The organism is Frigoribacterium salinisoli, from assembly GCF_054781095.1.
Genome location: NZ_BAAGVB010000003.1, coordinates 271,701 through 327,395, shown reverse-complemented (window position 1 = coordinate 327,395; position 55,695 = coordinate 271,701). Strand labels below are relative to the sequence as shown.

Sequence of the window (55,695 nt, the reverse complement as noted above, 5' to 3'; positions counted from 1 at the left end):
GCACCGGCCACATCGCCATCTGGCTCGGCGACGGCAAGCTCCTGCACGCACCGCGACCGGGCAAGGACGTCCAGATCGTCGACAACTACCTGAAGGACTCCGACGTGACGACCATCCGCCGCCTCCTGCCGCCCGAGCGGAGCGTCGCCGCCGCGGCCGCCCCCGCCGGGACCGATCTCGCCACCGCGGCGCTGCAGCGCCTGCTCGCCGGAGGGGGTGCCCTGTGATGGTCTCGACGATGCCGCGCACGACGGGCTCCGGGCCCGGCGGGGCCTCCGCCGTGGGCGGGGGCGCACAGGGTGCCGCCGCGAGCCCGACCGGCGCCGCGTCGGCGGACCCGTTCGGGGCCGCCCTCGCGGCCGCGGGACGGTCAGCCGGCCCTCTCGCCCCGCTCCCCGGAGGGGGCGCGACGCCCACCGACGAGGGCACGTCGCCGCTCGGCGACGCCCGGGCGGACGGTGCGGACCAGGGCACGGCGCCCCTCGCCCCGCAGCTCCCGCTGGTCGCGGCCCTGACCGCGGTCGCTGCCCCGACGCCCGCACCGAGGGGCGCGGACGCCCCGGGGGCAGGAGGCACGCCCCCGGAGCCCGTGCTGTCGGCGGATGCCGTGGGTGCGGTGCGCGTCGCTGACGCCACGGGCACGACGGGCGTGGTCCCGGCGGGTGCCGTGGGCGCCGCGCGCGTCGCCGACGCCACGGGCGCGACGGACGTGGTGGGCACGACGGACACCGTCCTGGCCGTCGGTGCCGCGGCCGGCGACCGCGGGTCCGAGGCGCGACCGTCCCCGCGCGGGGACCTCGCGGCTGACCCCTCGGCGAGCACGAGCCCGTCGGTCCTCGCGGCCCCGACCGCGACCCCTGCCCCGCTCTCCGAGGGCACGAGCATCGACTCGTCGTCCGCGCCTGCGGCCACCGACGCCGTGCGTACCGCCACCGCCACCGTCACCGCCACCGCCACCGCCACCGCGGGCGCCCCAGGGGCCCTCGTCCCCGCGGGAGCGTCCCGACCGACGTCGCCCGGGGCGCTGGCCGTCCCCGGGGCGGCGGCACCGATCCGCGACGAGCCCGCCGGGTCCGTGTCCGGGCCCGCGCACGCGGCCCGTGCCGAGCACTCCGCACCGGCGTCCGGCAGCACCCCGTCGTCCAGTAGCACCCCGTCGTCCGGCAGCACCCCGACCTCCGCGAGCACCCCGGCACCGGCAGCCGTCGGCCCCACCGGCAGCGGCGGCACCGGCACCGCCGCGGCCCCCGCCGCCACCGCCACGGCGGCCCCGGCCGCCCCCGTCACCGTCGTCGCTCCGGCCAGCACCGGAGCCCCGGCCGCCCAGGCCGGTGCCGGAGCCGTGGCCGCCCCGGCCGCCCCGGCCGCCCCGGCCGCCCCGGCCGTCCCGCCGTCCGAGCCGGTCGAGGCCTCCGCGTCGTCCGCCGCCGTCCCGGTCCCGGGCGGGCCGTCGGCCCGCCCGGCGGCTCCCGTCGCCACGACGGTCGGCACCCCGCCGCTCCCGGGCGCCGCGACCAGCGGCGAGACGGTGCCCACCCCCGGTGCCGCGGGCGCGGGAGCGACGGTCGAGGCCCGCAGCGCGCCGGTCGTGGCCGAGACGCCGTCCCGGCCCTCCGGGTCGCCCGGGCCGGACGTCGCGCTCGTCCCGACCTCGGCGCCCCCGGTGAGCGCTGCCCCGACCGCTGCCCCGGCCGTGGCGGCACCGTCGTCGCCCGCCCCGCCGCCCGCGGCGCCGATGGCGCAGCAGCTCGCGAAGCCGCTCTTCACGCTCGCGCACGCCGGTCCCGGTGAGCACGTCGTCACCGTGACGGTCGCCCCCGAGCAGCTCGGGCCGGTGACGGTGCGCGCCTCCGTGGGCGCCCACGGCGTGCACGTCGAGCTCTTCGCCCCCAGCGAGGCGGGGCGCGAGGCGGTGCGCGCGGTCCTGCCCGACCTGCGTCGCGACCTCGGTGCCGCCTCCGGCGCGGGCGTGGCGACGAGCCTCGACCTCTCGGCGCACGACCAGCCGCGCGAGGCGCCGCAGGGCGCGCCCCGAGAGACGGCAGGAGGCCCGCCCCGCCCGGGGGCGCGCCTCACGCCCGTCCCCGTGCCCGACCCCCTCGCCGGCGTGAGCCGGACCGCCCCGACGACGTCGCTCGACGTCCTGGCCTGAAAGGAACCCCCGATGCCCCTCGACGGGATCACCGGCAGCGTCGACGCCGCCACCCCGGCGGCCACGCTCGCCACCTCGAGCGCCCGTGCGCCGAAGCAGACCATGGACAGCGAGGTCTTCATGCAGCTGCTGGTCACGCAGCTGCGCAACCAGGACCCCTCCACGCCCATGGACACGAACGCGATGATCTCGCAGACGACCCAGCTGGCGATGATGGAGCAGGTCACGGCCCAGACGACCACCGGGACGGAGAACTTCTCCCTGCAGATGCGCATCGCCGCGTCCGCGCTCGTCGGGCAGCAGGTCAGCTACGCCGGCCCCGACGGCGCCCCCGTCACCGGCACGGCCACCGCGGTCTCGTTCGCCCGGTCCGTGCCGACCGTGACGATCGCCGGGAAGGAGGTCGCCCTGGATCTCGTCTCCGGCATCAGCGCCGGCACCGGCACCGCCGCCCCGTGACCCCGCGGCACCCCCTCAGCACCCGGCGCGGCTCCCGCCCCGCCGCTCAGCACTCCTCCACCGCCTGACCGAAAGGCAGCACCATGCTCCGCTCCCTCTACTCCGGCATCTCCGGCCTGCGCTCGCACCAGACGATGCTCGACGTCACCGGCAACAACATCGCCAACGTGAACACCGCCGGCTTCAAGTCGTCGACCACGCAGTTCCAGGACACCCTCTCGCAGATGACCCAGGGCGCCGGGGGCCCCCAGACGGGCATCGGCGGCACCAACCCCGCGCAGATCGGCCTCGGCGTGCAGGTCGCCGGCATCTCGACGAACTTCGCCCAGGGGTCCGCGCAGGCCACCGGCAAGGCCACCGACCTCAGCATCGCCGGCGACGGGTTCTTCGTCACCCGCTCGGGCGGCGACACCCTCTACACGCGTGCGGGCTCGTTCGACTTCGACGCCGACGGCCGCCTGGTCACCCCGGACGGCAAGATCGTCCAGGGCTACACGGCGACCGGCGGCGTCGTGAACGTCGGCGGCGGCCTCGGCGACGTGACCCTGCCCGTGGGGACGGCCGCCCCGGCCGCCGCGACGACGGCGGCGACCGTCACCGGCAACCTGCCGTCCGACAGCCCGGTGGGCACGAGGCTCAACCGCGACGTCGAGGTCTACGACGCGGCCGGCACCAAGACGACCCTCTCGCTGGCCTTCGCGCGCACCGGCACGGGCTGGAGCGTCACCGGCCCGGGTGGGGCGACGACGAACCTCACCTTCACCGCGGGGGGTGCCGTCAACGGCGACCCGGCCCTCACGGTCGGCGGCATCCGGGTCGACCTCTCGGGCGTCTCGGGCTTCGCGAAGCTCGACACGGTCGCGATCACCGACCAGGACGGCCGTGGGGCCGGCACGCTGCAGGGCTTCTCGATCGCGAAGGACGGCACCGTCGTGGGCCAGTTCTCGAACGGGGAGTCGCTGGCCGTCGGCCGGATCGCCCTCGCGACCTTCGCGAACTCGGCCGGCCTCGAGAAGGCCGGCGCGTCGGGCTTCCGTGCGACCGCCAACTCGGGCGACGCCGCGGTCGGCGCGCCCGGTGCGCCCGGCGTCGGCTCCATCGCGGCGGGCACCCTCGAGATGAGCAACGTCGACCTCTCGAAGGAGTTCACGAACCTCATCGTCGCGCAGCGCGGCTTCCAGGCGAACGCCCGCATCATCACGACCTCCGACGAGGTGCTCCAGGAGCTCACGAACCTCAAGCGCTAGTCGCGGTCCCCACCCCGGGAACGGCAGGAGGCGCGGTGCCGGTGCACCGCGCCTCCTGTCGTTCCGTCGTGCGGATCAGGTCGTGCCGATCAGGACGAGTAGGTCGAGGGGTCGATGCTCGCGGCGGCCACGACGAAGAGGATCGTGAAGAGGACCGTGAGGGCGATCGCGACGAAGCCGATGATGACCGCGGCCAGGGCCAGGCCGCGGCCCTTCTCGCCGGTGCGCTTGATCTGCGACAGGGCCACGAAGCCGAGGACGATGCCGACGATCGAGACGAAGAACGAGGCGATGAAGCCGACGATCGCGAGGACGTTGTAGTTGTCGCGCTGCGCGGGGGCGCCGGACGAGGAGGAATAGGGCTGGGGCGTGGTCATGGTCTGCTCTTTCGATCGAGGGAGGGGTGCCCGCACCCGGTCGGTGTCCCCCCAGGAGCAGAGCGTCGCCAACATATCAGCAGCCCCGCTCAGGTGCGACCGAGGTAGCGCCCCTCCTTGTGGTTCATGGCGAGGACGAGGTTGAGCACGACGGCTCCCAGGGCGCTGAGCAGCACGACGGGCCACGCGACGACCGTGAGCGACAGCGCGACGATGAGCACGTCGAAGGCCATCTGCACGTAGCCGGCGCGGAGCCCGAGGCGCTCCTGGAGCACGAGCGCGAGGATGTTGATCCCGCCGAGGCTGGCGCCGTGCCGGAAGAGGATGAGCAGCCCGACGCCGACGAGCAGGTTGCCGCCGAGCGTGCCGTAGACCGGGTCGAGGTCGTCGATGCGGAACACGACCGGGTGCAGGTACGAGAAGGCCGACAGCATCGACACCGTCAGCACGGTGCGGAGCGTGAACGCCCAGCCCTTCTTCCAGACCGCGAGGGCGAAGAACGGCAGGTTCACGGCCAGGAACAGCACGCCGAACGTCCACGACGTCGCGTAGCTGAGCAGCAGGGCCAGGCCGGCCGTGCCTCCGGAGACGGCGCCGCTCTCCTTGAGCAGGAACAGCCCGAACGAGGCGAGGAACACGCCGGTGAGCACGCCGAGGACGTTCTCCGCGAACGTGTGCCGCGTCGTCGGGTCGGGCCCGGGGGCGAGCGCCGGGTCGTCGACGCCGGGCGTCGCGGGCGCCGAGGCCCCCGCGGTGTCGGCGTCGGGGAGCCCGACGGGGGAGAGGGGGGTCGCGGTGCTGGTGGCGAGGTCGGCGGGTCCGGCGGGGGTGGTGCCGTCGCGCTGACCGTCGAGGGGTCCGTGGGTCACCTCGACAGTGTGCCGCAGCCGTGTGTCCGGCACGTGTCGTGCGGCTCCCGTGGGTGGCTAACGGGCGGGCGGGCCCGGCCGATAGTGGTCCTCGAGCAGCTCAGGACGAGCACTCACGCCCGCCCCACGGACGGCGGCGGGCCGAACCAGACCTAGGACGGGCCGATGATCGTCGTCACGCGACTCAACGACAGCACCTTCGCTGTCAACCCGGACCTCGTGGAGCGCATCCACGAGTCGCCCGACACCACGTTGGTCATGGTCGACGGGGCGAAGTACATCGTCACCGAGACGATGGCCGAGGTGATCGACATGATCGCCCGCTACCGCGCCCGCATCGTCTCCCTCGCCTACGACGACGGTCCCGCCCTCGTGCCCGCCGGCGCTCGCGGCCACCAGCACGGCGTCCACCAGCACACCGGCCCGGTCGCGCTCGACCCGGTGCCGCTGCGCCCCGTCGGGAGGGGCTGACCGTGGATCCGGCGACGATCCTCGGCATCCTCCTCGCGTTCGGTGCCCTCTTCGGCATGATCAAGCTCGAGGGCGTGCACCTCACCGGGCTGCTCCTGCCCGCACCGATCCTGCTCGTCTTCGGCGCCACCATCGCCGTCGGCATCGCGGGCACGACCATCAAGGACGCCCTCACCTCCTTCAAGCTCATCGGCCGCGCCTTCACGGGCAAGGTCGTGCCCCCGCAGAGCGTCATCGACGACATCGTCGGGCTCGCCGAGAAGGCCCGCAGCGAGGGCCTGCTCTCGCTCGAGGCGGAGGCGGAGCGCCTCGGCGACCCGTTCCTGGCCGGCGCCCTGCAGAACATCGCCGACGGCACCGACGGCGAGGAGCTGCGGATCCTCCTCGAGGACGAGATGGAGTCCCGCCTCGCGGCCGACCGCATGGCGAGCAAGTTCTTCATGGGCCTGGGCGGCTACGCGCCCACGGTCGGCATCATCGGCACGGTCGTCAGCCTCACGCACGTGCTCGAGAACCTCGCGCAGCCCGACGAGCTCGGCCACATGATCGCCGCGGCGTTCGTCGCGACCCTGTGGGGCCTCCTGACCGCGAACTTCCTCTGGCTGCCGATCGGGGCACGGCTGCGCAAGCTCGCCGACCTCGACGAGGCGCGCATGACGCTGCTGCTCGAGGGCGTGCTGGCGGTCCAGGCGGGCAGCCAGCCGCGCCTGCTCGGCGAGCGCCTCAAGGCGATGGTGCCGACGCACACGCTGAAGGCCGGGGCGGGGGCCGTCGCGAAGCCGGCCGAGCAGGGGGTCCGGGCGTGAGCGCCACGGCGTCGCGGCGCCGCCGCACGAAGGGCCACGACGACGACGAGCACCCCGACGAGCGCTGGATGGCGTCCTACATGGACATGATCACGGTGCTCATGTGCATGTTCATCGTGCTCTACGCCATGTCGACCGTCGACCAGGACAAGTACGCCGCCCTCCGCGACTCGCTCGCGTCGGGCTTCGGCCAGACCGACATCGGCGCCGTCGACACTGCCTCCGGCACGATCGTGCCGGCCGACCAGGTCACCGACCAGGGCGAGGGCTTCGCGGTGGGCGACGAGGACGCCACGAGCGCCTCGGCCACCACGGGCTCGGAGGGCACCGCCGAGGACCTCGCGCGGGCGGAGCTCGACGACCTCACGGCCATCAAGGACGCCATCTCCGAGAACCTGGCGCGGGCGGGCCTGTCGAAGGACGTCGAGTTCGCCGTCGACGCCCGCGGGCTCACGGTCCGGCTGGTGGGCTCCGAGACGTTCTTCGGCTCGAACAGCGCGGACCTCAGCGCCGAGGCGCGGCGGGTCATGGACGCGGTCTCCCCGGTGCTCCGCGCGGCCGGCCACGACGTCTCGGTGGAGGGCCACGCCGACCAGCGCACCTCCGTGGCGCCGTTCGCGACGAACTGGGAGCTCTCGAGCGCGCGGTCCACGCAGGTGCTGCGCGACCTCGTCGAGCGCGGTCGGCTCGACGCGGCGCACGTGCAGGCCGTCGGGTTCGGCTCGTCGCGTCCGATCGTCGAGGGCGGCACGGACGCCGAGCTCGCCGGCAACCGTCGCGTCGACATCGTCGTGCTCTCGAACCAGTCCGACACGGTGAGCGCGCTGCTGCCCGAGCTCGAGCGCGCGGTGACGGGCGCAGGAGGCACGGTGCCGGCGACCGACGCGGGCGCCGTGGCCGAGACGGCCGGCAGCACGGCCGGGCACGCACCCGGGGCGGGCTCGGCGCCCGCCGGCGAGGAGGAGCACGCGGCCGACGAGGAGCACGCCGCCGACGAGGATCACGACGCGGAGGGGGCCCAGTCCGGGGGCCACTGACCCCTTCCCGCTAACCAGGGGGCGCGACGGGCCGACAGTGGCCGTCGTGACCCTCCTCGACCCTGCCCGCCCCGGCACGCCGACCCGATCCTCGTCGGGTCCGTCGGCGACCCCGGAGCGCGTGGTCGAGCCGTACGACTTCCGGCGACCGACGACCCTCGCGCGCGAGCACGCCCGCGTGCTCGAGGTCGCGTTCGACACGTTCGCGCGCCAGTGGGGCACGCAGCTGACGGCGAAGATGCGGGTGCGCTCCGAGGTCACGTCGCACCAGGTGCAGATGCTGACCTACGACGACTACGCCTCGTCGCTGCCCGCGACGACGGCCATGGTCCTCTGCCCGCTCGCGAGCATGGAGGCCAAGGCCGTCGTGCAGTTCCCGACCTGGGCGGCGTTCGTCTGGGTGAGCCACCTCCTGGGCGCCCCGAAGCCCGGCTCGCTGCCGGACCGCACCTTCACCCCGGTGGAGGAGGCCCTGGTGCGCAACATCGTGGAGGACGCCCTCGACGACCTCAGCTACTCCTTCGGCGCGCTCCTCGTCGACGACGTCCGCGTGGGCGGGTTCCAGTACGACTCCCAGTTCGCCCAGGTGGCCGCGAAGAGCGACTCGATGATCGTCGCCTCGTTGAAGATCTCGGTCGGCAACCGGGTGGCCACGGGCACGATGGCGATCCCCGCCCGCGCCCTGCTCCCGCAGCTGATCGACGACGACGGCACGCAGACCACGCTCACGTCCCGGGAGCTCGTCGAGCAGCAGCTCGCCGCCGTGCCCGTCGACGTGGCCCTCCGCATCGCGCCCGTCACCGTGCGCCCGGCCGAGGTCCTCGGCCTGGCCGTGGGCGACCTCCTGCCCTTGCCGCACCCGCAGCACCGCCCCCTCGAGATGACGGTCGACGGCGTGCCCGTGGGCCGCGCCGCCGTCGGCGCGAACGGTTCCCGCCTCGCGGGCGTCGTCGTCTCCGTCACGACCGACCTCCGCGAAGGAACAGCATGACCACGACGACCCCCACCCAGCACACGGCCGCCGCCGAGGCCTTCGTCGCGACCGTGCCGAGCGCGTCGCTGCTGCGGGCCGTGCCGCTCGACGCGGCAGCCGTGGCCGCCCTGGTCGGGCCCGACGGCGCGATCGTCACCTCGTTCGTGGGGGAGGTCTCGGCCGACACGGCGCTGATGTTCGACGACCTCTCCCAGCTCACCGCCGCGGGCGGCACCGTGTCGCCGTCGGTCTCCGTGCTCGACGTGCTGCGCCCGGCGCTCGAGGCGGCGACCGCCGTCCTCGGCACGGGCGTGCTCGGCGACAGCCGCATCGAGGCCGTCGACGCGCTCCTGCTCGACCCGGCCACGTCCGTCTTCGAGCTGGTCGGCCCCGCGCGCACGGAGGGCTGGTTCGCCGTGCGCCTCCGCGAGGACGGCACGGTCGCCGGTCTCGGCACGGGCCAGGACGCGGCCGGCACGGCCCCCGCGATCGGCTCGACGGTCGGCAACCTCGGGCGCATCAACGCCGTCGAGATGGCCCTCACGGTCGAGATCGGCCGCACCCGCATGTCGGTCCGCGACGTGCTCGGCCTCGAGCCCGGTGCCGTCGTCGAGCTGGACCGGTCCGCCGGCGCGCCCGCCGACGTACTGCTCAACGGTCGCGTCATCGCGCACGGCGAGGTCGTGGTCGTCGACCAGGACTACGCGGTGCGCATCACGAAGATCCTCGACGTCGCCGACGGGATCTGACCGATGGAGACCGTCGCCCTCGCGCTGCGCGTCGCCCTCTCCCTGGGCGTCGTGCTGGCCCTGCTCTGGGTGCTGCAGAAGCGCGTCGCCCGCGGCCGGGGCGGCCTGCTCGGCACCCGCCGTGCGAGCACGGTCACGGTCGTGGCGCGCCAGGGCGTCGGCGCGAAGGCCAGCGTGGTCGTGGTCGACGTCGAGGGCGAGCGCCTCGTGCTGGGCGTCACCGACGGCGGCATCTCCGTCCTCTCGTCCGCCGAGGCCCCGCAGGCGGCGCCCGAGCCGGCACCGTTGACCCCGGTCGCCCGGCTGGTCCCGGCCGAGCCGCGCGGCGAGGCCTTCGCCCAGGTCCTCGCCGAGCAGGCGCAGCCCGCGCCCGCCGGTGCCGTCGAGGCCCTGCCGCTGCGCCCTCGCGGCGCCGCTCGGCGGACGACCGGCGGCGTCGCCGGCACGCCCTCCGACGGCGCCGTCCCTGCCCGCCGCGCCCCGGGCCGCACCGCCCAGGCGCTCGACGGCTCGATCCTCTCGCCCGAGACGTGGCGGCAGGCCGCGACCGTGCTCCGCTCCCGGCGCCTCGGATGACCCGCGCCGCCCTCACCGGCACGCTGCGCGCCGACGTGCGCGTGCTGCCGGCGCTCCCCGGTGCGCTGCGGCGCGGTCGTGCGCTGCGCGTCGCGGCGACCCTGCTGCTGCTGGCGGTGAGCGTCGCGGCCCTGCTGCTGCTCGGCGGCACGGGCGCGGACGCCGCGCCGGTCGACCCGTCGGCACCGGCGGCGCCCACGGCCCCCGTCGACCCGTCAGGAGGCACGGGCACCGGCTCGACGTCGGGCTCGGTCCCCGGCACGGGCGAGGGCACGGGCGGCGACCGGTCCGACCTCACGGGCGACGGCACGACCACCGGCGGCGTGGACATCGACCTCGTCGGCCCCGACGGCGCCCCCTCGGCGGCGATCACGACGCTGCTCGGCATCACGCTGCTCAGCGTGGCCCCCGCGCTGCTGCTCATGATGACGTCGTTCACGAAGATCTTCGTCGTGCTGGCGATGACGCGGAACGCGCTCGCGCTGCCGTCGATCCCGCCGAACCAGGTCCTCGCGGGCCTGGCGCTGTTCCTCAGCCTGTTCGTGATGGCACCGATCCTGGCGAACGTCAACACCGACGCCGTGCAGCCCTACCTGGCCGGTCAGCTGGACTTCCAGCAGGCCGTCGACGCGGGCGCCGCCCCGCTGCGCGAGTTCATGCTCGCCCACACGCGCGAGGAGGACATCGCGCTGATGACCCGCGCCGCCGACCGGCCGAACCCCGCGGACGCGGGCGACGTCCCGATGACGACCCTCATCCCGTCGTTCATGATCAGCGAGCTGCGCGCGGCGTTCATCATCGGCTTCGTCGTCTTCATCCCGTTCCTCGTCATCGACCTCGTGGTCAGCGCCGCGCTCATGTCGATGGGCATGATGATGCTGCCGCCGGTGATGATCTCGCTGCCGTTCAAGATCCTGCTGTTCGTCCTCGTCGACGGGTGGGGCCTCATCATCACGTCGCTCATCGAGAGCTACCGGGTGGGTGCCTGATGGACTCCAACGCCGTCCTCGACCTGTCGATGCAGGCGCTCGTCGTCACCGGCAAGGTGGCCGCGCCCGTGCTGATCACGTCGCTCGTGGTCGGCTTCGCCATCTCCCTGCTGCAGTCGATCACGCAGATCCAGGAGGTCACGCTCTCGTTCGTGCCGAAGGCGGTCGCGGTCGCGATCGCCCTGGTCGTCTGCGGGCACTGGATGATCGCCGAGATGGTGTCGTTCACGCACGTCGCCTTCGACCGCATCCCGCAGATGCTCAGCGGTGGCTGAGGCGCGCGTGTCGTTCTCCGTGGACCAGTCCTGGCTCGAGGCCGTCATGCTCGCCGGCGTGCGCATGGTCGCGTTCCTCGTCGTCGCGCCGCCGTTCTCGTACCGGGCCTTCCCGGCGCGGGTGAAGGCGATGCTCGGCGTCGGCCTGGCCCTGGCGGTGGCGCCGCGCGTCGCCGAGGGCTACGAGTCCCTCCCGACGGGGCCGTTCGTCGTCTCGCTCGTGCTCGAGGTCGTGGTCGGCGCCCTGCTGGGGTTCCTCGTGCTCGTCGTGTTCGCCGCGGTGCAGTCCGCGGGCAGCCTCATCGACCTCTTCGGCGGCTTCACGCTCGCGCAGGCCTTCGACCCGCAGTCCATGGTCAACGGCGCCCAGTTCACGCGCCTCTTCCAGATGACGGCCCTCGCGCTCCTCTTCGCGACGGGCGGGTACCAGCTCATCATCGGCGGCCTGACGCGCTCGTTCGAGGCGTTCCCGCTGGGGCTCGGCCTCGACCTCACGCACCCCGTCGAGGTGCTGACGGGCCTGGTCAGCCAGATGTTCCTCGCGACCGTGCAGATCGCCGGGCCGCTCTGCGTCGTGCTGTTCCTCGCCGACGTGGGCCTGGGCCTCCTGACCCGCGTCGCCCCGGCGCTGAACGCCTACGCCATGGGCTTCCCGCTGAAGATCCTCATGACGGTCATGCTGGCCGGCGGCACGCTGCTCGCCCTGCCGGGGGTGGTCGCCGCGCTCACGGGCGACGCCGCCGACGCCCTGATGGGGGTGAGGTGACCCGTGTCCGACAGCGGTGAGCGCACCGAGGCGGCGACCGACAAGCGCATGAAGGAGGTCCGCTCCAAGGGCCAGCTGTCGCGCTCGCAGGACCTCAGCGCCTGGGTGGGCGTCGGCGCGGCCGCGCTCATGGCGCCCGTCACGATCGAGCGCGCCTCGGCGGCCGGCACCGACCAGCTGTTCTCGATCCGGGCGCTGGTGCGCCACCCCGACGCCGAGGCCGCCGTGCAGGCGCTCGTCGACGCGGCCGGGTCGATGGCCGTGTCGCTCGGCCCGCTCTTCGCGGTGACCGGCGTGGCCGTGCTCGCGACGGCCGTCGCCCAGGGCGGCGTGCACGTCAAGCGCATGACGGGCAACTACGAGCAGTTCGACCTGGTCAAGGGGCTCGGCCGCGTCTTCGGCGGCCAGGCCCTCTGGAACGGCGCGAAGTCGCTGCTCAAGACCGCCGTCGTCGGGCTGGTGCTCGTCGCGGCCGTGCAGGGCCTCGTGCCGTTGCTGCGCAGCGGCGGCGGGCTGAGCGTGTCCGCCCTGCTGGGCGAGGCGACCGGCGGCGTGGTCGTGCTGCTGCAGGCGGCCGTCGCGGCGGGCCTGGTGCTCGCCGTCGCCGACGTGTTCGTCGTGCAGCGCCGCAACCGCAAGCGCACCCGCATGACGAAGAAGGAGGTGCGCGACGAGCACAAGAGCAGCGAGGGCGACCCGATGCTCAAGGGCCAGCGCCGCAGCCGCCAGCTCGCCATGAGCCAGGGTCGCATGATGGGCGCGGTCGGCGACGCCGACGTCGTGCTCGTCAACCCCACCGACTACGCGGTCGCGATCGCCTACGAGCCCGGCCGGTCCGCGCCCCGCGTGGTCGCGAAGGGCGCCGGCGCGGTCGCGGCGCGCATCCGCGAGCGCGCGCAGGAGGCCCGGGTCCCGCTGGTGCAGGACGTCCCGCTGGCCCGCGCCCTGCACGCCTCCTGCGGCCTCGGCGAGGAGATCCCCGTCGAGCTCTACACGCCCGTCGCCCGCGTGCTCACCTTCGTGATGGCGCTGCAGGCGCGGGGCGCCGCCCCGGGCACGCACGTGCCGCCGCGCTCCACCACGCCCGACGAGGTCGCCGGCGTGCTCGCCCCGGGCTCGCTCGCCGCCGACGCGGTGCCCCGCAGGCTGCGTCCGCCGCGGACCGGGCGGTCGTCCTCCGCCGGCGGCCCGCCCACCGGCCCGCCGGCCGCCCCGCCGCCCCCCGCCTCCCGTCCCGCCCCCCGACCCGCCGCCTCCGGAGCCCCGTGATGAAGAACCTGCCCAAGCTCGCCGTCCCGCTCGGGATCGTCGGCATCGTCATGCTGCTCGTCGTGCCGGTGCCCGCCGGGCTGCTCGACGTGCTCATCATCGTCAACCTGCTGCTCGCGCTCGTGATCCTGCTGACGACGCTGTTCGTCCGCAAGCCCCTCGACTTCTCCGTGTTCCCGTCGCTGCTGCTCGTCGCGACGCTCTTCCGGCTCGGGCTCAACGTCGCCTCGACGCGCCTCGTGCTGGGCGAGGGCTTCGCCGGGCACGTCATCGAGGCCTTCGGGCAGGTCGCGGTGAGCGGGTCGATCATCATCGGCGCCGTGGTGTTCCTGATCCTCGTCGTGATCCAGTTCGTCGTGGTCACGAAGGGCGCCGAGCGCGTCGCCGAGGTGGGCGCCCGCTTCACCCTCGACGCCATGCCCGGCAAGCAGATGGCCATCGACGCCGACCTCAACGCGGGGCTCATCACCGACGAGCAGGCCAAGGAGCGCCGCGCGGCGGTCAGCGCCGAGGCGGACTTCTACGGGGCGATGGACGGCGCCTCGAAGTTCGTCAAGGGCGACGCGATCGCGGGCATCATCATCATCATCGTCAACCTCATCGGCGGCATCGCGATGGGCGTGCTGCAGCGCGGCATGGAGGTCGGCGAGGCCCTCAGCACGTACGGCCTGCTCACCATCGGCGACGGCCTCGTCACGCAGATGCCCGCGCTGCTCATGGCGGTCTCGACGGGCATGATCGTCACCCGGTCGGGCTCCGAGAACGACATGGGCACCTCGGCGACCCAGCAGCTGTCGCAGTCGCGCACCGCGATCGTCATCGCGGGCGTCGCGGCCCTGGCGATGGCCGTGATCCCCGGCATGCCGGTGCTGCCGTTCCTCGTCGTGGGGGCGGGCCTCCTGCTGGTCGGCCAGCGCATCGGGGCGCGGGCGAAGCGCGAGGCCGCCGAGGCGGAGGCCCGCGCCGCGACCGAGGCCGTCGCACCGTCGAGCGACAGCACCGACGACCTGCTCGAGCAGATGCGGGTGCACGCCCTCGAGATCCTGCTCGCGCCCGACCTGGTCGACATGGTCACGGGCGCGAGCGACGACCTGCTCGGCCGCGTGCGCGCGCTGCGCCGCAAGGTCGCCGTCGAGCTCGGCGTGGTCGTGCCGCCCGTGCGCACGCGCGACAGCGTCGAGCTGCCGCCGTCGACGTACTCGATCCGCATCGCGGGCGTCGAGGCGGGCCACGGCCAGGCCCCGCCCCGCTCGGTGCTCGCGCTCGGCGACCAGCTCGACGCGCTGCCCGGCACCGCCACCGTCGAGCCCGTCTTCGGCCTGGCCGGCAAGTGGGTGCCCACCGAGCTGCGGCACACCGCCGAGATGACCGGCGCGACCGTGGTCGACCGGGTCTCGGTGCTCGTCACGCACCTGTCGTCGATCATCGGCGACAACGCCGCGCGACTGCTCACGCGGGAGGACGTCAAGGTGCTCACCGAGGGCGTCAAGCAGACGAACCCGGCCGCGGTCGAGGAGCTCGTGCCCGGGCTGCTGTCGCTCGCCGAGCTGCAGCGCGTGCTGCAGGGCCTGCTCGTCGAGCAGGTCGCGATCAACGACCTGGGGCGCATCTGCGAGGGCCTGACCCTGCAGGCGAAGGCGTCGACCGACCCGGAGGGCCTCGTCGAGGCCGCCCGGTCGGCGCTCGGCCCGGCCGTCGCCGCCAAGCACCTCGACGGCGGCGTGCTGCGGGTCATCATGATCGACCCCGGCCTCGAGCAGTCGATGCTCGAGGGGCTGCGGCCGAGCGACCAGGGCACGCAGATCCTGCTCGACGGCCACCGCGTCGAGCAGGTGCTCGGCTCGCTGCGCGACGCGGTCGCCACGGTCGAGGCCCAGGGCCTCGCCGCGGTGCTCGTCTGCGCCCCCGCCCTCCGCCCCGCGATCCGCCGCCTGGTGTCGGCGCAGCAGGGCGGCCTGCCCGTGCTGTCGTACCAGGAGGCGTCCGTCGTGGGCTCCACCATCGAGACCGTGGGAGTGGTCCGTGCCGCCGACTCGCTCACTGCTTAGCGGGCCGTCGCTCGAGGGGCTGCGCACGCGCGCGACCCGCGAGCTCGGTCCGGGTGCCCGCATCGTCAGCGCCCAGAAGGTGACGGTCGGCGGCGTCGCCGGCCTCTTCGCGCGCAGCCACTACGAGGTGGTCGTCGAGGTGCCCGACGAACCCGTCGCGCGCGTCACGATCACGCCGTCGAGCCGGTCGGGCATCGCCGCGCTGCTCGCCGACGCCGAGGAGGCCGAGGAGGAGCTGCAGCGCCGCGACCTGCCCGACGTCGACGACACCCGTCGGGCGATCCGCCGGACCTGGTCGGTGGCCCGGGACGGCGAGGCGGAGCCCTTCGGAGCGCCCGGCAGCCACCCCGAGCCCGGGGCCCCCGACGACGTGCCCCCTCCGGCCGTCGCCCCGGTCGACCCTCCCGCGTCGGCGCCGCCGGGCGGACGCCGTGGCGCCCGCGTCGTGCGCGACGACGCCTTCGCCTCGGTGATGGACGACCTCGCCTTCAACGGCCTGGTCCGCGGGCCCGCCCCGGTCGCGCGCCGGGGTGCGGCCCCCTCGCCCGCGCCCCGGACGGCAGGAGGCGCGCCCGCCCCCGCCGCGCCCGGCCCGACCGACGAGGCGGTCGCGCCCGGCGCCTCCGGCCCCCTCGTCGCGCCGCCCGTGGCGCGTGCCCCCGGCGACCTCGTGGTCGTCGTCGGACGCGCCGCGGACGCCTTCGCCGTGGCCGCCTCGATGACCTCGGCGCACGGCCTCCGCAGCGTGGACGTCGACGACCGCCGCAGCGCGATCCTCGCGCGGGCGACGGGGGTGCACGAGGGGGCGGCGGTGGTCACGGCCCTCGCCTGGTCGTCGTCGACGGTCGACGTGCTCGCCGCCGTCCAGCCCGACCAGGTGTGGGTGGCGGTCGACGTGGGGCGCAAGCACGAGGACACCGCGGCGTGGGTCGACGTGGTCCGCCGCGTGGTGCCGGTCGCCGCGGCCGTCGTCGTCGGCGCCACCGAGACGGCCACGCCCGGCACCGTGCACCTGCTCGGACTGCCCGTGGGACGACCCTTCGGGTGACCGTGGACCACCTCGACGACGCGAGGACCGCCGGGCGGCGCGTCCGGGTCACTAGGCTGGGCGGATGCTGGTCCTGACGCGCAAGGTAGGGGAACGCATCCTCATCGGCGACGACATCGTGGTGACGGTGCTCGACGCCCGTGGCGACGGCGTGCGCATCGGCATCGACGCCCCGCGCGGCATCACGATCCAGCGCGAGGAGGTCGTGCGGGCGGTCACCGAGGCCAACGTCGAGGCGACCCGTGCCCCCGCTGACGCCGAGGAGCGCCTCCGTGCCGCGCTCGGCGGCCTGGGTCGGGGCGCCGCAGCGGCGCCGGCGCCCGCCCCCGACGAGCGCTGACCCGCACCGCGGGCTGGTCCCGGCGCCACGGCGTGCTCCTCAGCGCGCCCCGAACACGCTCCGCGACGGCTCCGGGGACGGCACGGCCGTCGCGTCCGTGACGACCGGCGCGCCCGCGACGAAGTCGCGCAGCTCGCGCCCGTGCACGACCTTGGCGGGCATCGGGTCGGCCGAGTAGCGCCGCGGCATGTCGGCGACGGGGAGCGCCGAGGGCGAGGCGACGAGCACGACGTTGCCGAACCTCCTGCCCTTGAGGGTCGACGGGTCGGCGACGGCGACCACGTGCTCGAACACGCTCAACAGCGTCGAGGCCTGCCCGCGCGCGAAGGCGAGGCCGGCCCCGTCGGCGCTGTTGACGACGAGCACGCCGGTGGGGGAGAGGAACTCGGCGGCCGCCGAGTAGAACTCGAGGCTCGTCACGTGCGCAGGGATCCGCGAGCCGCCGAAGACGTCGACGACGAGCAGGTCGACGGTGCCGCGCAGGCCCTGCGGCAGCCGCTCCATCACCTCGCGGGCGTCGCCGTAGCGCACCCGGATCGACGCGCCCCGCGGCAGCGGCAGGCGCTCGCGGACGAGGGCGACGAGGTCGGCCTCGAGCTCGACGACCTGCTGGCGCGAGCCCGGCCGGGTCGCCTCGACGTAGCGGGGCAGCGTGAGGGCGCCGGCGCCCAGGTGCAGGGCGGTCACCGGCCCGGGCGGCAGCAGGTCGATCGCGTGGCCGATGCGCCGGACGTACTCGAACGCCAGGTGCGCGGGGTCGTCGAGGTCGACGTGGGACTGGGGCGTGCCGTCGACGACGAGCGTGTACGAGCCGGGCCGATGGCGGTCCTCGTCGATGCGGGCGAGGCCCGCGCCGAGCACGATCTCGGAGGGGTCGTCGGGTGCGTGGGCCATGGGCCAAGCCTGGCACGCCGGTCCCAGGAGGCGCGCCTCGCGGTTATACCGGAGGTCGCGGTCGAGGTCAACGACAGGGCTTGCCAGGCGTGTCCGGGGCGACCTAGTATGGACCCTTGCGCTCCCGTGCGTCCGCTCGTCATATCTCGGTCGGCGACGCACCACCGGGACCAGCCTCCGAATATCGCGGCGGAGGCCGGCACCTCACCCTCGTCCCTCGGCACGCCTGGCGTGCGTCCGGGCCGACGGTGCACCGGGAGGGCCGTCCACACCCACCTACTGTCCGACAGTGATGACCCGACGGGGTCCACGGAGGTTACTTCCTTGGCTGCTGCGAACACCGCATCCACCAACTCACCCCAGAACGGCCGTGGCGCCTCGCGCCTCTCGTTCGCCAAGATCACCGACACCCTCACGGTCCCCGACCTCCTGGCGCTGCAGACGGAGAGCTTCGACTGGCTCGTCGGCAACGACGTCTGGAAGGAGCGCCTCGCCGAGGCGACCGCCCAGGGGCGCACCGACCTGGCCCTCGCCTCGGGCCTGGAGGAGATCTTCGAGGAGATCTCGCCGATCGAGGACCTCGGCGAGACGATGCAGCTGTCGTTCACGGCCCCCGAGCTCGAAGAGCCGAAGTACACCATCGACGAGTGCAAGGAGCGCGGCAAGACCTACGCGGCGCCCCTCTACGTCAACGCCGAGTTCATGAACCACCTCACGGGTGAGATCAAGACGCAGACGGTCTTCATGGGCGACTTCCCGCTCATGACCGAGCGCGGCACGTTCATCATCAACGGCACCGAGCGCGTCGTCGTGTCGCAGCTGGTCCGCAGCCCCGGCGTCTACTTCGAGCGTGCCTCCGACAAGACGAGCGACAAGGACATCTACTCCGCCCGCGTGATCCCCTCGCGCGGCGCCTGGCTCGAGTTCGAGATCGACAAGCGCGACCAGGTGGGCGTGCGCATCGACCGCAAGCGCAAGCAGAGCGTCACGGTCTTCCTCAAGGCCCTCGGCCTCACGAGCGAGGACATCCTCGAGCAGTTCAAGGGCTTCGCGTCGATCGAGGCGACCCTCGAGAAGGACGCCATCCTCACCAAGGACGAGGCCCTCAAGGACATCTACCGCAAGCTGCGCCCGGGCGAGCAGGTCGCCGCCGAGGCCGCGCGTGCGCTGCTCGACAACTTCTACTTCAACCCGAAGCGCTACGACCTCGCCAAGGTGGGCCGTTACAAGATCGACCGCAAGCTCGGCATCGACGCGCCGCTCACCGACTCGGTGCTGACGGTCGACGACATCGTCGCGACGATCAAGTACCTGGTGTCGCTGCACGCCGAGGCGAAGACGATGGACGGCGTCCGCGACGGCCAGCCCGTCCAGCTCCGCCTCGACGTCGACGACATCGACCACTTCGGCAACCGTCGCATCCGCGCGGTCGGCGAGCTGATCCAGAACCAGGTCCGCACCGGCCTGTCGCGCATGGAGCGCGTCGTCCGCGAGCGCATGACCACCCAGGACATCGAGGCGATCACGCCGCAGACCCTGATCAACGTGCGACCCGTCGTCGCCGCGATCAAGGAGTTCTTCGGCACCTCGCAGCTCTCGCAGTTCATGGACCAGAACAACCCGCTCTCGGGCCTGACGCACAAGCGTCGCCTCTCGGCGCTCGGCCCCGGCGGCCTGAGCCGTGAGCGCGCCGGCGTCGAGGTCCGTGACGTCCACCCGTCGCACTACGGCCGCATGTGCCCGATCGAGACCCCCGAGGGCCCGAACATCGGCCTGATCGGCTCGCTCGCGTCCTTCGCGCGCATCAACTCGTTCGGCTTCATCGAGACCCCGTACCGTCGCGTCGACGGTGGCAAGGTCTCGACGACCATCGACTACCTCACCGCCTCCGAGGAGGACGACTTCGTCGTCGCCCAGGCGAACGCCCCGCTCGACGACGACTTCGCCTTCGTCGACGCCAAGGTGCTCGTCCGCAAGAAGGGCGGGGAGGTCGAGCTCGTCGACAAGGACGAGGTCGACTACATGGACGTCTCGCCGCGCCAGATGGTGTCGGTCGCGACCTCGCTCATCCCGTTCCTCGAGCACGACGACGCGAACCGCGCCCTCATGGGTGCGAACATGCAGCGCCAGGCGGTCCCGCTGGTCCGCAGCGAGAGCCCGCTCGTCGGCACCGGCATGGAGGGCTACACCGCCATCGACGCCGGCGACGTCATCACCGCCGACGGTGCCGGCGTGGTCTCCGAGGTCTCGGCCGACATGGTCACGGTCCAGCTCGACGAGGGCGGCACGCGCGAGTACTACCTGCGCAAGTTCGACCGCTCGAACCAGGGCGCCAGCTACAACCACCGCGTGATCGTCGACGCCGGTCAGCGCATCGAGGTCGGCGAGGTCATCGCCGACGGCCCGGCGACCGAGAACGGCGAGCTCGCGCTCGGCAAGAACCTCCTCGTCGCGTTCATGCCGTGGGAGGGCTACAACTACGAGGACGCGATGATCCTGTCGCAGAACCTCGTCAAGGACGACACGCTCTCCTCGATCCACATCGAGGAGTACGAGGTCGACGCCCGCGACACGAAGCTCGGCAAGGAGGAGATCACGCGTGACCTCCCCAACGTCAGCCCCGACCTGCTGGCCGACCTCGACGAGCGCGGCATCATCCGCATCGGCGCCGAGGTCCGTCCCGGCGACATCCTCGTCGGCAAGGTCACGCCCAAGGGCGAGACCGAGCTGAGCGCCGAGGAGCGCCTGCTCCGCGCGATCTTCAACGAGAAGAGCCGCGAGGTGCGCGACACGTCCCTCAAGGTGCCCCACGGCGAGCAGGGCACGATCATCGGCGTCAAGGTGTTCGACGCGCAGGACGGCGACGACGAGCTCGGCTCGGGCGTCAACCAGCGCGTGGTCGTGTTCATCGCCCAGAAGCGCAAGATCACCGCGGGCGACAAGCTCGCCGGTCGTCACGGCAACAAGGGCGTCATCTCGACGATCCTCCCCGTCGAGGACATGCCCTTCCTCGCCGACGGCACGCCCGTCGACATCATCCTCAACCCGCTCGGCGTGCCCGGCCGCATGAACTTCGGCCAGGTGCTCGAGATCCACCTCGGGTGGATCGCGTCGCAGGGCTGGAACGTCGAGGGCGTCCAGGAGTGGGCGAAGAACCTGCCGCCCGAGGCCCTGAGCGCGGCTCCCGGCACGAAGGTCGCCACGCCGGTGTTCGACGGTGCGGCCGAGCGCGAGATCGAGGGCCTCCTCGACTCGACGCTGCCGACCCGTGACGGCGAGCGCCTCATCGGCTCGTCCGGCAAGGCGCAGCTGTTCGACGGTCGCTCCGGCGAGCCGTTCCCGCAGCCCGTGTCGGTCGGCTACATGTACATCCTCAAGCTGCACCACCTGGTCGACGACAAGATCCACGCGCGCTCGACCGGCCCGTACTCGATGATCACGCAGCAGCCGCTGGGTGGCAAGGCGCAGTTCGGTGGTCAGCGCTTCGGTGAGATGGAGGTGTGGGCCCTCGAGGCCTACGGCGCCGCGTACGCCCTCCAGGAGCTCCTCACGATCAAGTCCGACGACATCCTCGGCCGCGTCAAGGTGTACGAGGCGATCGTCAAGGGCGAGAACATCCAGGAGCCCGGCATCCCCGAGAGCTTCAAGGTCCTCATCAAGGAGATGCAGTCGCTCTGCCTGAACGTCGAGGTCCTCTCGGCCGATGGGCAGACCGTGAGCCTGCGCGACACGGACGACGAGGTCTTCCGTGCCGCCGAAGAGCTCGGCATCAACATCTCCTCGCGCTTCGAGTCGTCGAACATCGACGAGATCTGAGCTCACCGGCCGGGTCACCGCCCGGCACCCACGACTCTGTCGACACTTTCCACAAAGGATGAACATTGCTCGAAGCAACAACTTTCGATGAGCTGCGGATCGGCCTCGCGACGGCCGACAACATCCGTGCCTGGTCGCACGGTGAGGTCAAGAAGCCGGAGACCATCAACTACCGCACGCTGAAGCCCGAGAAGGACGGCCTCTTCGGAGAGCAGATCTTCGGCCCGTCGCGCGACTGGGAGTGCGCCTGCGGCAAGTACAAGCGCGTCCGCTTCAAGGGCATCGTCTGCGAGCGCTGCGGCGTCGAGGTCACGAAGTCGTCGGTGCGCCGTGAGCGCATGGGCCACATCGAGCTCGCCGCCCCGGTCACGCACATCTGGTACTTCAAGGGCGTCCCCTCGCGCCTCGGCTACCTGCTCGACATGGCGCCGAAGGACCTCGAGAAGGTCATCTACTTCGCCGCCTACATGGTCATCTCGATCGACGAGGAGGGCCGTCACGCCGACATGCCCGGCCTCGAGAACGAGCTGCGCCTCGAGATCAAGACCCTCGAGGGCCAGCGCGACCAGCGCATCGCCGACCGCCTCCAGAAGCTCGAGGACGACCTCGCGGCCCTCGAGGCCGAGGGTGCCAAGAGCGACCAGAAGCGCCGCACCAAGGACGGCGCCGAGAAGGAGATGTCGCAGCTGCGCAAGTCCTTCGACGAGGACATCTCGCGCCTCGAGCGCGTGTGGGAGGACTTCCGCACGCTGAAGGTCGGCGACCTCAAGCCCGAGGACGCCGTCTTCCACGAGCTGCAGGACCGCTTCGGCATCTACTTCGAGGCCCACATGGGCGCCGAGGCGATCAAGAAGCGCCTCGAGGCCTTCGACCTCACGGCCGAGGCCGAGACGCTGCACCTGCAGATCGCCGAGGGCAAGGGTCAGAAGAAGATCCGCGCCATCAAGCGCCTGCGCGTCGTCAGCTCGTTCCTCGCGACCGGCAACTCGCCGGCCGCGATGGTCCTCGACGTCGTCCCGGTCATCCCGCCGGAGCTGCGCCCGATGGTGCAGCTCGACGGTGGCCGTTTCGCGACCAGCGACCTGAACGACCTGTACCGCCGCGTGATCAACCGCAACAACCGCCTCCGCCGCCTGCTCGACCTCGGTGCCCCCGAGATCATCGTGAACAACGAGAAGCGCATGCTCCAGGAGGCCGTGGACGCCCTCTTCGACAACGGTCGTCGTGGTCGTCCGGTCACCGGCACGGGCAACCGCGCCCTGAAGTCCCTGAGCGACATGCTCAAGGGAAAGCAGGGTCGCTTCCGCCAGAACCTGCTCGGCAAGCGCGTCGACTACTCGGGCCGTTCGGTCATCATCGTCGGCCCGACGCTCAAGCTGCACCAGTGCGGCCTGCCGAAGCAGATGGCGCTCGAGCTGTTCAAGCCGTTCGTCATCAAGCGCCTCATCGACCTGTCGCACGCGCAGAACATCAAGAGCGCCAAGCGCATGGTCGAGCGTTCGCGCCCGCAGGTGTGGGACGTCCTGGAAGAGATCATCCGCGAGCGCCCCGTCCTGCTGAACCGTGCGCCCACGCTGCACCGCCTGGGCATCCAGGCCTTCGAGCCCCAGCTCGTCGAGGGCAAGGCCATCCAGCTGCACCCGCTCGTCTGCGCCGCCTTCAACGCGGACTTCGACGGCGACCAGATGGCCGTGCACCTGCCCCTGTCGGTCGAGGCCCAGGCCGAGGCGCGCATCCTGATGCTCGCCTCGAACAACATCCTCAAGCCGTCCGACGGCCGCCCGGTGACCCTGCCCGCACAGGACATGATCATCGGCCTGCACTACCTCACGACGGTCACCCCCGGTGCCGTCGGCGAGGGCCGTGCCTTCTCGTCGGTGGCCGAGGCGATCCTGGCCTACGACCAGCACACGCTCGACCTCAACGCGGTCGCCAAGATCCGCATGAACGGCGTGCACTTCGCCGAGGGCGAGGCGCCCGAGGGCTACGTGCTCGGCGACGACGTGCTCGTCGAGACCACGCTGGGCCGTGCGCTGTTCAACGAGAACCTGCCCGCGGACTACCCGTTCGTGCAGCAGGTCACCGACAAGGGCGTGCTCTCCGCGATCGTCAACGACCTCGCCGAGCGCTACCCCAAGGTGGCGGTCGCCGCGGCGCTCGACAACATCAAGGACGCCGGTTTCTACTGGGCCTCGCGCTCGGGCGTCACCGTCGCCCTCTCGGACGTCCTCACGCCTCCGCGCAAGCCGGAGATCGTGGCGGGCTACGAGAAGCAGGCCGCCGCGGTGCAGGGCGAGTTCGACAAGGGCCTCATCAGCGACGCCGAGCGTCGTGCGGACCTGATCAAGATCTGGACGGAGGCCACGAACGAGGTCGCCGCCGAGATGCGGTCGAACTTCCCGGTCGACAACACGATCAACCGCATGGTCACCTCCGGTGCCCGAGGCAACTGGCTGCAGGTGCGCAACATCGCCGGCATGCGAGGCCTGGTGAACAACCCGAAGGGCGACATCATCCCCCGCCCGATCATCTCGTCGTACCGCGAGGGCCTCTCGGTGGCCGAGTACTTCATCGCGACGCACGGTGCCCGCAAGGGCCTGGCCGACACGGCCCTCCGTACGGCCGACTCGGGGTACCTGACGCGTCGTCTCGTCGACGTCTCGCAGGACGTCATCATCCGTGAGGACGACTGCGGCACCTCGCGCGGCCTGGAGCTGCCCATCGCGGCCCCCGACGCCGACGGCGTCATGGTCCGCGACGCGACCGTCGAGAACACGGTCTACGCCCGCACCCTGGCCTCCGAGGCGACGAACGCCGCGGGCGAGGTCCTGGCCGAGGGCGGCGACGACGTGGGCGACGTGCTCATCGACAAGCTGGTCGCCGGTGGCGTCGAGAGCATCAAGGTGCGCTCGGTCCTCACCTGCGAGGCCGCGGTCGGCGTCTGCGCGAAGTGCTACGGCCGTTCGCTGGCCACGGGCAACCTCGTCGACATCGGAGAGGCCGTCGGCATCATCGCGGCCCAGTCGATCGGCGAGCCCGGCACGCAGCTCACGATGCGCACCTTCCACACCGGTGGCTCGGCCTCGGCCGACGACATCACGCAGGGCCTGCCCCGCGTGACGGAGCTCTTCGAGGCCCGCACCCCCAAGGGTGCGTCGCCGATCGCCGACCTCGCCGGTCGCGTGAACATCGAGGACACCGACAAGGCGCGCCGCGTGATCCTCACGCCCGACAACGGCGACGAGCCGATCATCTACCCGGTGCTCAAGCGCTCGACCCTCCTCATCGAGGACGGTCAGCACGTCGAGCTCGGTGAGCAGATCATCGCCGGTGCGGTCGACCCGAAGGAGGTCCTGCGGGTCAAGGGCGTGCGCGCCGTGCAGCAGCACCTCGTCGGCGGCGTCCAGGACGTCTACCGCTCGCAGGGCGTGCCGATCCACGACAAGCACATCGAGGTCATCGTGCGGCAGATGCTGCGCAAGGTCACCGTCGTCGACCACGCCGACACCGACCTGCTCCCCGGTGAGCTCGTCGACCGGTCGCGCTACAACGAGATCAACCGCGCGGCGCTCACCGAGGGCAAGAAGACGGCCTCGGCCCGCCAGGAGGTCATGGGCATCACCAAGGCCTCCCTGGCGACCGAGTCGTGGCTCTCGGCCGCGTCCTTCCAGGAGACGACCCGCGTGCTCACGCAGGCCGCCATGGAGGGCAAGAGCGACCCGCTGGTCGGCCTCAAGGAGAACGTCATCATCGGAAAGCTGATCCCGGCCGGTACGGGCCTGTCCCGCTACCGCAACGTGTCGGTCGAGGCCACGGAGGAGGCGAAGGCGGAGCGGTACCCCAACCGCGTCTTCACCGACGACGCGTCCTTCACCGAGGCGGACCTCAGCTTCGTCGACTTCGACTCGTTCTCGTCGGACGACTTCACGCCCGGCACCTACAACTGAGGCCCAGGAGGTGCGGGGCGACCCGCACCTCCTGGTCCCCGCCCCGGAGGCCCCGTCCCGCGCAGCAGCGCGGGGCGGGGCCTCCGTCGTTCCCGCACCGCTCGCCGCGACGACGGGAGGCCCGCCCCGCGCTGCGTGCGCGGGACGGGCCTCCGGGTGGTGCGGGAGGGGCTCAGAAGGCGAGCACGCCCTCGACCTCCTTGGTCTTCATGCGCGCGAGGGCGAGGTTCGCCTTGGCGCGGTCGAGCACGAAGTAGATGAAGACGTCGCGGTTGCTCGCCAGGGGGCGGATGATGTGGATCTGCGACGACAGCGTGATGAGGATGTCCTCGATCGCGTCGCCGAGGCCGAGCGACTTGGCGGTCTTGAGCTTGGCGCGCACGACCTCGGTGTTGCCGGCGGCCGCCAGCTCGAGGTCGATGCCGCTGCCGGCGCCGCCGAGCAGCATGCCGCTGGCGCTGTCGACGACGGCCGCGGCCATCGATCCGTCGACGGTCAGGAGGGCGTCGAGCGATTCGTTGATGCTTGCCATGGTGGTGTGTCTCTCTGTGTCGGGTGGGGGCGGTCGGTGCGGCGCGGTGCGCCGTCGACCCACCGCGTCGCCGGCTCGGGTGCCGGGGCGGTCGGGCGGCCGGGCGGGGCCCGGTCGGGTTCAGGAGGCCGTGGCCGGGGAGGGCTCGGGCCGTGCGGTCGCCGCGTCGAGGGACGCGGCCATCTGCTGCGCGCAGCGACGGGCGACGGAGAGCGCCTTGCCGAGCGTCTCGTCGTCGGAGAAGAGCGCGCCGAGCACGATGGGCCGACCGGCGACGCGGAGCTGGACCACGTGCCCGCGCTCCGCGGCGATGACGACGTACTCGCTGCTGCCGAGGCGCACCTCACGGGCGACGGCCTCGCTGAGCGCCTGGATGGAGCTGGCCATGCCCGCGAAGCGGTTCGCGTCGGCGACGCCGTCGGGCTCGTGGACGATCTCGAAGCCGTCGTCGGTGAGGAAGGAGCCGTAGACGAAGGCCTTCGAGACGTCGGCCAGGTCGAGCAGGGCGCGACGGCCGAGCGCGACGACGGCCGGGTCGAGGTGGGGCGCGAGGGTCATCGGGCGACCCCGACCGGTCGGGCCGCCGCGAACGTCGAGCGCATCTCGAGGGTCGCGACGAGGGTCATGAGCACGGTGCGCATCTGGTCGTCCTTCCGGGGGTCGACCGTGAACACGGGGACCATCAGGTCGGGGCGGTGCTCCGCGAGCGCCGCGGCGTAGTCCGCGACCGTCGGCGTGGCCGAGAGGTCGGAACGGGTGGCGGCGACGACGACGCCGCCCCGGTCGCAGAGGTCGCGGAACTCGTCGAGGAACGCGAGCACGTCGCCGATGGGGTCGGCGGCGTCGTTGGGGACGAGCAGGACCAACCCCTCGGCACGTTCCTCGAGGATCTGCCACATGAAGTCGAAGCGTCGTTGGCCGGGGATCCCGTAGAGGCGGATCTTCTCGTCGTCGCCGACCGTGATCTCGCCGTAGTCGAGCGCGACGGTGGTCGTCGCCTTGTCGGCGGCGGCGCGGTCGGTGTTGTGCGCCTCGGTCCGCACGACGGCGGTCTCGCTGAGGGTCTCGATGGCGGTGGTCTTGCCGGCGCCCATGGGGCCGCCGAAGAGGACGACGTGCTCGGCCATCAGAGGCCGAGCCGGTCACGGAGCCGCCGGAACAGGCCGCCCCGGGGCGGCGCGGTCGTGGCGGTGGCGATCGGCGGCTCCTGCGCGGTCGCCGTGTCGGCGACGTCGGGCGTCTCGGAGCGCAGCAGGCGCATCAGGCTGAACGCGTTGACGAGGCGCCGGGCCTCGGCCGGGTCGGTGTCGCTCGCGTTGGCGAGCTCCTCGACCGGGAGGAACGTGTAGCCGAGCATGGCCGTCATGCGCATCTGGTCGGGCGTGTGGGGGAGCGTCGTGAGGTTGGGCCAGCGCACGAGGCGGTAGCGGTCGTGCCGCTGCAGCCACCAGGCCAGCTCGCCGAGGAACGAGTGGTTGCCCACGAGCCAGAGCAGGGCGTCGAGGTCGCTGCCGGGGGCGCGGGAGGCCTCCTGCGCCGGGTCCTTCGCGGTCGTCACGACCTCGACCTCGCGGGGGTCGGTGGGGAAGTCGGCGAGCGGGGTGTCCCACCAGTAGGCGTTCGCCTCGACGTCGATGGTGAGGGGCAGGTGGCCGGGCACCCGGACCGTGACGATCGACGGGGACGGCTGCTGCTGGAGCCGGTGCAGGGCCATGGCGACCCCGGTCCAGCCGAACGAGGGCACCGTGATGCCGCTGGTCGGGGCGTCGGAGGCGTGCCTCGCGGCGGCGGTGGCCGGGTGGTGGGGGCGGTCCAGCCCCGTGGTGGTCTCTGTGCCGTGCATGGCGTGGTGCTCCTCCTGGTCCGCGCGGACGCCGTCCGTGACTCCGGGCGACAGGTACCGCGTCGCCAGGCCGCGCGTCGTCCATCCCACCAGGGCCCCCGGGCGGGGACCATCCCCCGTTCTGGGTGACGGCGACCCCCGTTCGGGGCGGGGCCCGCGCCTCCTGTAGGCCGGCCGTGCGGCTGTGACGCCAAAGGGGGGCACCCTCACGGGGACCTGTCCGGGCGGTGCGTCGCGCCGTAGCGTGGCGTCGCCCGGATACCCGACCGGGCTCCCGCCGGTGCCCGACCATCCCGTGCGGACGCACCGGGAGGTGCCGCCATGGCTTCGATGACCGAGATCCTCATCATGAACGGCGTCCTGCCGATGGAGCACCTCGACCGCATGAGCCGTCGGGCCGGCGACGAGGAGACCTCGCTGCGCGAGCTCGTCGCGGAGGGCCTCGTCACCGAGGGGCAGGTCACCCGCGCCAGGGCCCAGGTGATCGGCGTGCCGTTCGTCGAGCTGCTCGACCACCCCGTCGACCGGCAGGCCGTGACGATGGTGCCCGCGGCCGTGTGCCGACGGCACAGCGTGCTGCCGATCGGGATCCGGGACGGGATCCTCCAGCTGGCGATGGTCGACCCCGGCGACGTGTTCGCCGTCGACGACGTGCGCGCGGGCCTCAAGATCGGCGTCGACCCCGTGCTCGCCGAGAAGGGCGACCTGCTCGCCGCGCTCGACCGGTACCTGCGCGCCGACGACGAGCTCAGCGACCTCACCTCGTCGCTCGAGGAGGAGAAGGCCCCCTCCGACGCGACCGACGTCACGGACGGCCCCGACGACGACGTCCCCATCGTGCGCTTCGTCAACCTGCTGGTGAGCCAGGCGATCACCGACCACGCCTCCGACATCCACATCGAGCCCGGCGAGCACGACGTGCGGATCCGCTACCGCATCGACGGCGTGCTGCACGAGATGCAGCCGGCGCCGAAGGCGATCCAGAACGGCGTGATCAGCCGACTGAAGATCATGAGCGAGATCGACATCGCGGAGCGCAGGAGGCCCCAGGACGGCCGGATGTCGGTGCGGCACGGCGGTCGCCAGATCGACCTCCGCGTGGCGACGCTGCCCACGGTGTGGGGCGAGAAGGTCGTCATGCGGATCCTCGACAACTCGAACACGTCGATGAGCCTGCGCGACCTGAACCTGCTCGAGCGCAACTTCGACGTCTACGCGGCCTCGTACTCGAAGCCGTACGGCATGATCCTCGTCACCGGGCCGACCGGTTCGGGCAAGTCGACGACGCTGTACACGACCCTGCACGCGGTCGCGCGGCCCGAGATCAACGTGATCACGGTCGAGGACCCGGTCGAGTACCGCATGCCCGGCATCAACCAGGTGCAGGTGAACCCCAAGGCGGGCCTGACCTTCGCGGGCGCGCTCCGCAGCATCCTGCGCTCGGACCCCGACGTGGTGCTGCTCGGCGAGATCCGCGACCACGAGACCGCGCAGATCGCCATCGAGGCGTCGCTCACCGGTCACCTGGTGCTGTCCACGCTGCACACGAACGACGCTCCGAGCGCGATCACGCGCCTCACCGAGATGGGCATCGAGCCGTTCCTCGTGGGCTCGGCCATCGACTGCGTCGTCGCCCAGCGCCTCGCCCGCAGGCTCTGCGACCGCTGCAAGGCGCCCACGTCGTACACGCCCCGTCAGCTCGAGCACCTGCGGTTCCCGGTGCGGCTCGACGAGCCGGCGCCGATCGTCTACCAGCCCGTCGGCTGCGCGCACTGCTCGAACACGGGCTACCGGGGCCGCATCGCGCTGCACGAGGTGATGAGCGTCTCGGAGGAGATCGAGCGCCTCGCCGTGGCTCGTGCCTCGAGCGCCGAGATCGCCCGCGTGGCGACCGAGCAGGGCATGGTCAGCCTCCGTCACGACGGGTGGGAGAAGGCCAAGCTCGGCCTCACCAGCGTCGAGGAGATCCTGCGGGTGGTCGTGTGAGCGCCCGCGCCGCGACCCGTCCGGCCGCACCGTCCGTCCGCACCGCCGCGCCAGGAGCGACCGCATGAGCGACACCGTCTTCGAGATCCCCGACGAGGTCGGGTCCGCAGCCGGCTGGACCCCCGGCACGCCGGGCAACGACCTCTCGACCGACACGCCCGCCACGTCGTGGGCGCTGCCCGTGCCGTCGGCCCCCGTGTCGCCGCACCGCGTCGAGGAGCCCCCGACCACCGTCTACAGCGTCGAGGCCGGGCAGGAGGCCGTGCTCGGCTGGACGCCCACCCCCGCGCCGACGAGCCGCCGCGCCGCCCGCCTCGCCAGCGCCCTGCAGGGCGGCGGGCGTCCCGCCCTCACGCCGTGGAACGACCCGCGGGTCACGGGCGAGACCGTGCCCTCGTCGTCGACCCCGGGGACCGCCACGGTCACGGCACCCACCGTCGTCGCCCCCGTCGCCACGACGCCCGCGACGGCGCAGGCCGCCCCGGCACCCGCCGCGTCGGGACCTGCCGCGCCGGGCCCGCTCCGGCCTCCTGCCGGCACCTCGTTCGCGGACACGGCCAGGGCGTTCGCCTCGGGCACGGTGCCCGTGTCGGCACCGACCTCGGGCCATCACCTCGCCGACGAGCCCGCACCGGCCGCGGTCGACGACGCCCGGTCGCGCATCGAGCTGCACGAGCACGCTCGCACCGTCGCCCACCGCGGTCTCGTCGAGGCCCTCTGCGAGGTCGTGCTCCAGGGCGGCTCCGACCTGCACGTGACGACCGACGCCGTGCCGACCCTGCGCGTCGACGGCGGGTTGCGACCCGCCGTGCGCGGGGCCGCGTGGGACGCCGCGACCGTCCGCTCGGCGCTGACGAGCCTGCTCACGCCCGAGCAGGCGGCGCAGTTCGACGAGGAGCTCGAGCTCGACTTCGCCTGGTCGCTGTCGGACGAGTCGCGGTTCCGCGTGAACGTCTACCAGCAGCGCGGCTCGATGGGGGCGGCGTTCCGCCTCATCCCCACCGAGATCCGGCCCCTGCACGAGCTCGGCGTGCCCGAGGTGGTCTCGCGCTTCGCGAAGCTGCCCCGTGGCCTCGTGCTCGTGACGGGCCCGACCGGCTCGGGCAAGTCGACGACGCTCGCCGCCCTCATCGACCTCGTCAACCGCACGCGCGCCGACCACGTCGTCACGGTCGAGGACCCGATCGAGTTCCTCCACCCGCACAAGAAGGCGATCGTCAACCAGCGCGAGGTGGGCCAGGACACCCACAGCTTCGCCGCGGCGCTCAAGCACGTGCTCCGCCAGGACCCGGACGTGATCCTCATCGGCGAGCTCCGCGACCTCGAGACCATCTCCGTGGCGCTCACCGCGGCCGAGACCGGCCACCTGGTGTTCGCGACCCTGCACACGCAGAGCGCCGCCCAGACCATCGACCGCGTCATCGACGTGTTCCCCCCGTACCAGCAGGACCAGGTGCGCACCCAGCTCGCCGCGACGCTGCAGGGCGTCATCTGCCAGACGCTCGTGCCGAGGGCAGGAGGCCGGGGCCGGGTCGTCGCCACCGAGATCATGATGATGACGCCCGCCATCGGCAACCTCGTGCGCGAGGGCAAGACGTACCAGATCCCCTCGGCCATGCAGGCGGGGCGCGATCTCGGCATGCACACCCTCGACCAGAAGCTGGCCGACCTCGTCAACACCGGCGTCGTCACGCACCGGGCCGCGATGGAGAAGGTGCACGACGCGGAGGGCTTCGACCGGCTCGTCACGCGCGTCATCAACTCGTCCGAGACGCAGGGGCTCGACGGCGGCATCGACTTCGGCGACGCGTTCTCGGGAGGGCACGACTGATGGCCACCGCGACCGCCTACACCTACAAGGGCCGCACCGCCGAGGGCAAGGTCGTCAAGGGCCGGGTCGACGCCTCGAGCGAGGGCGCCGTCGTCTCGCGACTGCGCACCATGGGCGTCTCGCCCATCACGATCGCCGAGGCCCGGGAGGGCACCGGCCTGCAGCGGGAGATCTCGTTCGGCGCCCTCGGCGGCGGGGGCGTCTCCCTCAAGGAGATCGCGGTCGTGTCGCGCCAGATGGCGACCATGATCGCCGCGGGCCTGTCGCTGCTGCGGACCCTCTCGATCATCGCCGACCAGGTCGAGAACAAGACGCTGGCGAAGGTCATGGCCGAGGTGCGCGACGACGTCGAGTCGGGCGTCTCGTTCTCGGACGCGGTCGGCCGGCACGACCAGCACTTCCCGCCGCTCATGGTCAACATGATCCGCGCCGGCGAGGTCGGCGGGTTCCTCGACCAGGCGCTCGAGTCGACGGCCGACACCTTCGAGAAGGAGGTCGCGCTCCGCTCCACCATCAAGTCGGCGATGACCTACCCGGTCGTCGTGCTCGTCATGTCGCTCGTCGCCGTCGTCGTCATGCTGACCTTCATCGTCCCGATCTTCCAGGACATGTTCACGAACCTCGGCGGCCAGCTGCCGTTGCCGACGATGCTGCTCGTGCACGCCTCCCGGGCGATGCCGTTCGTGCTGCCCGCGCTCGTCGTGGCCGGCGTCGCGTTCTCGATCTGGTGGCGCACGAACAAGAACTCGGTGAGGGTGCGCGCCGTGCTCGACCCGATCAAGCTCAAGCTGCCGGTGTTCGGCCCGCTGCTGCGCAAGATCGCCGTGGCCCGTTTCGCGCGCAACTTCTCGAACATGATCGGCGCGGGCGTGCCGATCCTCACGGCGCTGCGCATCGTGGGGGAGGTGTCGGGCAACTACGTGCTGCAGGAGGCCCTGGTCGAGGTCGCCGAGTCGGTGCGGCAGGGCGAGTCCATCGCCGGCCCCCTCACGGCCTCGGGCGTGTTCCCGCCCATGGTCACGCAGATGATCGCCGTCGGCGAGGACGCCGGCTCGCTCGAGCAGATGCTGCAGAAGGTCGCCGCGTTCTACGACCAGGAGGTCACCGCGACCACCGAGTCGCTGACCTCGCTCATCGAGCCTCTGCTCATCGCGTTCCTCGGCGTGGTCGTGGGCGGCATGATCGTCGCGCTCTACCTGCCGATCTTCCAGATCACGTCGCTCATCCAGTAGCGCGTCGAGAGCGCCACGACGGGGTCCGACCGGGAGGTCGGGCCCCGTCGTGGCGTGCGCCGCCCGCGCCTCCTGACGACGCGTCCCACGGCGATGCCTTCTACCCCTGATCTGGGGTTCCTTCCCGTTCGGGGGTGACCCGGACTGGGGCCGACCGACGCGTCGAAACCCCCCGTCCGCGGGATTCTGTGCATTTGCACCGACCAGGAGACTCGGAGCAGACGGGCGCGACCTGGCGCCTGAGACACCTCCCCCCGACCCCGAAACGGATCGCCATGTACTTCGCGCTCATGGGCAAGCTCTCCGCTCGCCGCCAGAACCTCACCGCCGACAAGGACAAGGGCTTCACGCTCATCGAGCTCCTCGTCGTCGTCATCATCATCGGCATCCTCGCCGCCATCGCGATCCCGGTGTACCTGGGCGTGCAGAACAACGCGAAGGACTCGGCCGTCCAGAGCGACATCACGAACCTGAAGACTGCAGTGATCAGCCTGCAGACGAACAGCGGCACGCTCCCCACGAAGTTCGGCCCTCTCAACGGTACGGCGGACGCGGCGACCTTCCCCGCGGTGGGCACGGCCACGACGGCTTGGGCTGATGCCGGCGCGACCATCGGCAAGAACACGAAGGCGCTCAGCTACGGCCCTTCGGCGACCGACAGCTTCTGCATCATCGGACAGAGCACCTCGGACAAGCTCTTCTACGCGACCGGCTCGAAGGGCGTCAGCACCACGCCCTGCACCATCTCCTAAGGCACGCGACCGCGCGGCAACAGCAATCCCTATTGCCGCGCGGTCTTCCGAGTTCTTTGACCTACCGGGAGGTGAACCCACCATGATCCGACGCCTCGCCGCCGTGCTCCGCCCCGCGGACCCGGCCGACCGCGACGCGGGCCTCAGCCTCGTCGAGGTGATCGTCGCGATGATGGTGTTCGCCGTCGTCTCGGTCGGGGTCGCCTACAGCATCACGAACTCCCTCGTGCTCACGCGCGAGAGCCGGGCCCGGGCCATCGCGACGAACCTCGCCGCTCAGGAGATCGACCTCCTGCGCAGCGTCGAGGACGTCTTCACGGTGACCTCGAAGTCGTGGAGCACCCAGGTGGGCGGCTTCACGTTCCACGTCGCGCGCACGGCCGCGTGGACCGACGCCGCGACGACGTCGACGGCGTGCGGCACGGGCGTCGCGGCCCGTCCCGGCGCCAGCACCGGCAGCCTGCAGTACAAGTCGGTGCGCGTCGCGGTCACCTACGACGGCATGCGGAAAGTCGCGGCCCCGATCACCTCGGCCACCGTGCTCGCGCCGAACGACCGCATCAACGACCCGGCCAAGGGCACCATCGTCGTCCAGGTGACGGGGGCGTCGGGGGCTGGCCGCGCGGGCGTGCCCGTCACCATCGGCACGGCGACGCCCGCGAACGGGGCCGTGAAGCCCGCCTCCCCGCCCGTGACCGACGCCACGGGCTGCAGCTACGCCCTGCGCGTGGAGCCCGGCAACTACACGGTCTCGATCGCCGCGCCAGGCCTGGTCACGCCGACCCAGGAGTCGTCGGCGTCGTCGAGCCCGGTCACCGTCGAGGCGGGCCGGACCGCGAGCGCCTCGTTCTCGTACGACACCGCGGTCTCCCTCAAGGCCGTCCCCGTGCAGGGGACGACCCCGCGACCGCTCCTGCCGACGAACCTCGACATCACCTTCCGCAACGTCACCCGCGGCGACACGGTCCTGCCGGCCTCGGCGGCCTCGCCCGCGACGCTCTTCCCGTTCTCGGGCGGCTACGCCGTCATGGCGGGGCGGCACATCGACCCGACCACCGAGGCGAACGTCACCCGGTCCTGCCTCTCCGTCGACCCCTCCGCCTGGACGACGCCCGCGGCCGACGGCGCCGTCGGCCGCGAGCTCATGCCGGTCGGGGGACTGCCCGGCGCGTCCGAGACCGTCGACGTGCCGATGGGCCTCGTCCAGCTCACGGGGCTGCGCGGCAGCACCGCCCTCGTGGCGGTGCAGCAGGACGGCCGGGCGAACGGCGACCCCGGCTGCGTGACGGGGCGGCAGTACACCTTCGAGGGCGTCACCGACGGCAAGGTGCTGGCCCTGCCCTACGGCACGTGGAAGTTCTACCGCGTCGCGAGCATCCTGGGGGTCCTCTCCCTCACGGACCAGGTCACGCCCCAGGCCGGCGCGGCCGTGACCCGCGGCGTCGTCGACGCCGCGCGGGGCACGGTCCTGCTCGACCCGAGGACGGTCGCGCCGTGAGCGCGCTCCGGACGCTCCTCGCGCGCGCCGCCCGTGCCCGGCGCGGTGACGACGGCATCAGCCTCGCCGAGCTCCTGGTCGCGATGATGGTCTTCGCGATCCTCATGGCGATCACCGGGGGCTTCATGGTCTCCGCGATGCGCGCGTCCACCCAGGCGCGGGCCATCGACGAGTCGACCCGCACCGCCACCAACGCCATGACGGCCATGACCCGCAACCTGCGCGCCGCGACCGACAACCCGGTCAAGGACGTCAACCTGCCCGCGCCCGCGTTCGAGACGCTGCTCGGCAGCGAGGTCGTCTTCTACGCCTACGTGAACCTCGCGTCGTCGGACGCCACGCCCGTCAAGGTGCGCTACTGGCTCGACGGGCGCTCGCTCAAGGAGTCCACCACGCAGAGCCGACGGACGGTCGCCGGCTTCTTCCTCTTCACCGGCACGACCACGACCCGCACGGTGGCGACCTCGGTGGTCACGGGCACGAACCTCTTCGCGCCCGTCGGCGCGACCGGGGCCGACCTGCCCCTCGCGACCCTCACCACCGAGGCGGCCCTGCGGCAGGTCGCCGCCGTGCGCGTCCGCGTGCAGGTCGGCGACTCCGCGACCTCCCCGACGGCGACCACCCTCGTCAACACCGTCGGCCTGCCCAACCTCGACCTCGCCCGGACCCTGTGATGACCCGACTCCGCACCGCGCGCCTCCTGGCCCGCACCCTCCGCCGCCTGCGTCGCGACGACGCCGAGCGCGGCATCGCGCTGGCCAGCGTCATCGGGCTCGGCATGGTGCTGCTCCTGCTCAGCGTGACCATGGTCGCGGTCGCCGTGAGCGGCAGCCAGAAGTCGCGCACGGACTCCGACTGGAACGCGGCCATCGCCGCGGCCTACGCCGGCGTCGAGGACTACAAGAGCAAGCTGGCGAACGACAACGCCTACAGCCAGTACGGTGCGCGCGTCACCTCGTTCAGCACCGGGAGCACCTTCCGCGGCACCGGCGGCAACCGTGCCTTCGGGGCCGGCCCCTCCGGCACGTGGCAGTCGGTCGGCGACGGCACCGACGCCGCCTACCGCTACGAGGTCGACAACTCCTCCTACACGTCCCGCGGCATGCTGCGCCTGCGCTCGACCGGTCGCGTCGGCGACACGACGCGCACCGTCGTCGCCGACCTCAAGCAGGACGGCTTCATCGACTACGTCTACTTCACCGACTACGAGATGAGCGACCCCGTCTTCTCGAGCTCGCAGTGCAAGGACGCCTACGAGTGGGCGGTGTCCTCGCGCCCCAACTGCACCTCGATCCAGTTCGCCAAGAACGACGTCATCGAGGGGCCCCTGCACACGAACGACACCATGGTCGTCTGCGGCGGCACGCAGTTCAAGGGCGTGACGACCACCGCGAGCACGCGGCCGAACCGCTACCTCGCGGCCTCCGGCGCGACCTGCACGGGCACGCCCGACTTCGGGGGAAAGCCCACGCCCGGGCCGGCCCCGCGCATCGAGATGCCCGAGACGAACGACAAGATGCGCCTCGAGGTCCGCTCCGACCTGGCGACCACGGTGCCGAACCCCGGCTGCCTCTACACGGGGCCGACGACCATCACGCTCCTCGCCGACGGCAGGATGACGGTCCGGTCGCCCTGGACGAAGAAGACGCAGACGACGGCTGACCCGACCAAGGGCAGCGCGCCCGCGCGCTGCGGCATCCCGGGCAGCGCCGTCGGTTCCCTGGGCGGCCCGGGCGGCCAGACCCTCGACGTCCCCGCGAACAACCTCGTCTTCGTGCAGAACGTCCCCGCGGTCAAGGGAGACGCGAACTACTCGGCCTCGACCCCCGAGGGGACCTCCTGCACCGGCGCGGACGGCGTCACGCCCGGCAACGGGGTGGGCTTCCCGGTGAAGGACGAGACCGGTGCGAGCTACAGCTGCACCGCGGGCGACGTCTTCGTGCAGGGCACGCTCAAGGGTGCCCTCACCATCGCGGCGTCCAACTACGTCTACGTCACGGGCGACGTGAAGTACGGCGACGTGTCGACCGACGTGCTCGGCCTCGTCGGCGAGAACGCCGTCATCGTGCACAACCCGGTGAAGACGGTCACGACGACGACCTACGTGCAGCAGCGCGAGACCTACTCCTGCAACGCGTGGTGGGGCTGGTCGACGACGTGCGAGCGCTGGGTGTCGGTCCCGCAGACCTCGTCCAGCCAGGCCCTCATCGACCGCAGCGCGAGCGACCGCGTGGTCCAGGCCGCGATCCTCAGCGTCCTGCACACGTTCACGGTGCAGAACTACAACCTCGACGGTGGCTACCCGAAGGGCACCCTGCGGGTCTTCGGCTCGATCTCGCAGAAGTACCGCGGCCCCGTCGCCACGACCGGGAGCACCGGGTACACGAAGGCCTACGTCTACGACGCGCGCCTGCGGTACACCGCGCCGCCGAAGTTCCTCTCGCCCGTCTCGACGACCTACGGCATCACCCACGTGGTCGAGAGCAAGACCGCGGTGGACGCCACCGGCAAGGAGATCGCGCCGTGACCGCCCTCGCCCCGTGGCTCGCCGCGGCCGTCCTCGCGGGCGGTGCGGGCCTCCTGATCGGGTCGTTCCTCAACGTCGTCGTGCACCGCGTCCCCGCGGGCGCGTCGATCGCGCGGCCGGCGAGCGCCTGCCCGAGCTGCCGCACCCCCCTCGCGGTGCGCGACAACGTGCCCGTGCTGAGCTGGCTCCTGCTGCGTGGTCGCTGCCGCTCCTGCGCGACGCCGATCTCGGTGCGCTACCCGCTCGTCGAGCTCGGCACCGCTGCCGCCTTCGTGGTCGTCGCGGCCGCGCGCTGGCCGTTCGGTGCCGTGCCGACCGAGGCCCTCCCGCTCGTCGCGGCGCTGCTGCAGCTGGTGGCGTTCCTCTGGCTGGCCGGGGCGAGCGTCGCCCTCGCGCTCATCGACCTCGAGCACCACCGCCTGCCCGACGCGATCGTGCTGCCCACGTACGCCGTCGGCGCGGTGCTGCTGGGGGCCTCGGCCCTGCTCGTCGGCGACGTCGGCGCGCTCGTGCGGGCCGGCGTCGGCGCCGTCGCGCTCTACGCCTTCTACCTCGTGCTCGCGCTCGTGAAGCCCGGCGCCATGGGCTACGGCGACGTCAAGCTCGCCGGCGCCCTCGGCCTGTACCTCGGCTGGCTCGGCTGGGGCGAGCTCGCCGTGGGCGCCTTCGCGGCGTTCCTGCTCGGCGGCGTCGTCTCGATCGTCCTGCTCGCGACCGGTCGCGTCCGACGCGGCGGCGGCATCCCCTTCGGCCCCTGGATGCTCGCGGGCACCTGGGTCGGCGTCCTCGTCGGCGGCACCGTCGCCCACGCCTACCTCTCCCTCCTCCAGCTCGCGTGAACCCGACCTCGCGCAGAAACGAGACACCCTGATGGCCAAGTCACTCGTCGGCGTCGACGTCGGCTCCCGATCGCTCCGTGCGGTCGAGGTCGCCGACGTCGACAAGCCGCGCCCCACGATCCTGCGCTGGGCGGAGGTGCCCCTCCCCGAGGGGTCCGCGAGCCGGGGCGAGGTCCTCGAGCCCCGCACCGTCGCGGCCTCGCTCAAGCAGCTCTGGAGCGCAGGAGGCTTCAAGAGCAAGCAGGTCGTGCTCGGCATGGGCAACCAGCGGGTCCTCGCCCGCGACCTCACCGTGCAGAAGGCCTCCCGCGAGCGCATCCGGGAGTCGCTGCCGTACCAGGTGCAGGACATGCTGCCGGTGCCGGTGGGCGACGCGCTGCTCGACTTCTACCCGTACGCCGAGGCGGAGGGCGACAACGGCCCCGTGCTGCACGGCCTCCTCATCGCCGCCGTCAAGGACGCGGTGCTCGGCAACGTCCGGGCCAGCGGCCTGGCCGGCCTGGCCACGAAGGGCGTCGACCTCATCCCGTTCGCGACCACGCGACTCCTGGTGGGCCGCCCCGGCCTCGCCGGCACGGTCGCGCTCATCGAGATCGGCCACAGCACCTCGTCGGTGGTCATCGTCACCGACGGGGCACCGCAGTTCGTGCGCATCATCCCCTCGGGCGGCGACGACATCACGCAGGCGCTCGTCGCCCGGCTCGAGGTGCCCGTCGAGCAGGCCGTCGCCGTGAAGCGCCAGCGCGGCCTCAGCACGCTCGTCACGACGGCGCAGGAGCAGGCCGCCTCGGCTGCGATCTTCGAGTCGGTCAACGACCTGCTCGGCAGCTTCCGCAACACCGTGCAGTACTTCGTGAACACGCGCCCCACCGAGCAGGTCGGCGAGATCGTGCTCACCGGGGGAGGGGCGCAGCTGCCCGGGCTGCCCGAGGCCCTCGCCGAGGTCACCCGGCTGCCGGTCACCACCGGCGACCCGTTCGCCACCGTCGGGCTGCACCGCAGCGTCGACGAGGTCGCCCTCCGCGCCCGCGCCGCCGACGTGACCGTCGCGCTCGGCCTCGCCCTGGGGAGCGCCGCGTGAGCCCGCTGACGAGACGGCCCAGGGCAGGGGCCAAGGCCGTCCAGGTCGCCGTCGGCGGCGTGCCCGTCGTCGACCTCCTGCCCCCGGAGGTCCGGGCCGAGCGGCGCGCGGGCGTCGCCGTCCGGCGCACCTGGATGGGCGTCGCCGCCGCCGCCGCGGTCGTCGCGATCGGGGTCGGCGCGGCCACCGCGTCGCAGATCACCGCCCAGGGCGACCTCGAGGCCGCCCAGGCCGAGACGCAGCAGCTGCTCGTGGAGCAGGGGCGGTACACGGAGGTGCGCGACGTGCAGGCCGACATCGACCGGCTGACCGCGGCGCAGGTGGTCGGCGGCTCGACCGAGATCGTCTGGCGCGACTTCCTCACCGACCTGCAGGGAACCCTGCCCGCAGGGGTCTCCGTCACCACCATCACGCTCGACCAGGCCTCGCCCGTCGAGGACTACGCGCAGGCCGACTCGCCGCTCCAGGGAGCCCGCGTCGGCACGCTGACCTTCACGGCCGAGAGCGCGACCCTGCCGAGCCTCCCCGAGTGGCTCGACGGCCTCGCCACCCTGCCAGGCTACACCGACGCCACGCCCGGCACGGTCTCGCTCGAGGAGGGCGTCTACGACGCCACCGTCACCATGCACATCGACCAGCGCGCCTTCTCGGGCCGGTACACGAAGGAGGACGCCTCGTGAGCGTCGACCGCCACCGCCTGCTGCTCATCGTCGCCGTGCTCGCGGGCGGCGCCGTGCTCGTGCTCGGGTTCCTCCTGGGCGTGCAGCCGCAGCTCGCGGCGGGCGCCGACGCGCGCGGCCAGCAGGAGTCCGTGGACGCCCAGAACGACGCGCTGCGGGCCGCCACGGCCGAGCTCCGCGCCGAGAGCGAGCGCCTGCCCGCGCTGCGCACGCAGCTGGCGGCCGCCGAGGCCTCCGTGCCCGCGGAGGCGGCCATGCCCACCCTCCTGCGCCAGATCGACGAGATGGCCACCGGGGCCAACGTCACCGTGTCCGGGTTCACGACGGCCGACGCGGTCTCCTACGAGGTCCCGGCCTCCGCGGCCGCCCCGGTCGCCGACCCCGGGGCCTCGACCGAGGGGACCGACGCGTCGGCCGAGGGCGCCGCCCCCACGGCGGACGGGACCGACGGGGCGGGGGCGGACGTGCCTCCTGCGGTCACCGACCCGCTCGTCACGGCCGCGACCTTCTCGACCATCGCCGTGACGGTCGACGTCGAGGGCTCCTACGCCCAGGCCCTCGAGTTCGTCGACCGGCTGCAGAAGGGGCCACGGCTGTTCCTCGTGACCACCATCACGAGCAGCGAGCCCGAGGAGGGCGCGGTCGAGGGCGCCGGCCAGACCTGGACCGTCGGCGGCCTCGTCTACGTCATGCGGGACGGCACGGGCACCATCGCGGCGCCCGACGCCGCGACGCCCGCCCAGGCCGAGTCGGCCGACGGCACCGCCGACACGGCGGCCGGTCGCTGACGACCCGCCCACGACGGCGCCCGACGGGCCCGCGGACCCCTCCCACTGGGGTCCGCGGGCCCGTTCCGTCGCGGCCGGGGGAGTCCTTATCATGGTGCCGTCCCCGAGCGACGAGAGGAGTGCTGCACGTGGTCATCGAGGTCCTGGGCTGGATCGGCGCGGTCGTCATCCTGGCCGGCTACGCCCTCTTCTCCCTGGGGCGCCTCCGAGACGGGCTCGCCTACCAGGGCGTCAACCTCGTCGGCAGCGCGCTCATCGCCGTCAACGTGGCCGCGCACGGCGCGGTCGCCTCCGCCGTGGTCAACACCATCTGGGCGTCCATCGCGATCGGGGTCATCACCCGCACGCTCCTCCTCCGTCGGGCCGCCGGCCGTCGGGCCGGAGCCGCGGCTGAGGCCGTCGCCGCACCGCTCGTCGCCGCCCCGCTCGTCGGGCCCGCGCCGGCGCCCGAGCCCGAGCCCGCCCCCGCGACGGCGCCCGTGCCGCTGACCGACTCGGTCGCCGTCATCACCGGAGCCATCGCGATCATCGCGCTCGCCGCCTCGCAGCAGCACGCCGACACCCAGCAGTCCGACGCCGAGCGCGTGGATGCGCACGAGGCGGCCGCCGCCTCCTGACCCGCCGCGGCGGACGGTCGGTGCGGCGTAGCCTCGGAGCATGAACCGCGCCGTGCTCGCCCTCTTCGGCACGGTCCTCTACGTCGCGACGGTGATCACGGCGTCCGCGTTCGAGAGCCTCCTGCTCGACCGCGACGTCGTCGCCGAGCGCGACGCGGGCACGCTGCTCGGCCCCGGCATGGTCGTCGCCGCCGGTCTCGTCGTGCTGCTCACCCTCTTCCGTGCGGCGGCGCTGGCCGACGCGGCCGACGGCAGGGCGCCGGAGGTCCGCGGCACCTTCCCCGCGCAGCCGGCCTCCGCCGTCCGCGCGCGCCGCACCGACGACGACGCGCCCCCGCCCGACGGGCGCGCACCCCGCCTCGTGGCGGCCGCGCTCACCGCCGCCGTGCTGGTGTGGTCCGCGATGCTCGTCGTGGGCGCCGCGGGCTACGGCGCCACCCGGGGCGACGCGGCCTCGGCCCTGCTCTTCGCGGAGCGGTACGCGGTCTCACCGTTCGTGCTCGGGGCGGCCGTCCTGGCCGCCCTCGTCGTGGCGGGCACCCTGGTGATCGGCCGCACGCGCGACGGCCGTTCGCCCTGAGCGTCGGGGCGCAGCCGCCGACGGTTGCTCGTGGGCCTGGGGGCAGATATGCTCGAGCGGGTGTGCGCCTTACGGCGCGCCCGAGACATCGGTCCCGGCCCAGGCCGAGGGACGATCTGATCCGCTCCTCGTGACGACCTCGCGGTCGTCGCTCCACGCCACCGTCCCGCAGCTGCGGGCAGGGGGTCGTGCAGGGGGCGAGGACGCCGACCGGTCCGGTCGGACAGAGACAAGCCTCGACGAGCCCCGGCTCACGCGAGCAGAGCGAACAAGGAGCACCAGTGCCCACCATCCAGCAGCTGGTCCGCAAGGGTCGCACGCCCAAGGTCGTCAAGACCAAGGCGCCGGCCCTGAAGGCCAACCCCCAGCAGCGCGGCGTCTGCACGCGCGTCTACACCACCACGCCCAAGAAGCCGAACTCCGCGCTCCGCAAGGTCGCCCGCGTGAAGCTCTCCAACGGCACCGAGGTCACCGCCTACATCCCCGGCGAGGGCCACAACCTCCAGGAGCACTCGATGGTGCTCGTCCGTGGTGGCCGTGTGAAGGACCTCCCCGGCGTCCGCTACAAGATCGTCCGTGGCGCCCTCGACACGCAGGCCGTCAAGAACCGCAAGCAGGCCCGTAGCCGCTACGGCGCGAAGGCAGGTCAGAAGTAATGCCCCGTAAAGGTCCCGCACCCAAGCGTCCCGTCGTCGCCGACCCGGTCTACGGCGCCCCGATCGTCAGCCAGCTGGTCAACAAGATCCTGCTCGACGGCAAGAAGGGCCTCGCCGAGCGCATCGTCTACGGTGCCCTCGCCGGAGTCTCCGCGAAGAACCAGCAGGACGCCGTCGTCACCCTGAAGAAGGCGCTCGACAACGTCCGTCCGACCCTCGAGGTGCGTTCGCGCCGCGTCGGTGGTTCGACCTACCAGGTCCCCGTCGAGGTGAAGCCCCACCGCGCGAACACGCTCGCGCTGCGCTGGCTGACCTCGTACGCCAAGGCCCGTCGCGAGAAGACGATGACCGAGCGTCTCATGAACGAGATCCTCGACGCCTCGAACGGCCTCGGTGCCGCGGTCAAGCGCCGCGAGGACACCCACAAGATGGCCGAGTCGAACAAGGCCTTCGCGCACTACCGCTGGTAACACGCCGCCGGGGGCGCGGCGTGCGCACGACGTGCGCCGCGCCTCCCCGGCTCCCACCACTCCCCACCTACCCTTCGGAGGAACCCGTGGCACAGGACGTGCTCACCGACCTGAACAAGGTCCGCAACATCGGCATCATGGCGCACATCGATGCCGGCAAGACCACCACCACCGAGCGCATCCTGTTCTACACGGGCATCACCCACAAGATCGGTGAGGTCCACGACGGTGCGGCCACGATGGACTGGATGGCGCAGGAGCAGGAGCGCGGCATCACGATCACGTCGGCCGCGACGACCTGCTTCTGGAACAAGAACCAGATCAACATCATCGACACCCCCGGCCACGTCGACTTCACGGTCGAGGTCGAGCGCTCGCTCCGCGTCCTCGACGGTGCGGTCGCCGTGTTCGACGGCAAGGAGGGCGTCGAGCCCCAGTCCGAGACGGTGTGGCGCCAGGCCGACAAGTACGACGTGCCCCGCATCTGCTTCGTCAACAAGATGGACAAGCTGGGCGCCGACTTCTACTTCACGGTCGACACCATCATCAACCGCCTCGGCGCCGAGCCCCTCGTGCTGCAGCTCCCGATCGGTGCGGAGTCCTCCTTCGAGGGCGTCGTCGACCTGGTCGAGATGCGCGCGCTGACCTGGCGCGGCGACTCCAAGGGTGACGTCAAGATGGGCGCCGAGTACGAGGTCGAGGAGATCCCCGCCGACCTCAAGGAGCGTGCCGACGAGTACCGCGCCAAGCTGCTCGAGCGCGTCGCCGAGAGCGACGACGCCCTGCTCGAGAAGTACTTCGGCGGCGAAGAGCTGACCACGGTCGAGATCAAGGCCGCCATCCGCAAGATGACGGTCAACAGCGAGCTCTACCCCGTGCTGTGCGGCTCGGCCTTCAAGAACCGCGGCGTGCAGCCCATGCTCGACGCGGTCATCGACTACCTCCCCTCGCCCCTCGACGTGCCCCCCATGGAGGGCCACGACGTGCGCGACGAGGAGAAGGTCATCATCCGCAAGCCCGAGTCGTCGGAGCCCTTCTCGGCCCTGGCGTTCAAGGTCGCGGTGCACCCCTTCTTCGGCCGCCTCACGTACGTCCGCGTCTACTCGGGCAGCATCGAGTCGGGTGCCCAGGTCATCAACTCGACCAAGGGCAAGAAGGAGCGCATCGGCAAGATCTTCCAGATGCACTCCAACAAGGAGAACCCGGTCGACAACGTCACGGCGGGCCACATCTACGCCGTGATCGGCCTCAAGGACACCACGACCGGCGACACGCTCTGCGACCCGTCGGACCAGATCGTCCTCGAGTCCATGACCTTCCCCGAGCCCGTCATCGAGGTCGCCATCGAGCCGAAGACCAAGGCCGACCAGGAGAAGCTCTCGCTGGCCATCCAGAAGCTCGCCGAAGAGGACCCGACGTTCCGCGTCGAGCTCAACGCCGAGACCGGTCAGACGGTCATCAAGGGCATGGGCGAGCTGCACCTCGACATCCTCGTCGACCGCATGAAGCGCGAGTTCAACGTCGAGGCCAACGTCGGCAAGCCGCAGGTGGCGTACCGCGAGACGCTCCGCAAGACCGTCGAGCGCTACGACTACACGCACAAGAAGCAGACCGGTGGCTCCGGCCAGTTCGCGAAGGTCCAGATCGCCCTCGCGCCCTTCGAGGTCACGGCCGACACGACCTACGAGTTCGAGAACAAGGTCACGGGTGGCCGCGTCCCGCGCGAGTACATCCCCTCGGTCGACGCCGGCATCCAGGACGCCATGCAGGTCGGCATCCTCGCGGGCTACCCGACGGTGGGCGTCCGTGCGACGCTCCTCGACGGTGCGGCCCACGACGTCGACTCGTCCGAGATGGCGTTCAAGATCGCCGGCTCGATGGCCTACAAGGAGGCCGCTCGCAAGGCGAGCCCCGTTCTCCTCGAGCCGCTCATGGCGGTCGAGGTCCGTACGCCCGAGGAGTACATGGGCGACGTCATCGGCGACCTGAGCTCGCGTCGCGGGCAGATCTCGTCGATGGAAGACGCCAGTGGTGTGAAGGTCGTTCGGGCCAGCGTGCCGCTGTCGGAGATGTTCGGTTACGTCGGTGACCTCCGGTCGAAGACCTCGGGGCGTGCCGTCTACTCGATGACGTTCGAGTCGTACGCGGAGGTCCCCACGGCTGTCGCCGAGGAGATCATCCAGAAGAACAAGGGCGAATAGCCCTGACTGCGTGGTCGATCCACGACCGCGTAGCATGTACACACACCAATCCGCACCGCGCCCGGTGGGCCGGGTCCTCGACCCGGCCCACCGGCCCGGGGTGCACTCGAGTCCTGAGGAGGACCCACAGTGGCTAAGGCCAAGTTCGAGCGGACCAAGCCGCACGTCAACATCGGAACCATCGGTCACGTCGACCACGGCAAGACCACGCTGACCGCGGCGATCACCAAGGTCCTGCACGACAAGTACCCGAACCTCAACGAGGCGTCGGCCTTCGACCAGATCGACAACGCGCCCGAAGAGAAGCAGCGCGGCATCACGATCAACATCTCGCACGTCGAGTACCAGACCGAGAAGCGCCACTACGCGCACGTCGACGCTCCTGGTCACGCCGACTACATCAAGAACATGATCACCGGTGCCGCCCAGATGGACGGCGCGATCCTCGTGGTCGCCGCCACCGACGGCCCGATGCCCCAGACGCGTGAGCACGTCCTGCTCGCCCGCCAGGTCGGCGTGCCCTACATCGTCGTGGCCCTCAACAAGTCCGACATGGTCGACGACGAGGAGATCCTCGAGCTCGTCGAGATCGAGGTGCGCGAGCTCCTCAGCAGCCAGGACTTCGACGGCGACAACGCGCCCGTCGTCCAGGTCTCCGCGCTCAAGGCCCTCGAGGGCGACGAGAAGTGGGCCGCCACGGTCGCCGACCTCATGGACCAGGTCGACGAGAACGTCCCCGAGCCCGTCCGTGCCACGGACCAGCCCTTCCTCATGCCCGTCGAGGACGTCTTCACGATCACCGGTCGTGGAACCGTCATCACCGGTCGTGTCGAGCGCGGCATCCTGAAGCCGAACGACGAGGTCGAGATCGTCGGCATCAAGGAGAAGTCGTCGAAGACGACCGTCACCGCCATCGAGATGTTCCGCAAGACGCTCGAGGACGCCCGTGCCGGTGAGAACGTCGGCCTGCTGCTCCGCGGCACCAAGCGCGAGGACGTCGAGCGCGGCCAGGTCGTGGTCAAGCCCGGCTCGATCACTCCCCACACCGAGTTCGAGGGCAACGTCTACATCCTGTCCAAGGACGAGGGCGGCCGTCACAACCCGTTCTACGCGAACTACCGTCCGCAGTTCTACTTCCGCACCACGGACGTCACCGGCGTCATCACGCTGCCCGAGGGCACCGAGATGGTCATGCCCGGCGACACGACGGAGATCGCGGTCCAGCTGATCCAGCCGATCGCCATGGAAGAGGGCCTGCGCTTCGCCATCCGCGAGGGTGGCCGCACGGTCGGTGCCGGCACCGTCACCAAGATCGTCAAGTAACACCTGATCGATCACGAAGAGGCCAGTCCCCACGGGGGCTGGCCTCTTCGGCGTCCGCGGGGGCAGCATGGACGGGCCGGACCGTCCGGCGCACCCGAGAGGACGACATGGCAGGCAGCGACGACATCATGAAGAAGGCCCAGCGGTTCCTGGCGGACGGCAGGGTCCAGGACGCCCTGAAGAGCGAGAAGTCCGAGGGCGCGAGCGACGCCGTGCTCGACGCCGTGAGCCGGGCCGCCGACAAGGCGACCGGCGGCGCCCACTCCGACAAGATCCGTCAGGCCCGCGACGCCGCCGACCGCAAGCTCGGCGACCGCTGACCGCTGAAGGCTGACCGCCGACCGCCGACCGCTGAGCGGCGGCTGCCGGGTCCCCGTGCCGAGCGCGCTCCGTCGTCGACGCGACGGGGCGCGCCCGTGGCGGGCGGGCCTCCTGCGCTGTACCCCGGCAGGGCGTGCGGAGGCGGACCGCGGTTGAGTGGACGGATGCCCCGCCTCCGACGCACGGACTCCACCCGGCCCGGCCTGACCCGGGTCAGGGCCGGCACGGGGTTCACCTACCGCGACGCCGGCGGCACGACCGTGACCGACACCGAGCTGCGCGAGCGGATCGAGCACCTCGGGATCCCACCGGCCTGGACCGACGTCTGGATCGCGCCCTACGCCAACGGCCACATCCAGGCCACCGGCGTCGACGGGGCCGGTCGTCGTCAGTACATCTACCACCCGACCTGGCGTGAGCAGAAGGACCGCATCAAGTTCGACCGTGCCCTGGCGCTGGCCGAGCAGCTGCCGGCCGCCCGGCGGATGGTGACCCGCGACCTGCGGCTGCCCGAGCCGACCAAGGACCGCGCCCTGGCGACGGCCTTCAGGATGCTCGACACCGGCTCGTTGCGCGTGGGCAGCGAGCGCTACGCGGACGAGCACGGCAGCCACGGGCTCTCGACCCTGCTGTGCTCCCACGCGAAGGTGTCGGGCGACGTCGTGAAGCTGGCCTTCCCCGGCAAGAGCGGGCAGGACTGGGACAGCGAGATCCGGGACGCCGACCTGGCGAGCGTCGTCACGGGCCTCAAGCGTCGCGGTGGTCGGTCCCGGCTGCTCGCCTGGCGACCGGAGGCCGGGGCGTCCTGGCGCCCGCTGCACGCGGCCGAGATCAACGAGTACGTCAAGCTGCGCGCCGGGGACGAGTTCACGGCGAAGGACTTCCGCACCCTGCACGGGACGGTGGCGGCGGCGGTGAGCCTGGCGCGGACGGGGCCGATGCCGCAGGCGTCGAAGCGCAAGCGCGCCGTCTCGCAGGCTGTCAAGGCCGCGTCGGAGGTCCTCGGCAACACGCCCACCGTGGCGCGGCAGTCCTATGTCGACCCCCGCCTCCTGGACGCCTACGAGCACGGCGAGACGATCGACCCCGCGCGCCTGGCGTCGGCGGAGACCGAGGTGCGCGTGCTGCTGTTCCGCTGAGGCGGACGGCACCGGGGGAGCGGTGCAGCGTGACGTAAGCTGGATGATCGTGCCGTCCGAGCTCGGCACACGAGGAGCAACACGCGTGATCGATGAGTGCATCCACGGACTCGACGTCCAGGCCTGCGACGTCTGCCGGCCCCGGCTGCGCCCCGAGGCGCCCGAGGGCGTGACCGCCCCCGTCGCGCGCCGCACGGCCGCCAGCCCTGCCGTCCGACGCAACCCGGCCCGCCGCGCCCCCTCGCTGCGCGGCCCCGCGCCCTCGAGCCCCACGGGCACGACCGCCTCGGTGCCCGTCCTCTCGGCGCTCCGTGGCCACCACTGGACCCACGTGCGCAACCTCGACGCGATCCTCGCCGACGGAGCCCTGCGCGCCGGTGCCTCGCCCGAGCTCGACGTCAGCTCCGAGCCGACGCGCGCCCGCCGGGCGGCCGCCGTGGTCGCCGGGCGTCCCGTGTCCGAGCAGGTCCCGTTCGCGCTCTCGCCCCTCTCGAGCACCTGGGCCTCGCTGCGTGCCGGAGCGATCGACGGGCGCTGGTCCGCCGAGGCCCGTGCCGCGCGCGCGACCGACTTCGTCGTGTTCGTCGTCCCCGTGCCGGCCCTCGGCGGCGACTTCACGGTCACCGACCGTGACGCGGGCGACCCCGAGGCGCGCGTGGGGGAGGGGCGTGACGACGCCGCGGCCCTCGTGCGCCGTGCCTCGTTGACCGACCCCGACCTCCTGGACGCCGAGCTCCTCGTGCCCGAGCGCGTCGACCTCTCCGCGGTCACCCTGGTGGGCGTCGCGAACGAGAGCGTCCGCGACCAGATCAAGCAGGCCCTCGCCGACGCGGGCGGGCCGCGTCCGCGCGTGGCCGTCTACCCGCCCTGGTTCCGCCCACAGGAGGCCTAGGCAGGGCGCCCGCAGGAGGCCAGGGCAGGGCTCGCGCAGGTCCCTCGACCCGGGCGGTGCCGGACCCCAGGAGGCCGGCTCGAGCCCGCCGGGAACGCGCGACACGCCCGGGTTGCAGCAATTGCGCGAGCGTGGCAGAATCATGTGGTTCAACATTTCGGGCTGCGTCAGGTGCGCAGGCCCGGATCACTGCCAGGTAGTGCATAGACGCGAGACGTCTAGGCCGCGGGTAGCAGGACACCTCTCACACGAGCACGACCCCTGGGCCCAGCCCGGGCCGGTGCGAGACATGCCCTCCCCGGGGCTGCCTCGCGGCCTCGAGCCGGATCACCGACGTGCCGTGCGAGCAGCAAGAGAACAGCGGTACGCGAGAGACACGTAGTGCCAGATGTTCGCCCAGCGAACAGCGTCAGGCGGCCCATGAGGTGCGCGACGTCCGAACGAGAGAGAGTCACACATGGCGGGACAGAAGATCCGCATCCGACTTAAGTCGTACGACCACGAGGTCATCGACACCTCCGCGCGCAAGATCGTCGACACGGTCACCCGCGCGGGCGCTACGGTGGTCGGCCCCGTGCCGCTGCCGACGGAGAAGAACGTGGTCGTCGTGATCCGTTCTCCCCACAAGTACAAGGACTCGCGCGAGCACTTCGAGAAGCGCACGCACAAGCGCCTCATCGACATCGTCGACCCGACGCCGAAGGCCGTCGACTCGCTCATGCGACTCGACCTGCCCGCCGACGTCAACATCGAGATCAAGCTGTAAGGGGGCCACCGTGACTGTCACCACCAAGAACGTCAAGGGCCTGCTCGGCAAGAAGCTCGGCATGACCCAGGTCTGGGACGAGAACAACAAGCTCGTCCCCGTCACCGTCGTCGAGATCGCTCCGAACGTCGTGACCCAGCTCCGCAGCGTCGAGAAGGACGGCTACACGGCCGTGCAGATCGCCGCCGGCCAGATCGACCCCCGCAAGGCGAACAAGCCCGCCACGGGCCACTTCGACGCCGCGGGCGTCACGCCCCGTCGCCACCTCACCGAGGTCCGCACCGCCGACGCCGCCGAGTACGCGCTCGGCCAGGAGCTCACGGTCGACACCTTCGAGGCCGGCCAGAAGGTCGACGTCGTCGGCACCTCCAAGGGCAAGGGCTTCGCCGGCGTCATGAAGCGCCACAACTTCAAGGGCGTCAGCGCCTCGCACGGTGCGCACCGCAACCACCGCAAGCCCGGCTCGATCGGTGCTTCGTCGACCCCCAGCCGTGTCTTCAAGGGCATGCGCATGGCCGGTCGCATGGGTGGGGACCGCGTCACCATCCTCAACCTCACGGTGCACGCCGTCGACGCCGAGAAGGGTCTGCTGCTCGTCAAGGGCGCCGTCCCCGGTGCCCGCGGCCGCATCGTCTTCGTCCGCACCGCCGTGAAGGGGAAGTAGCTCATGGCCACCACTACCGCACCGTCCTCCACGGTCGACGTCCTCGACGCCACCGGCGCGACGACCTCCACGGTCGAGCTCCCCGCCGAGCTGTTCGACGTCGTCACCAACGTCCCGCTCATCCACCAGGTCGTCGTGGCCCAGCAGGCCGCGGCCCGCCAGGGGACGCACAAGACCAAGCGCCGCGGCGAGGTCTCGGGTGCCGGCCGCAAGCCCTTCAAGCAGAAGGGCACCGGCCGCGCCCGTCAGGGCTCGATCCGTGCGCCCCAGATGACCGGCGGTGGCATCGTCCACGGACCGGTGCCGCGCGACTACGCGCAGCGCACCCCCAAGAAGATGATCGCCGCCGCGCTCCTCGGGGCCCTCTCGGACCGTGCCCGCGGTGCCCGCGTGCACGTCGTCGAGGGCTTCGTCGCCGACGTCGTGTCGACCAAGGCGGCGCTCACGCTCCTCGGTTCCGTCGCGAGCAGCAAGCACGTGCTCGTGGTCGTCGACCGCGCCGACGAGCTGACGCGCAAGAGCGTCCGCAACGTGCCCACGGTGCACGTCCTCACGTACGACCAGCTCAACGCCTACGACGTGCTCGTCAGCGACGACATCGTCTTCACGAAGAGCGCCTTCGACGGCTTCATCGCGTCGAAGACCAAGAAGGAGGCCTCCGCATGAGCGGCTACGGCAAGGACCCCCGCGACGTCATCATCGCGCCCGTCGTCTCCGAGAAGAGCTACTCCCTGATCGACCAGGGCAAGTACACCTTCCTCGTCGACCCGCGGTCGAACAAGACCGAGATCAAGCTCGCCATCGAGAAGATCTTCGACGTCAAGGTCGACAGCATCAACACGCTCAACCGCACGGGCAAGACCCGTCGCACCCGCTTCGGCACGGGCAAGCGCAAGGACACCAAGCGCGCCATCGTGACGCTCAAGTCGGGTTCCATCGACATCTTCACGGCTGTCGGCTAGGGCTCGGAGGGAAGAGAACATGGCCATTCGCAACTACAAGCCCACGACCCCGGGTCGTCGCGGTTCGTCGGTCGCCGACTTCGCGGAGATCACGCGGTCGACGCCGGAGAAGTCGCTGCTCCGTCCGCTCTCGAAGTCCGGTGGGCGCAACAACTCGGGTCGCATCACGACCCGTCACATCGGTGGCGGGCACAAGCGCCAGTACCGCGTGATCGACTTCCGTCGCAACGACAAGGACGGCGTCGACGCCAAGGTCGCGCACATCGAGTACGACCCCAACCGCACGGCGCGCATCGCGCTGCTGCACTTCGTCGACGGCACGAAGCGCTACATCATCGCGCCGAACAAGCTCAAGCAGGGCGACGTCGTCGAGTCGGGTGCCGGTGCCGACATCAAGCCCGGCAACAACCTGCCGCTCAAGAACATCCCCGTCGGCACGGTCGTGCACGCCATCGAGCTCAAGCCCGGCGGCGGCGCCAAGATGGCCCGCTCCGCCGGAGCCTCGGTCCGTCTCGTCGCCAAGGACGGCCCCTACGCGCAGCTCCGCCTGCCGTCGGGCGAGGTCCGCAACGTCGACGCTCGCTGCCGCGCCACGATCGGCGAGGTCGGCAACGCCGAGCAGTCGAACATCAACTGGGGCAAGGCCGGCCGCATGCGCTGGAAGGGCGTCCGCCCGACCGTCCGTGGTGTCGCGATGAACCCCGTCGACCACCCGCACGGTGGTGGTGAGGGCAAGACCTCCGGTGGTCGCCACCCGGTCAGCCCGTGGGGCCAGAAGGAAGGCCGCACGCGCCACCCCAACAAGGAGAGCGACAAGCTCATCGTCCGCCGTCGCAACGCCGGCAAGAAGCGCAAGTAGGAGTTGTAGAAGATGCCACGCAGTCTCAAGAAGGGCCCCTTCGTCGACGACCACCTGCTTCGCAAGGTCGTCACGCAGAACGAGGCCAACACCAAGAACGTCATCAAGACCTGGTCCCGCCGGTCGATGATCGTCCCGAACATGCTCGGTCACACCATCGCGGTGCACGACGGACGCAAGCACATCCCCGTGTTCGTGACCGAGAGCATGATCGGCCACAAGCTCGGCGAGTTCGCCCCCACGCGGACCTTCCGGGGTCACGTCAAGGACGACAAGAAGGGTCGTCGCCGCTGACGCGGTGACGAATGAGGAGGAGAGAAATGGTGGAGTCGATCGCCCGCGTGCGACACATCCGCGTCACCCCCATGAAGGCCCGCCGTGTCGTCGACATGATCCGCGGCAAGCAGGCCCTCGAGGCCCTGGCCATCCTGAAGTTCGCGCCCCAGGGCGCGAGCGAGCCCGTCTACAAGCTCGTCGCGTCGGCCATGGCCAACGCACGGGTCAAGGCGGACTCCCAGAACAGCCCCCTCGACGAGCAGGACCTCTACGTGAGCCGTGCCTTCGTCGACCAGGGCGCCACCCTGAAGCGGTTCCAGCCGCGTGCCCAGGGTCGTGCGTTCAAGATCCTGAAGCGCACCAGCCACATCACGATCGTCCTCGCGACGCCCGATGAGGTCGAGGCTGCCGCTGCTACGAAGAAGGCGAGCAAGTAATGGGCCAGAAGGTCAACCCGTACGGCTTCCGTCTGGGCATCACCACCGACCACGTGTCGCGGTGGTTCGCCGACAGCACGAAGCCCGGTCAGCGTTACAGCGACTTCGTCGCCGAGGACGTCAAGATCCGCAACCTGCTCAAGACCTCGCTGGACCGCGCCGGCGTGGCGCGCATCGAGATCGAGCGCACCCGTGACCGCGTCCGCGTCGACATCCACACCGCCCGTCCGGGCATCGTGATCGGTCGTCGTGGCGCCGAGGCCGAGCGCATCCGCGGCGACCTCGAGAAGCTCACGGGCAAGCAGATCCAGCTGAACATCCTCGAGGTCAAGAACCCCGAGGCCGAGGCCCAGCTGGTCGCCCAGGGCATCGCCGAGCAGCTCTCCGCCCGCGTGGCCTTCCGCCGCGCGATGCGCAAGGGGCTCCAGGGCGCCCAGCGCGCCGGCGCCAAGGGCGTCCGGATCCAGGTGTCGGGCCGCCTCGGCGGCGCCGAGATGAGCCGTTCGGAGTTCTACCGCGAGGGTCGCGTGCCCCTGCACACGCTCCGCGCGAACATCGACTACGGCTTCTACGAGGCGAAGACCACCTTCGGCCGCATCGGCGTGAAGGTCTGGATCTACAAGGGCGACATCACCAACAAGGAGCTCGCCCGCGAGCAGGCGAACCAGAAGTCGTCGCGCCCCGAGCGTCGCAACGACCGTAACGACCGTGACGGCGGACGCCGCGGCGGCGGCAACCGTGCCCCGCAGCAGCAGGACGCTCCCGTCACCGCAGGAGCTGAGGCGTAACCATGCTTATCCCCCGTCGAGTCAAGCACCGGAAGCAGCACCACCCCGGTCGCAGCGGCCAGGCCACCGGTGGCACGAAGGTGTCGTTCGGTGAGTACGGCATCCAGGCCCTCACGCCCGCTTACGTGACCAACCGTCAGATCGAGTCCGCTCGTATCGCCATGACGCGTCACATCAAGCGTGGCGGCAAGGTGTGGATCAACATCTACCCCGACCGTCCGCTCACGAAGAAGCCCGCCGAGACCCGCATGGGTTCCGGCAAGGGCTCGCCCGAGTGGTGGGTCGCCAACGTCAAGCCGGGTCGCGTGCTCTTCGAGCTCAGCGGCGTCAGCGAGGAGATCGCCAAGGAGGCGCTCACTCGTGCAATCCACAAGCTGCCCCTCAAGGCACGCATCATCAAGCGCGAGGAGGGAGACGCCTGATGGCGATCGGATCCAAGGAGCTCCGCCCGACCGAGCTCGACACCTTCGAGGACGAGCGCCTGGTCGACGAGCTGAAGAAGGCGAAGGAAGAACTCTTCAACCTCCGCTTCCAGTCGGCCACGGGCCAGCTCGAGAGCCACGGCCGACTTCGGGCCGTCAAGCGGGACATCGCCCGCATCTACACGGTCCTGCGTGAGCGCGAGCTCGGCATCCGTGCCACCCCCGCCCCGGTCGAGGCCGCCCCCAAGGCGACCAAGAAGACCAAGAAGGCTGCCGAGAAGCCGGCCGCACAGGCCGACGCCGACACCGCCGAGGAGAACTGATGGCCACCGAGAACAAGGCCGAGCTCGACTCGGCAGCCGTGGAGGCTCGCGGGTACCGCAAGACGCGCCGCGGCTACGTGACCAGCGACAAGATGGACAAGACCGTCGTCGTCGAGGTCGAGGACCGCGTCAAGCACCCCCTGTACGGCAAGGTCATCCGCCGCACCTCCAAGGTCAAGGTGCACGACGAGGCCAACTCGGCCGGCGTCGGCGACCTCGTCGTGATCAGCGAGACCCGTCCGTTGAGCGCCTCCAAGCGCTGGCGCCTGGTCGAGATCCTCGAGAGGGCGAAGTAGGCCCCGCGGCCTGCTCGCGCAGAAGGAGACAGAAGTGATCCAGCAGGAATCCCGCCTCAAGGTCGCCGACAACACCGGTGCCAAGGAGATCCTCACCATCCGCGTGCTCGGCGGCTCCGGTCGTCGGTACGCCGGCCTCGGCGACGTCATCGTCGCGACGGTGAAGGACGCCATCCCGGGCGGCAACGTGAAGAAGGGCGACGTCGTCAAGGCGGTCATCGTCCGCACCAAGAAGGAGGTCCGTCGCACGGACGGCTCCTACATCAAGTTCGACGAGAACGCCGCAGTGATCTTGAAGGCGGACGGTGACCCTCGTGGCACGCGCATCTTCGGACCGGTCGGTCGCGAGCTCCGCGACAAGAAGTTCATGAAGATCATCTCGCTGGCGCCGGAGGTCATTTAGTCATGGCGAACATCAAGAAGGGTGACCTCGTGCAGGTCATCAGCGGTGCCACGCAGGCGCGTGGCGGCGACCGCGGCAAGCAGGGCAAGGTCCTCGAGGTCCTCGTCGAGCGCAACCGCGTCGTCGTCGAGGGCATCAACCTGGTCACGAAGCACGTGCGCGTCGGACAGACGCAGCGCGGCTCCAAGACCGGCGGCATCGAGACGCACGAGGCTCCGATCCACGTGTCCAACGTGGCCGTGGTCGACCCCAAGACCAAGAAGCCGACCCGCGTGGGACACCGCGAGGAGACGGTGACGAAGGACGGCGTGTCCAAGACCGTCCGCGTCCGTTACGCCAAGAAGTCGGGTGAGACCCTCTGATGACTGACACCACCGCAGTGCAGGCCGGCACCGTCCAGCCGCGCCTCAAGGCCAAGTACCGCGCCGAGATCCTGCCCCAGCTCAAGGAGCAGTTCGAGTTCTCGAACGTCCACCAGGTCCCCGGCCTGGTCAAGATCGTCGTGAACACCGGCGTCGGCGAGGCAGCCCGCGACAGCAAGATCATCGACGGCGCGGTCAAGGACCTCACCGCCATCACCGGTCAGAAGCCGCAGGTCACCAA

General features: G+C 71.7%; 60 protein-coding genes (2 of these 60 running past the window's edge). 53 read left to right on the top strand and 7 right to left on the bottom strand.

Features of this window, described 5'->3' with window-relative positions; all coding sequences use genetic code 11:
* The 4 genes from ACYVHQ_RS09555 to flgF form a co-directional block, all read left to right on the top strand.
* Window positions 1–227, top strand: partial view of a C40 family peptidase gene (locus ACYVHQ_RS09555; RefSeq protein ID WP_460512413.1) — the 3' end only. The gene continues 481 nt to the left of window position 1, outside the view; the window shows 227 of its 708 coding nt (coding positions 482–708); the start codon falls outside the window, past its left edge; its stop codon occupies window positions 225–227.
* Window positions 228–238: 11 nt separating this feature from the next.
* Window positions 239–2,152: a flagellar hook-length control protein FliK gene (locus tag ACYVHQ_RS09550; protein ID WP_460512411.1), complete on the top strand. Its 1,914-nt coding sequence runs from the start codon at window positions 239–241 to the stop codon at window positions 2,150–2,152.
* A gap of 12 nt (window positions 2,153–2,164) precedes the next feature.
* Entirely contained in the window at window positions 2,165–2,611 is a 447-nt protein-coding gene (locus ACYVHQ_RS09545; protein ID WP_460512409.1) for a flagellar hook assembly protein FlgD, read from the top strand.
* Between the two features lie 83 nt (window positions 2,612–2,694).
* Entirely contained in the window at window positions 2,695–3,858 is a 1,164-nt protein-coding gene (gene flgF / locus ACYVHQ_RS09540; RefSeq protein ID WP_460512407.1) for a flagellar basal-body rod protein FlgF, read from the top strand.
* An 89-nt stretch (window positions 3,859–3,947) separates the two neighbouring features.
* Here the strand turns inward: flgF and ACYVHQ_RS09535 are convergent, their stop codons facing one another.
* Together ACYVHQ_RS09535 and ACYVHQ_RS09530 are read right to left on the bottom strand one after the other, a co-directional pair.
* Window positions 3,948–4,235: a DUF4190 domain-containing protein gene (locus tag ACYVHQ_RS09535; RefSeq protein ID WP_460512406.1), complete on the bottom strand. Its 288-nt coding sequence runs from the start codon at window positions 4,233–4,235 to the stop codon at window positions 3,948–3,950.
* A gap of 89 nt (window positions 4,236–4,324) precedes the next feature.
* Entirely contained in the window at window positions 4,325–5,104 is a 780-nt protein-coding gene (locus ACYVHQ_RS09530) for a YitT family protein (RefSeq protein WP_460512404.1), read from the bottom strand.
* 165 nt (window positions 5,105–5,269) lie between these two features.
* Here ACYVHQ_RS09530 and ACYVHQ_RS09525 point away from each other — a divergent pair, with 165 nt between their 5' ends.
* The 13 genes from ACYVHQ_RS09525 to csrA all read left to right on the top strand — a co-directional run bounded on the left by ACYVHQ_RS09525 (window position 5,270) and on the right by csrA (window position 16,451).
* Window positions 5,270–5,575: a flagellar FlbD family protein gene (locus tag ACYVHQ_RS09525; RefSeq protein ID WP_460512402.1), complete on the top strand. Its 306-nt coding sequence runs from the start codon at window positions 5,270–5,272 to the stop codon at window positions 5,573–5,575.
* 2 nt (window positions 5,576–5,577) lie between these two features.
* A complete protein-coding gene (locus ACYVHQ_RS09520) occupies window positions 5,578–6,381 on the top strand; it encodes a motility protein A (RefSeq protein ID WP_460512401.1) in 804 nt (267 codons plus the stop codon).
* Window positions 6,378–7,418 (top strand): flagellar motor protein MotB, encoded by a 1,041-nt coding sequence (locus ACYVHQ_RS09515; protein ID WP_460512399.1) that lies wholly within the window; start codon window positions 6,378–6,380, stop codon window positions 7,416–7,418. Before ACYVHQ_RS09520 ends, ACYVHQ_RS09515 begins: the two co-directional genes overlap by 4 nt.
* 46 nt (window positions 7,419–7,464) lie before the next feature.
* Window positions 7,465–8,409: a flagellar motor switch protein FliM gene (locus tag ACYVHQ_RS09510; protein WP_460512398.1), complete on the top strand. Its 945-nt coding sequence runs from the start codon at window positions 7,465–7,467 to the stop codon at window positions 8,407–8,409.
* Window positions 8,406–9,140, top strand: a complete 735-nt coding sequence (gene fliN, locus ACYVHQ_RS09505) for a flagellar motor switch protein FliN (RefSeq protein WP_460512396.1) — start codon at window positions 8,406–8,408, stop codon at window positions 9,138–9,140. The genes ACYVHQ_RS09510 and fliN overlap by 4 nt, the downstream gene beginning before the upstream one ends.
* A gap of 3 nt (window positions 9,141–9,143) precedes the next feature.
* Window positions 9,144–9,716, top strand: coding sequence for a FliO/MopB family protein (locus ACYVHQ_RS09500; RefSeq protein ID WP_460512394.1), 573 nt, complete (start codon window positions 9,144–9,146; stop codon window positions 9,714–9,716).
* On the top strand, window positions 9,713–10,705 hold the full coding sequence (gene fliP / locus ACYVHQ_RS09495; protein ID WP_460512392.1) for a flagellar type III secretion system pore protein FliP: 993 nt from the start codon (window positions 9,713–9,715) through the stop codon (window positions 10,703–10,705). The genes ACYVHQ_RS09500 and fliP overlap by 4 nt, the downstream gene beginning before the upstream one ends.
* Window positions 10,705–10,980, top strand: coding sequence for a flagellar biosynthesis protein FliQ (gene fliQ / locus ACYVHQ_RS09490; RefSeq protein ID WP_460512390.1), 276 nt, complete (start codon window positions 10,705–10,707; stop codon window positions 10,978–10,980). Before fliP ends, fliQ begins: the two co-directional genes overlap by 1 nt.
* A gap of 7 nt (window positions 10,981–10,987) precedes the next feature.
* The gene (locus ACYVHQ_RS09485) at window positions 10,988–11,746 is read left to right on the top strand and encodes a flagellar biosynthetic protein FliR (protein ID WP_460512388.1); all 759 of its coding nucleotides are present in this window, start codon (window positions 10,988–10,990) and stop codon (window positions 11,744–11,746) included.
* Window positions 11,747–11,749: 3 nt separating this feature from the next.
* Window positions 11,750–13,015: an EscU/YscU/HrcU family type III secretion system export apparatus switch protein gene (locus tag ACYVHQ_RS09480; RefSeq protein ID WP_460512386.1), complete on the top strand. Its 1,266-nt coding sequence runs from the start codon at window positions 11,750–11,752 to the stop codon at window positions 13,013–13,015.
* A complete protein-coding gene (locus ACYVHQ_RS09475; protein ID WP_460512384.1) occupies window positions 13,015–15,063 on the top strand; it encodes a flagellar biosynthesis protein FlhA in 2,049 nt (682 codons plus the stop codon). Before ACYVHQ_RS09480 ends, ACYVHQ_RS09475 begins: the two co-directional genes overlap by 1 nt.
* Entirely contained in the window at window positions 15,038–16,111 is a 1,074-nt protein-coding gene (locus ACYVHQ_RS09470) for a hypothetical protein (RefSeq protein ID WP_460512382.1), read from the top strand. The genes ACYVHQ_RS09475 and ACYVHQ_RS09470 overlap by 26 nt, the downstream gene beginning before the upstream one ends.
* A gap of 64 nt (window positions 16,112–16,175) precedes the next feature.
* Window positions 16,176–16,451, top strand: coding sequence for a carbon storage regulator CsrA (gene csrA, locus ACYVHQ_RS09465; protein ID WP_460512381.1), 276 nt, complete (start codon window positions 16,176–16,178; stop codon window positions 16,449–16,451).
* Between the two features lie 39 nt (window positions 16,452–16,490).
* On the opposite strand, the gene ACYVHQ_RS09460 is transcribed toward csrA, so the two are convergent.
* Entirely contained in the window at window positions 16,491–17,345 is an 855-nt protein-coding gene (locus ACYVHQ_RS09460; protein WP_460512379.1) for a spermidine synthase, read from the bottom strand.
* 324 nt (window positions 17,346–17,669) lie between these two features.
* On the opposite strand from ACYVHQ_RS09460, the gene rpoB reads away from it, so the two are divergent.
* Both rpoB and ACYVHQ_RS09450 read left to right on the top strand, forming a co-directional pair.
* Entirely contained in the window at window positions 17,670–21,161 is a 3,492-nt protein-coding gene (rpoB, locus tag ACYVHQ_RS09455; RefSeq protein WP_460512378.1) for a DNA-directed RNA polymerase subunit beta, read from the top strand.
* Between the two features lie 65 nt (window positions 21,162–21,226).
* Window positions 21,227–25,108, top strand: coding sequence for a DNA-directed RNA polymerase subunit beta' (locus ACYVHQ_RS09450; RefSeq protein ID WP_460512376.1), 3,882 nt, complete (start codon window positions 21,227–21,229; stop codon window positions 25,106–25,108).
* A gap of 172 nt (window positions 25,109–25,280) precedes the next feature.
* On the opposite strand, the gene ACYVHQ_RS09445 is transcribed toward ACYVHQ_RS09450, so the two are convergent.
* From ACYVHQ_RS09445 to ACYVHQ_RS09430, 4 genes are all read right to left on the bottom strand, one after another.
* Window positions 25,281–25,640 (bottom strand): hypothetical protein, encoded by a 360-nt coding sequence (locus tag ACYVHQ_RS09445; protein WP_460512375.1) that lies wholly within the window; start codon window positions 25,638–25,640, stop codon window positions 25,281–25,283.
* 120 nt (window positions 25,641–25,760) lie between these two features.
* Window positions 25,761–26,198, bottom strand: coding sequence for a roadblock/LC7 domain-containing protein (locus tag ACYVHQ_RS09440; RefSeq protein ID WP_460512373.1), 438 nt, complete (start codon window positions 26,196–26,198; stop codon window positions 25,761–25,763).
* Window positions 26,195–26,767, bottom strand: coding sequence for a GTP-binding protein (locus ACYVHQ_RS09435; RefSeq protein WP_460512371.1), 573 nt, complete (start codon window positions 26,765–26,767; stop codon window positions 26,195–26,197). Before ACYVHQ_RS09435 ends, ACYVHQ_RS09440 begins: the two co-directional genes overlap by 4 nt.
* The gene (locus tag ACYVHQ_RS09430; RefSeq protein ID WP_460512369.1) at window positions 26,767–27,483 is read right to left on the bottom strand and encodes a hypothetical protein; all 717 of its coding nucleotides are present in this window, start codon (window positions 27,481–27,483) and stop codon (window positions 26,767–26,769) included. Before ACYVHQ_RS09430 ends, ACYVHQ_RS09435 begins: the two co-directional genes overlap by 1 nt.
* A 321-nt stretch (window positions 27,484–27,804) precedes the next feature.
* Between ACYVHQ_RS09430 and ACYVHQ_RS09425 the strand changes: the two genes are divergently transcribed.
* The 34 genes from ACYVHQ_RS09425 to rplE form a co-directional block, all read left to right on the top strand.
* Window positions 27,805–29,469: a GspE/PulE family protein gene (locus ACYVHQ_RS09425; protein ID WP_460512367.1), complete on the top strand. Its 1,665-nt coding sequence runs from the start codon at window positions 27,805–27,807 to the stop codon at window positions 29,467–29,469.
* 64 nt (window positions 29,470–29,533) lie between these two features.
* Complete coding sequence (locus ACYVHQ_RS09420) at window positions 29,534–31,300, top strand: type IV pilus twitching motility protein PilT (RefSeq protein WP_460512365.1); 1,767 nt, start codon at window positions 29,534–29,536, stop codon at window positions 31,298–31,300.
* A complete protein-coding gene (locus ACYVHQ_RS09415) occupies window positions 31,300–32,532 on the top strand; it encodes a type II secretion system F family protein (RefSeq protein WP_460512363.1) in 1,233 nt (410 codons plus the stop codon). Before ACYVHQ_RS09420 ends, ACYVHQ_RS09415 begins: the two co-directional genes overlap by 1 nt.
* Before the next feature lie 275 nt (window positions 32,533–32,807).
* Entirely contained in the window at window positions 32,808–33,284 is a 477-nt protein-coding gene (locus tag ACYVHQ_RS09410) for a type II secretion system protein (RefSeq protein ID WP_460512361.1), read from the top strand.
* An 82-nt stretch (window positions 33,285–33,366) separates the two neighbouring features.
* On the top strand, window positions 33,367–34,782 hold the full coding sequence (locus tag ACYVHQ_RS09405; RefSeq protein WP_460512359.1) for a prepilin-type N-terminal cleavage/methylation domain-containing protein: 1,416 nt from the start codon (window positions 33,367–33,369) through the stop codon (window positions 34,780–34,782).
* Window positions 34,779–35,456, top strand: a complete 678-nt coding sequence (locus ACYVHQ_RS09400; RefSeq protein WP_460512357.1) for a PulJ/GspJ family protein — start codon at window positions 34,779–34,781, stop codon at window positions 35,454–35,456. Before ACYVHQ_RS09405 ends, ACYVHQ_RS09400 begins: the two co-directional genes overlap by 4 nt.
* Window positions 35,456–37,309: a hypothetical protein gene (locus tag ACYVHQ_RS09395; RefSeq protein WP_460512355.1), complete on the top strand. Its 1,854-nt coding sequence runs from the start codon at window positions 35,456–35,458 to the stop codon at window positions 37,307–37,309. Before ACYVHQ_RS09400 ends, ACYVHQ_RS09395 begins: the two co-directional genes overlap by 1 nt.
* A complete protein-coding gene (locus tag ACYVHQ_RS09390) occupies window positions 37,306–38,148 on the top strand; it encodes a prepilin peptidase (protein WP_460512353.1) in 843 nt (280 codons plus the stop codon). The genes ACYVHQ_RS09395 and ACYVHQ_RS09390 overlap by 4 nt, the downstream gene beginning before the upstream one ends.
* A 31-nt stretch (window positions 38,149–38,179) precedes the next feature.
* The gene (gene pilM, locus ACYVHQ_RS09385; protein ID WP_460512351.1) at window positions 38,180–39,229 is read left to right on the top strand and encodes a type IV pilus assembly protein PilM; all 1,050 of its coding nucleotides are present in this window, start codon (window positions 38,180–38,182) and stop codon (window positions 39,227–39,229) included.
* Entirely contained in the window at window positions 39,226–39,909 is a 684-nt protein-coding gene (locus tag ACYVHQ_RS09380; RefSeq protein ID WP_460512349.1) for a hypothetical protein, read from the top strand. Before pilM ends, ACYVHQ_RS09380 begins: the two co-directional genes overlap by 4 nt.
* On the top strand, window positions 39,906–40,697 hold the full coding sequence (locus ACYVHQ_RS09375) for a hypothetical protein (protein WP_460512347.1): 792 nt from the start codon (window positions 39,906–39,908) through the stop codon (window positions 40,695–40,697). The genes ACYVHQ_RS09380 and ACYVHQ_RS09375 overlap by 4 nt, the downstream gene beginning before the upstream one ends.
* Window positions 40,698–40,825: 128 nt before the next feature.
* The gene (locus ACYVHQ_RS09370) at window positions 40,826–41,314 is read left to right on the top strand and encodes a CBU_0592 family membrane protein (RefSeq protein WP_460512346.1); all 489 of its coding nucleotides are present in this window, start codon (window positions 40,826–40,828) and stop codon (window positions 41,312–41,314) included.
* A 40-nt stretch (window positions 41,315–41,354) separates the two neighbouring features.
* Window positions 41,355–41,894: a DUF6121 family protein gene (locus ACYVHQ_RS09365; RefSeq protein WP_460512344.1), complete on the top strand. Its 540-nt coding sequence runs from the start codon at window positions 41,355–41,357 to the stop codon at window positions 41,892–41,894.
* A gap of 281 nt (window positions 41,895–42,175) precedes the next feature.
* Entirely contained in the window at window positions 42,176–42,550 is a 375-nt protein-coding gene (rpsL, locus tag ACYVHQ_RS09360) for a 30S ribosomal protein S12 (RefSeq protein ID WP_349937685.1), read from the top strand.
* Window positions 42,550–43,020 carry a 30S ribosomal protein S7 gene (gene rpsG, locus ACYVHQ_RS09355; protein ID WP_460512341.1) on the top strand — a complete coding sequence of 157 codons (471 nt, stop codon included), beginning with the start codon at window positions 42,550–42,552 and terminating at the stop codon, window positions 43,018–43,020. Before rpsL ends, rpsG begins: the two co-directional genes overlap by 1 nt.
* An 86-nt stretch (window positions 43,021–43,106) precedes the next feature.
* The gene (fusA, locus tag ACYVHQ_RS09350) at window positions 43,107–45,221 is read left to right on the top strand and encodes an elongation factor G (protein WP_460512340.1); all 2,115 of its coding nucleotides are present in this window, start codon (window positions 43,107–43,109) and stop codon (window positions 45,219–45,221) included.
* A 129-nt stretch (window positions 45,222–45,350) separates the two neighbouring features.
* Window positions 45,351–46,544: an elongation factor Tu gene (tuf, locus tag ACYVHQ_RS09345; RefSeq protein WP_460512338.1), complete on the top strand. Its 1,194-nt coding sequence runs from the start codon at window positions 45,351–45,353 to the stop codon at window positions 46,542–46,544.
* A 107-nt stretch (window positions 46,545–46,651) separates the two neighbouring features.
* Complete coding sequence (locus tag ACYVHQ_RS09340; RefSeq protein ID WP_460512336.1) at window positions 46,652–46,864, top strand: Rv0909 family putative TA system antitoxin; 213 nt, start codon at window positions 46,652–46,654, stop codon at window positions 46,862–46,864.
* Window positions 46,865–47,029: 165 nt separating this feature from the next.
* Window positions 47,030–48,004 (top strand): DNA topoisomerase IB, encoded by a 975-nt coding sequence (locus ACYVHQ_RS09335; protein WP_460512334.1) that lies wholly within the window; start codon window positions 47,030–47,032, stop codon window positions 48,002–48,004.
* Between the two features lie 85 nt (window positions 48,005–48,089).
* Complete coding sequence (locus ACYVHQ_RS09330; protein WP_460512332.1) at window positions 48,090–48,896, top strand: DarT ssDNA thymidine ADP-ribosyltransferase family protein; 807 nt, start codon at window positions 48,090–48,092, stop codon at window positions 48,894–48,896.
* 457 nt (window positions 48,897–49,353) lie between these two features.
* Window positions 49,354–49,662 carry a 30S ribosomal protein S10 gene (rpsJ, locus tag ACYVHQ_RS09325; RefSeq protein WP_043593369.1) on the top strand — a complete coding sequence of 103 codons (309 nt, stop codon included), beginning with the start codon at window positions 49,354–49,356 and terminating at the stop codon, window positions 49,660–49,662.
* Between the two features lie 10 nt (window positions 49,663–49,672).
* Window positions 49,673–50,326, top strand: a complete 654-nt coding sequence (gene rplC, locus ACYVHQ_RS09320; protein ID WP_460512330.1) for a 50S ribosomal protein L3 — start codon at window positions 49,673–49,675, stop codon at window positions 50,324–50,326.
* A gap of 3 nt (window positions 50,327–50,329) precedes the next feature.
* The gene (rplD, locus tag ACYVHQ_RS09315; RefSeq protein ID WP_460512328.1) at window positions 50,330–50,992 is read left to right on the top strand and encodes a 50S ribosomal protein L4; all 663 of its coding nucleotides are present in this window, start codon (window positions 50,330–50,332) and stop codon (window positions 50,990–50,992) included.
* Window positions 50,989–51,288, top strand: a complete 300-nt coding sequence (gene rplW / locus ACYVHQ_RS09310) for a 50S ribosomal protein L23 (protein ID WP_043593363.1) — start codon at window positions 50,989–50,991, stop codon at window positions 51,286–51,288. The genes rplD and rplW overlap by 4 nt, the downstream gene beginning before the upstream one ends.
* A 19-nt stretch (window positions 51,289–51,307) precedes the next feature.
* Window positions 51,308–52,147: a 50S ribosomal protein L2 gene (rplB, locus tag ACYVHQ_RS09305; RefSeq protein ID WP_460512326.1), complete on the top strand. Its 840-nt coding sequence runs from the start codon at window positions 51,308–51,310 to the stop codon at window positions 52,145–52,147.
* A gap of 12 nt (window positions 52,148–52,159) precedes the next feature.
* Complete coding sequence (gene rpsS / locus ACYVHQ_RS09300) at window positions 52,160–52,441, top strand: 30S ribosomal protein S19 (RefSeq protein ID WP_123547689.1); 282 nt, start codon at window positions 52,160–52,162, stop codon at window positions 52,439–52,441.
* Between the two features lie 26 nt (window positions 52,442–52,467).
* Window positions 52,468–52,860: a 50S ribosomal protein L22 gene (gene rplV, locus ACYVHQ_RS09295; RefSeq protein WP_460512324.1), complete on the top strand. Its 393-nt coding sequence runs from the start codon at window positions 52,468–52,470 to the stop codon at window positions 52,858–52,860.
* On the top strand, window positions 52,860–53,648 hold the full coding sequence (rpsC, locus tag ACYVHQ_RS09290; protein WP_460512322.1) for a 30S ribosomal protein S3: 789 nt from the start codon (window positions 52,860–52,862) through the stop codon (window positions 53,646–53,648). Before rplV ends, rpsC begins: the two co-directional genes overlap by 1 nt.
* 2 nt (window positions 53,649–53,650) lie before the next feature.
* On the top strand, window positions 53,651–54,070 hold the full coding sequence (gene rplP / locus ACYVHQ_RS09285) for a 50S ribosomal protein L16 (RefSeq protein WP_043593355.1): 420 nt from the start codon (window positions 53,651–53,653) through the stop codon (window positions 54,068–54,070).
* A complete protein-coding gene (gene rpmC, locus ACYVHQ_RS09280; RefSeq protein WP_460512320.1) occupies window positions 54,070–54,393 on the top strand; it encodes a 50S ribosomal protein L29 in 324 nt (107 codons plus the stop codon). Before rplP ends, rpmC begins: the two co-directional genes overlap by 1 nt.
* Window positions 54,393–54,689: a 30S ribosomal protein S17 gene (rpsQ, locus tag ACYVHQ_RS09275; RefSeq protein ID WP_460512318.1), complete on the top strand. Its 297-nt coding sequence runs from the start codon at window positions 54,393–54,395 to the stop codon at window positions 54,687–54,689. The genes rpmC and rpsQ overlap by 1 nt, the downstream gene beginning before the upstream one ends.
* A gap of 34 nt (window positions 54,690–54,723) precedes the next feature.
* Entirely contained in the window at window positions 54,724–55,092 is a 369-nt protein-coding gene (gene rplN, locus ACYVHQ_RS09270; protein WP_119867530.1) for a 50S ribosomal protein L14, read from the top strand.
* Between the two features lie 2 nt (window positions 55,093–55,094).
* The gene (gene rplX / locus ACYVHQ_RS09265; RefSeq protein ID WP_460512316.1) at window positions 55,095–55,454 is read left to right on the top strand and encodes a 50S ribosomal protein L24; all 360 of its coding nucleotides are present in this window, start codon (window positions 55,095–55,097) and stop codon (window positions 55,452–55,454) included.
* A protein-coding gene (gene rplE, locus ACYVHQ_RS09260; protein WP_460512314.1) for a 50S ribosomal protein L5 crosses the window boundary here: on the top strand, window positions 55,454–55,695 show its 5' end (the start). It continues 352 nt past the right edge of the window; 242 of the gene's 594 nt are visible here — the first part of the coding sequence; the start codon lies at window positions 55,454–55,456; the stop codon falls past the right edge of the window. The genes rplX and rplE overlap by 1 nt, the downstream gene beginning before the upstream one ends.

What these genes read in the sequence shown, in the direction of transcription:
- ACYVHQ_RS09420 (WP_460512365.1), top strand. Translation starts at nt 29,534, where the DNA reads ATGAGCGACACCGTCTTCGAGATCCCCGACGAGGTCGGGTCCGCAGCC.
- ACYVHQ_RS09365 (WP_460512344.1), top strand. Translation starts at nt 41,355, where the DNA reads ATGAACCGCGCCGTGCTCGCCCTCTTCGGCACGGTCCTCTACGTCGCG.
- ACYVHQ_RS09435 (WP_460512371.1), bottom strand. Translation starts at nt 26,767, where the DNA reads ATGGCCGAGCACGTCGTCCTCTTCGGCGGCCCCATGGGCGCCGGCAAG.
- ACYVHQ_RS09550 (WP_460512411.1), top strand. Translation starts at nt 239, where the DNA reads ATGCCGCGCACGACGGGCTCCGGGCCCGGCGGGGCCTCCGCCGTGGGC.
- ACYVHQ_RS09395 (WP_460512355.1), top strand. Translation starts at nt 35,456, where the DNA reads ATGACCCGACTCCGCACCGCGCGCCTCCTGGCCCGCACCCTCCGCCGC.
- rplW (WP_043593363.1), top strand. Translation starts at nt 50,989, where the DNA reads ATGAGCGGCTACGGCAAGGACCCCCGCGACGTCATCATCGCGCCCGTC.
- rplD (WP_460512328.1), top strand. Translation starts at nt 50,330, where the DNA reads ATGGCCACCACTACCGCACCGTCCTCCACGGTCGACGTCCTCGACGCC.
- ACYVHQ_RS09475 (WP_460512384.1), top strand. Translation starts at nt 13,015, where the DNA reads ATGAAGAACCTGCCCAAGCTCGCCGTCCCGCTCGGGATCGTCGGCATC.
- ACYVHQ_RS09535 (WP_460512406.1), bottom strand. Translation starts at nt 4,235, where the DNA reads ATGACCACGCCCCAGCCCTATTCCTCCTCGTCCGGCGCCCCCGCGCAG.
- rplV (WP_460512324.1), top strand. Translation starts at nt 52,468, where the DNA reads ATGGTGGAGTCGATCGCCCGCGTGCGACACATCCGCGTCACCCCCATG.
- rpsS (WP_123547689.1), top strand. Translation starts at nt 52,160, where the DNA reads ATGCCACGCAGTCTCAAGAAGGGCCCCTTCGTCGACGACCACCTGCTT.
- rpmC (WP_460512320.1), top strand. Translation starts at nt 54,070, where the DNA reads ATGGCGATCGGATCCAAGGAGCTCCGCCCGACCGAGCTCGACACCTTC.
- rplB (WP_460512326.1), top strand. Translation starts at nt 51,308, where the DNA reads ATGGCCATTCGCAACTACAAGCCCACGACCCCGGGTCGTCGCGGTTCG.
- ACYVHQ_RS09425 (WP_460512367.1), top strand. Translation starts at nt 27,805, where the DNA reads ATGGCTTCGATGACCGAGATCCTCATCATGAACGGCGTCCTGCCGATG.
- csrA (WP_460512381.1), top strand. Translation starts at nt 16,176, where the DNA reads ATGCTGGTCCTGACGCGCAAGGTAGGGGAACGCATCCTCATCGGCGAC.
- rplP (WP_043593355.1), top strand. Translation starts at nt 53,651, where the DNA reads ATGCTTATCCCCCGTCGAGTCAAGCACCGGAAGCAGCACCACCCCGGT.
- fliN (WP_460512396.1), top strand. Translation starts at nt 8,406, where the DNA reads ATGACCACGACGACCCCCACCCAGCACACGGCCGCCGCCGAGGCCTTC.
- rpsQ (WP_460512318.1), top strand. Translation starts at nt 54,393, where the DNA reads ATGGCCACCGAGAACAAGGCCGAGCTCGACTCGGCAGCCGTGGAGGCT.
- fliQ (WP_460512390.1), top strand. Translation starts at nt 10,705, where the DNA reads ATGGACTCCAACGCCGTCCTCGACCTGTCGATGCAGGCGCTCGTCGTC.
- ACYVHQ_RS09545 (WP_460512409.1), top strand. Translation starts at nt 2,165, where the DNA reads ATGCCCCTCGACGGGATCACCGGCAGCGTCGACGCCGCCACCCCGGCG.
- ACYVHQ_RS09410 (WP_460512361.1), top strand. Translation starts at nt 32,808, where the DNA reads ATGTACTTCGCGCTCATGGGCAAGCTCTCCGCTCGCCGCCAGAACCTC.
- pilM (WP_460512351.1), top strand. Translation starts at nt 38,180, where the DNA reads ATGGCCAAGTCACTCGTCGGCGTCGACGTCGGCTCCCGATCGCTCCGT.
- ACYVHQ_RS09335 (WP_460512334.1), top strand. Translation starts at nt 47,030, where the DNA reads ATGCCCCGCCTCCGACGCACGGACTCCACCCGGCCCGGCCTGACCCGG.
- rpsG (WP_460512341.1), top strand. Translation starts at nt 42,550, where the DNA reads ATGCCCCGTAAAGGTCCCGCACCCAAGCGTCCCGTCGTCGCCGACCCG.
- flgF (WP_460512407.1), top strand. Translation starts at nt 2,695, where the DNA reads ATGCTCCGCTCCCTCTACTCCGGCATCTCCGGCCTGCGCTCGCACCAG.
- ACYVHQ_RS09340 (WP_460512336.1), top strand. Translation starts at nt 46,652, where the DNA reads ATGGCAGGCAGCGACGACATCATGAAGAAGGCCCAGCGGTTCCTGGCG.
- ACYVHQ_RS09415 (WP_460512363.1), top strand. Translation starts at nt 31,300, where the DNA reads ATGGCCACCGCGACCGCCTACACCTACAAGGGCCGCACCGCCGAGGGC.
- ACYVHQ_RS09445 (WP_460512375.1), bottom strand. Translation starts at nt 25,640, where the DNA reads ATGGCAAGCATCAACGAATCGCTCGACGCCCTCCTGACCGTCGACGGA.
- rpsJ (WP_043593369.1), top strand. Translation starts at nt 49,354, where the DNA reads ATGGCGGGACAGAAGATCCGCATCCGACTTAAGTCGTACGACCACGAG.
- ACYVHQ_RS09440 (WP_460512373.1), bottom strand. Translation starts at nt 26,198, where the DNA reads ATGACCCTCGCGCCCCACCTCGACCCGGCCGTCGTCGCGCTCGGCCGT.
- rpsC (WP_460512322.1), top strand. Translation starts at nt 52,860, where the DNA reads ATGGGCCAGAAGGTCAACCCGTACGGCTTCCGTCTGGGCATCACCACC.
- ACYVHQ_RS09460 (WP_460512379.1), bottom strand. Translation starts at nt 17,345, where the DNA reads ATGGCCCACGCACCCGACGACCCCTCCGAGATCGTGCTCGGCGCGGGC.
- ACYVHQ_RS09500 (WP_460512394.1), top strand. Translation starts at nt 9,144, where the DNA reads ATGGAGACCGTCGCCCTCGCGCTGCGCGTCGCCCTCTCCCTGGGCGTC.
- ACYVHQ_RS09525 (WP_460512402.1), top strand. Translation starts at nt 5,270, where the DNA reads ATGATCGTCGTCACGCGACTCAACGACAGCACCTTCGCTGTCAACCCG.
- ACYVHQ_RS09430 (WP_460512369.1), bottom strand. Translation starts at nt 27,483, where the DNA reads ATGCACGGCACAGAGACCACCACGGGGCTGGACCGCCCCCACCACCCG.
- fliP (WP_460512392.1), top strand. Translation starts at nt 9,713, where the DNA reads ATGACCCGCGCCGCCCTCACCGGCACGCTGCGCGCCGACGTGCGCGTG.
- ACYVHQ_RS09405 (WP_460512359.1), top strand. Translation starts at nt 33,367, where the DNA reads ATGATCCGACGCCTCGCCGCCGTGCTCCGCCCCGCGGACCCGGCCGAC.
- rplX (WP_460512316.1), top strand. Translation starts at nt 55,095, where the DNA reads ATGGCGAACATCAAGAAGGGTGACCTCGTGCAGGTCATCAGCGGTGCC.